The 54,426-nt window shown below is 57.4% G+C and carries 51 protein-coding genes, 1 tRNA gene and 1 pseudogene (1 of these 53 cut by a window edge); 20 read left to right on the forward strand and 33 right to left on the reverse strand.

Translation table 11 applies throughout. The features are described from left to right. Nucleotides 1-257 carry the beginning of a sugar nucleotide-binding protein gene (locus tag K325_RS0111740; protein ID WP_029654461.1) on the reverse strand. The gene continues 610 nt to the left of window position 1, outside the view, so the window shows 257 of its 867 coding nt (coding positions 1-257); the start codon lies at nucleotides 255-257; its stop codon lies beyond the left edge, outside the window. Between the two features lie 76 nt (nucleotides 258-333). Between K325_RS0111740 and K325_RS0111745 the strand changes: the two genes are divergently transcribed. The 3 genes from K325_RS0111745 to K325_RS0111755 all read left to right on the forward strand — a co-directional run bounded on the left by K325_RS0111745 (nucleotide 334) and on the right by K325_RS0111755 (nucleotide 4,863). Further along, on the forward strand, nucleotides 334-1,293 hold the full coding sequence (locus K325_RS0111745) for a hydrogen peroxide-inducible genes activator (protein WP_029654462.1): 960 nt from the start codon (nucleotides 334-336) through the stop codon (nucleotides 1,291-1,293). A 7-nt stretch (nucleotides 1,294-1,300) separates the two neighbouring features. Beyond that, a complete protein-coding gene (recG, locus tag K325_RS0111750) occupies nucleotides 1,301-3,376 on the forward strand; it encodes an ATP-dependent DNA helicase RecG (protein WP_029654463.1) in 2,076 nt (691 codons plus the stop codon). A gap of 116 nt (nucleotides 3,377-3,492) precedes the next feature. Further along, the gene (locus tag K325_RS0111755; protein ID WP_029654464.1) at nucleotides 3,493-4,863 is read left to right on the forward strand and encodes an aminoacyl-tRNA deacylase and HDOD domain-containing protein; all 1,371 of its coding nucleotides are present in this window, start codon (nucleotides 3,493-3,495) and stop codon (nucleotides 4,861-4,863) included. A gap of 273 nt (nucleotides 4,864-5,136) precedes the next feature. On the opposite strand, the gene K325_RS0111760 is transcribed toward K325_RS0111755, so the two are convergent. The 5 genes and pseudogenes from K325_RS0111760 to K325_RS0111780 all read right to left on the reverse strand — a co-directional run bounded on the left by K325_RS0111760 (nucleotide 5,137) and on the right by K325_RS0111780 (nucleotide 11,637). After that, nucleotides 5,137-5,595 (reverse strand): DUF2489 domain-containing protein, encoded by a 459-nt coding sequence (locus tag K325_RS0111760; RefSeq protein WP_029654465.1) that lies wholly within the window; start codon nucleotides 5,593-5,595, stop codon nucleotides 5,137-5,139. Between the two features lie 144 nt (nucleotides 5,596-5,739). After that, nucleotides 5,740-5,995 (reverse strand): annotated as a pseudogene (locus tag K325_RS18795) (hypothetical protein); the annotation flags it as partial. Nucleotides 5,996-6,197: 202 nt separating this feature from the next. Further along, entirely contained in the window at nucleotides 6,198-9,455 is a 3,258-nt protein-coding gene (locus K325_RS0111770) for an Ig-like domain-containing domain (RefSeq protein ID WP_029654467.1), read from the reverse strand. A 13-nt stretch (nucleotides 9,456-9,468) separates the two neighbouring features. Continuing rightward, on the reverse strand, nucleotides 9,469-10,806 hold the full coding sequence (aupA, locus tag K325_RS0111775; protein WP_029654468.1) for an alkane uptake protein AupA: 1,338 nt from the start codon (nucleotides 10,804-10,806) through the stop codon (nucleotides 9,469-9,471). A gap of 297 nt (nucleotides 10,807-11,103) precedes the next feature. After that, nucleotides 11,104-11,637 carry a PEP-CTERM sorting domain-containing protein gene (locus K325_RS0111780; protein ID WP_228128441.1) on the reverse strand — a complete coding sequence of 178 codons (534 nt, stop codon included), beginning with the start codon at nucleotides 11,635-11,637 and terminating at the stop codon, nucleotides 11,104-11,106. Between the two features lie 370 nt (nucleotides 11,638-12,007). On the opposite strand from K325_RS0111780, the gene K325_RS0111785 reads away from it, so the two are divergent. Together K325_RS0111785 and K325_RS18870 are read left to right on the forward strand one after the other, a co-directional pair. After that, entirely contained in the window at nucleotides 12,008-12,208 is a 201-nt protein-coding gene (locus tag K325_RS0111785; protein ID WP_051146630.1) for a hypothetical protein, read from the forward strand. Nucleotides 12,209-12,247: 39 nt separating this feature from the next. Next, the gene (locus K325_RS18870) at nucleotides 12,248-12,373 is read left to right on the forward strand and encodes a hypothetical protein (protein WP_265596844.1); all 126 of its coding nucleotides are present in this window, start codon (nucleotides 12,248-12,250) and stop codon (nucleotides 12,371-12,373) included. Between the two features lie 176 nt (nucleotides 12,374-12,549). Here the strand turns inward: K325_RS18870 and K325_RS0111795 are convergent. From K325_RS0111795 to rpsU, 4 genes are all read right to left on the reverse strand, one after another. Beyond that, a tRNA-Ile gene (locus tag K325_RS0111795) sits at nucleotides 12,550-12,626 on the reverse strand. A 60-nt stretch (nucleotides 12,627-12,686) separates the two neighbouring features. Continuing rightward, the gene (gene rpoD, locus K325_RS0111800; RefSeq protein WP_029654471.1) at nucleotides 12,687-14,549 is read right to left on the reverse strand and encodes an RNA polymerase sigma factor RpoD; all 1,863 of its coding nucleotides are present in this window, start codon (nucleotides 14,547-14,549) and stop codon (nucleotides 12,687-12,689) included. A gap of 118 nt (nucleotides 14,550-14,667) precedes the next feature. Beyond that, nucleotides 14,668-16,419 (reverse strand): DNA primase, encoded by a 1,752-nt coding sequence (dnaG, locus tag K325_RS0111805; protein ID WP_029654472.1) that lies wholly within the window; start codon nucleotides 16,417-16,419, stop codon nucleotides 14,668-14,670. Nucleotides 16,420-16,573: 154 nt separating this feature from the next. Continuing rightward, nucleotides 16,574-16,789 (reverse strand): 30S ribosomal protein S21, encoded by a 216-nt coding sequence (gene rpsU / locus K325_RS0111810; RefSeq protein ID WP_007153483.1) that lies wholly within the window; start codon nucleotides 16,787-16,789, stop codon nucleotides 16,574-16,576. A gap of 232 nt (nucleotides 16,790-17,021) precedes the next feature. Between rpsU and tsaD the strand changes: the two genes are divergently transcribed. Beyond that, a complete protein-coding gene (gene tsaD / locus K325_RS0111815; protein WP_029654473.1) occupies nucleotides 17,022-18,077 on the forward strand; it encodes a tRNA (adenosine(37)-N6)-threonylcarbamoyltransferase complex transferase subunit TsaD in 1,056 nt (351 codons plus the stop codon). 11 nt (nucleotides 18,078-18,088) lie between these two features. Here the strand turns inward: tsaD and plsY are convergent, their stop codons facing one another. Beyond that, nucleotides 18,089-18,682 carry a glycerol-3-phosphate 1-O-acyltransferase PlsY gene (gene plsY, locus K325_RS0111820; RefSeq protein WP_029654474.1) on the reverse strand — a complete coding sequence of 198 codons (594 nt, stop codon included), beginning with the start codon at nucleotides 18,680-18,682 and terminating at the stop codon, nucleotides 18,089-18,091. Nucleotides 18,683-18,824: 142 nt separating this feature from the next. On the opposite strand from plsY, the gene folB reads away from it, so the two are divergent. Next, on the forward strand, nucleotides 18,825-19,196 hold the full coding sequence (folB, locus tag K325_RS0111825) for a dihydroneopterin aldolase (protein WP_029654475.1): 372 nt from the start codon (nucleotides 18,825-18,827) through the stop codon (nucleotides 19,194-19,196). Then, the gene (gene folK / locus K325_RS0111830; protein ID WP_029654476.1) at nucleotides 19,193-19,711 is read left to right on the forward strand and encodes a 2-amino-4-hydroxy-6-hydroxymethyldihydropteridine diphosphokinase; all 519 of its coding nucleotides are present in this window, start codon (nucleotides 19,193-19,195) and stop codon (nucleotides 19,709-19,711) included. Before folB ends, folK (K325_RS0111830) begins: the two co-directional genes overlap by 4 nt. Here folK (K325_RS0111830) and pgi read toward each other — a convergent pair. The 10 genes from pgi to dksA form a co-directional block, all read right to left on the reverse strand. After that, the gene (pgi, locus tag K325_RS0111835) at nucleotides 19,697-21,352 is read right to left on the reverse strand and encodes a glucose-6-phosphate isomerase (RefSeq protein WP_029654477.1); all 1,656 of its coding nucleotides are present in this window, start codon (nucleotides 21,350-21,352) and stop codon (nucleotides 19,697-19,699) included. The two genes, folK (K325_RS0111830) and pgi, sit on opposite strands and share 15 nt — an antisense overlap. A 43-nt stretch (nucleotides 21,353-21,395) precedes the next feature. Continuing rightward, the gene (gene panC / locus K325_RS0111840; RefSeq protein WP_029654478.1) at nucleotides 21,396-22,244 is read right to left on the reverse strand and encodes a pantoate--beta-alanine ligase; all 849 of its coding nucleotides are present in this window, start codon (nucleotides 22,242-22,244) and stop codon (nucleotides 21,396-21,398) included. Next, a complete protein-coding gene (panB, locus tag K325_RS0111845) occupies nucleotides 22,241-23,035 on the reverse strand; it encodes a 3-methyl-2-oxobutanoate hydroxymethyltransferase (protein WP_029654479.1) in 795 nt (264 codons plus the stop codon). Before panB ends, panC begins: the two co-directional genes overlap by 4 nt. A gap of 125 nt (nucleotides 23,036-23,160) precedes the next feature. Then, complete coding sequence (gene folK / locus K325_RS0111850) at nucleotides 23,161-23,658, reverse strand: 2-amino-4-hydroxy-6-hydroxymethyldihydropteridine diphosphokinase (protein WP_029654480.1); 498 nt, start codon at nucleotides 23,656-23,658, stop codon at nucleotides 23,161-23,163. Continuing rightward, a complete protein-coding gene (gene pcnB, locus K325_RS0111855) occupies nucleotides 23,655-25,022 on the reverse strand; it encodes a polynucleotide adenylyltransferase PcnB (protein WP_029654481.1) in 1,368 nt (455 codons plus the stop codon). The genes folK (K325_RS0111850) and pcnB overlap by 4 nt, the downstream gene beginning before the upstream one ends. Nucleotides 25,023-25,727: 705 nt before the next feature. Next, nucleotides 25,728-27,122 carry a sigma-54-dependent transcriptional regulator gene (locus K325_RS0111865; protein WP_029654483.1) on the reverse strand — a complete coding sequence of 465 codons (1,395 nt, stop codon included), beginning with the start codon at nucleotides 27,120-27,122 and terminating at the stop codon, nucleotides 25,728-25,730. A gap of 7 nt (nucleotides 27,123-27,129) precedes the next feature. Beyond that, nucleotides 27,130-30,093 carry a sensor histidine kinase gene (locus K325_RS0111870; protein WP_029654484.1) on the reverse strand — a complete coding sequence of 988 codons (2,964 nt, stop codon included), beginning with the start codon at nucleotides 30,091-30,093 and terminating at the stop codon, nucleotides 27,130-27,132. Next, nucleotides 30,083-30,259: a hypothetical protein gene (locus tag K325_RS18695; protein WP_029654485.1), complete on the reverse strand. Its 177-nt coding sequence runs from the start codon at nucleotides 30,257-30,259 to the stop codon at nucleotides 30,083-30,085. The genes K325_RS0111870 and K325_RS18695 overlap by 11 nt, the downstream gene beginning before the upstream one ends. Before the next feature lie 4 nt (nucleotides 30,260-30,263). After that, nucleotides 30,264-31,181, reverse strand: coding sequence for a tRNA glutamyl-Q(34) synthetase GluQRS (gluQRS, locus tag K325_RS0111880; RefSeq protein WP_029654486.1), 918 nt, complete (start codon nucleotides 31,179-31,181; stop codon nucleotides 30,264-30,266). Nucleotides 31,182-31,228: 47 nt separating this feature from the next. Further along, nucleotides 31,229-31,669 carry an RNA polymerase-binding protein DksA gene (dksA, locus tag K325_RS0111885; RefSeq protein WP_029654487.1) on the reverse strand — a complete coding sequence of 147 codons (441 nt, stop codon included), beginning with the start codon at nucleotides 31,667-31,669 and terminating at the stop codon, nucleotides 31,229-31,231. Between the two features lie 172 nt (nucleotides 31,670-31,841). Here dksA and sfsA point away from each other — a divergent pair, with 172 nt between their 5' ends. After that, nucleotides 31,842-32,573: a DNA/RNA nuclease SfsA gene (sfsA, locus tag K325_RS0111890; protein WP_029654488.1), complete on the forward strand. Its 732-nt coding sequence runs from the start codon at nucleotides 31,842-31,844 to the stop codon at nucleotides 32,571-32,573. Here sfsA and K325_RS0111895 read toward each other — a convergent pair. The 3 genes from K325_RS0111895 to K325_RS0111905 all read right to left on the reverse strand — a co-directional run bounded on the left by K325_RS0111895 (nucleotide 32,557) and on the right by K325_RS0111905 (nucleotide 34,952). Continuing rightward, nucleotides 32,557-32,928 carry a Rieske (2Fe-2S) protein gene (locus K325_RS0111895; RefSeq protein ID WP_029654489.1) on the reverse strand — a complete coding sequence of 124 codons (372 nt, stop codon included), beginning with the start codon at nucleotides 32,926-32,928 and terminating at the stop codon, nucleotides 32,557-32,559. The genes sfsA and K325_RS0111895 overlap by 17 nt on opposite strands. Next, on the reverse strand, nucleotides 32,925-33,293 hold the full coding sequence (locus tag K325_RS0111900) for a pentapeptide repeat-containing protein (RefSeq protein ID WP_029654490.1): 369 nt from the start codon (nucleotides 33,291-33,293) through the stop codon (nucleotides 32,925-32,927). The genes K325_RS0111895 and K325_RS0111900 overlap by 4 nt, the downstream gene beginning before the upstream one ends. A 72-nt stretch (nucleotides 33,294-33,365) precedes the next feature. Further along, nucleotides 33,366-34,952, reverse strand: a complete 1,587-nt coding sequence (locus K325_RS0111905; RefSeq protein WP_029654491.1) for a bifunctional aminoglycoside phosphotransferase/ATP-binding protein — start codon at nucleotides 34,950-34,952, stop codon at nucleotides 33,366-33,368. Between the two features lie 130 nt (nucleotides 34,953-35,082). On the opposite strand from K325_RS0111905, the gene mrcB reads away from it, so the two are divergent. Further along, a complete protein-coding gene (gene mrcB, locus K325_RS0111910) occupies nucleotides 35,083-37,401 on the forward strand; it encodes a penicillin-binding protein 1B (RefSeq protein WP_029654492.1) in 2,319 nt (772 codons plus the stop codon). Beyond that, nucleotides 37,398-37,976 carry a tetratricopeptide repeat protein gene (locus K325_RS0111915; protein WP_029654493.1) on the forward strand — a complete coding sequence of 193 codons (579 nt, stop codon included), beginning with the start codon at nucleotides 37,398-37,400 and terminating at the stop codon, nucleotides 37,974-37,976. The genes mrcB and K325_RS0111915 overlap by 4 nt, the downstream gene beginning before the upstream one ends. A 62-nt stretch (nucleotides 37,977-38,038) precedes the next feature. On the opposite strand, the gene K325_RS0111920 is transcribed toward K325_RS0111915, so the two are convergent. Next, nucleotides 38,039-38,968 carry a DUF4382 domain-containing protein gene (locus K325_RS0111920; protein ID WP_029654494.1) on the reverse strand — a complete coding sequence of 310 codons (930 nt, stop codon included), beginning with the start codon at nucleotides 38,966-38,968 and terminating at the stop codon, nucleotides 38,039-38,041. A gap of 192 nt (nucleotides 38,969-39,160) precedes the next feature. Between K325_RS0111920 and K325_RS0111925 the strand changes: the two genes are divergently transcribed. The 4 genes from K325_RS0111925 to K325_RS0111940 all read left to right on the forward strand — a co-directional run bounded on the left by K325_RS0111925 (nucleotide 39,161) and on the right by K325_RS0111940 (nucleotide 42,223). Next, on the forward strand, nucleotides 39,161-39,748 hold the full coding sequence (locus K325_RS0111925; RefSeq protein ID WP_029654495.1) for an RNA polymerase sigma factor: 588 nt from the start codon (nucleotides 39,161-39,163) through the stop codon (nucleotides 39,746-39,748). Nucleotides 39,749-39,752: 4 nt separating this feature from the next. Beyond that, on the forward strand, nucleotides 39,753-40,436 hold the full coding sequence (locus tag K325_RS0111930; RefSeq protein ID WP_029654496.1) for a zf-HC2 domain-containing protein: 684 nt from the start codon (nucleotides 39,753-39,755) through the stop codon (nucleotides 40,434-40,436). After that, nucleotides 40,433-40,822, forward strand: a complete 390-nt coding sequence (locus tag K325_RS0111935) for a hypothetical protein (RefSeq protein ID WP_029654497.1) — start codon at nucleotides 40,433-40,435, stop codon at nucleotides 40,820-40,822. The genes K325_RS0111930 and K325_RS0111935 overlap by 4 nt, the downstream gene beginning before the upstream one ends. Before the next feature lie 69 nt (nucleotides 40,823-40,891). After that, a complete protein-coding gene (locus K325_RS0111940; protein ID WP_029654498.1) occupies nucleotides 40,892-42,223 on the forward strand; it encodes a tetratricopeptide repeat protein in 1,332 nt (443 codons plus the stop codon). 54 nt (nucleotides 42,224-42,277) lie between these two features. Here K325_RS0111940 and hemL read toward each other — a convergent pair whose 3' ends face one another. The 5 genes from hemL to K325_RS0111965 are packed head-to-tail and all read right to left on the reverse strand — an operon-like array spanning nucleotide 42,278 to nucleotide 47,231. Beyond that, nucleotides 42,278-43,558: a glutamate-1-semialdehyde 2,1-aminomutase gene (gene hemL / locus K325_RS0111945; protein ID WP_029654499.1), complete on the reverse strand. Its 1,281-nt coding sequence runs from the start codon at nucleotides 43,556-43,558 to the stop codon at nucleotides 42,278-42,280. A 12-nt stretch (nucleotides 43,559-43,570) separates the two neighbouring features. Continuing rightward, on the reverse strand, nucleotides 43,571-44,239 hold the full coding sequence (gene thiE, locus K325_RS0111950; RefSeq protein WP_029654500.1) for a thiamine phosphate synthase: 669 nt from the start codon (nucleotides 44,237-44,239) through the stop codon (nucleotides 43,571-43,573). After that, complete coding sequence (gene thiD, locus K325_RS0111955; RefSeq protein WP_029654501.1) at nucleotides 44,227-44,988, reverse strand: bifunctional hydroxymethylpyrimidine kinase/phosphomethylpyrimidine kinase; 762 nt, start codon at nucleotides 44,986-44,988, stop codon at nucleotides 44,227-44,229. Before thiD ends, thiE begins: the two co-directional genes overlap by 13 nt. Before the next feature lie 41 nt (nucleotides 44,989-45,029). Continuing rightward, nucleotides 45,030-45,452 carry a protoporphyrinogen oxidase HemJ gene (gene hemJ, locus K325_RS0111960; RefSeq protein WP_029654502.1) on the reverse strand — a complete coding sequence of 141 codons (423 nt, stop codon included), beginning with the start codon at nucleotides 45,450-45,452 and terminating at the stop codon, nucleotides 45,030-45,032. Nucleotides 45,453-45,455: 3 nt separating this feature from the next. After that, the gene (locus K325_RS0111965; protein WP_029654503.1) at nucleotides 45,456-47,231 is read right to left on the reverse strand and encodes a chloride channel protein; all 1,776 of its coding nucleotides are present in this window, start codon (nucleotides 47,229-47,231) and stop codon (nucleotides 45,456-45,458) included. 154 nt (nucleotides 47,232-47,385) lie between these two features. Between K325_RS0111965 and argC the strand changes: the two genes are divergently transcribed. The 4 genes from argC (at nucleotide 47,386) to erpA (ending at nucleotide 50,037) form a co-directional block, all read left to right on the forward strand. Further along, nucleotides 47,386-48,423 (forward strand): N-acetyl-gamma-glutamyl-phosphate reductase, encoded by a 1,038-nt coding sequence (gene argC, locus K325_RS0111970; RefSeq protein WP_029654504.1) that lies wholly within the window; start codon nucleotides 47,386-47,388, stop codon nucleotides 48,421-48,423. A gap of 9 nt (nucleotides 48,424-48,432) precedes the next feature. Beyond that, entirely contained in the window at nucleotides 48,433-49,173 is a 741-nt protein-coding gene (locus K325_RS0111975) for a DUF6776 family protein (protein WP_029654505.1), read from the forward strand. Between the two features lies 1 nt (nucleotide 49,174). Next, a complete protein-coding gene (locus K325_RS0111980) occupies nucleotides 49,175-49,621 on the forward strand; it encodes a bactofilin family protein (protein WP_029654506.1) in 447 nt (148 codons plus the stop codon). A gap of 83 nt (nucleotides 49,622-49,704) precedes the next feature. Continuing rightward, on the forward strand, nucleotides 49,705-50,037 hold the full coding sequence (gene erpA, locus K325_RS0111985; RefSeq protein WP_199453137.1) for an iron-sulfur cluster insertion protein ErpA: 333 nt from the start codon (nucleotides 49,705-49,707) through the stop codon (nucleotides 50,035-50,037). A 1-nt stretch (nucleotide 50,038) separates the two neighbouring features. Here erpA and K325_RS0111990 read toward each other — a convergent pair whose 3' ends face one another. Together K325_RS0111990 and K325_RS0111995 are read right to left on the reverse strand one after the other, a co-directional pair. Next, nucleotides 50,039-51,139 carry an anhydro-N-acetylmuramic acid kinase gene (locus K325_RS0111990; RefSeq protein ID WP_029654508.1) on the reverse strand — a complete coding sequence of 367 codons (1,101 nt, stop codon included), beginning with the start codon at nucleotides 51,137-51,139 and terminating at the stop codon, nucleotides 50,039-50,041. A 2-nt stretch (nucleotides 51,140-51,141) separates the two neighbouring features. Then, entirely contained in the window at nucleotides 51,142-52,518 is a 1,377-nt protein-coding gene (locus K325_RS0111995; protein ID WP_029654509.1) for an OapA family protein, read from the reverse strand. A gap of 304 nt (nucleotides 52,519-52,822) precedes the next feature. Between K325_RS0111995 and tyrS the strand changes: the two genes are divergently transcribed. Next, the gene (tyrS, locus tag K325_RS0112000) at nucleotides 52,823-54,025 is read left to right on the forward strand and encodes a tyrosine--tRNA ligase (protein WP_029654510.1); all 1,203 of its coding nucleotides are present in this window, start codon (nucleotides 52,823-52,825) and stop codon (nucleotides 54,023-54,025) included. Between the two features lie 214 nt (nucleotides 54,026-54,239). Here tyrS and K325_RS18730 read toward each other — a convergent pair. Then, the coding region (locus tag K325_RS18730) for a hypothetical protein (protein ID WP_211218152.1) at nucleotides 54,240-54,426 on the reverse strand (187 nt) is incomplete at its 5' end.

A 54,426-nucleotide genomic window follows, 5' to 3' on the forward strand; every position in this document is an offset into this window, starting at 1 on the left:
TACCCCTGTTCGTCATAGCTGGACGGCGTCAGGCAGTAGATCACCACATCAAGGTGGTCCGGAAGCTTGCCGGACAGAGTATCTGGTTGAGTAAGATCTGCGCCGATGCCTTTAACGCGACTGGGGACACGGTCAGGGTTGCGGCGCAGCCCGTAAACATCTCCGGTCGCCAGCAGCGAGGTGGCGATCTCTCCGCCGAGCTTACCGCAACCTGCGACCAGGATTTGTGGTGCGCGCTCATGATCAGACATTGCCATAGACAATTTCAATCCTTATGCTTTGGCTGATAAAGTAAGTGAAACTTCGACCTGAGTACGTTGACCGGAGCTCACCATGACCCTCACCGAGTTACGATACGTTGTTACGCTTGCCCGGGAAAGGCATTTTGGCCGTGCAGCGGAGCGTTGTCACGTCAGCCAGCCGACCCTCAGCGTGGCCGTCAAAAAGCTGGAGGATGAACTCGGTATTCCGTTGTTTGAGCGCAGCAAGAGCAGCATTCGGGTAACGGAAGTCGGCCAGCGCATCATTGAACAGGCCCAACGGGTTCTGGATCAGGTTGGCGTGATCAGAGACATGGCTCAGGACGGCAAGAATCAGCTGAATTCGCCGTTGAAAGTAGGAGCGATCTACACCATCGGGCCTTACCTGTTTCCCCACCTGTTGCCGGAACTGCGCCGTGCGGCCCCGGAAATGCCTCTGTATATAGAAGAAAACTATACCGCTAACCTGCGACAAAGACTGCGGCACTCAGAGCTGGATGCGATTATCATCGCTCTGCCGTTTGAGGAGCCGGAAGTGGTTACCCTGCCGCTTTACGATGAACCCTTTGTGGTGCTGCTGCCGGCCAATCACCCCCTGACCAGGAAAGAACAGGTCACTGCCGAAGAAATGGCGAAGGAGCAGTTGCTGTTGCTTGGCCCGGGCCATTGTTTCCGGGACCAGGTGCTTGAATCTTGTCCGCCCCTGGTGGATGCCATTACAAAGCGCGCGGATCATGGCAAGCCGGAGCTGGTCACAGAAGGCAGTTCGCTGGAAACCATACGGCACATGGTGGCCTCGGGTCTCGGTATAACAGTGTTGCCACTTTCCGCCGCCACCGCCATCAAATACCAGGAAGACATTCTGGCGGTTCGGCCGTTTGCGCCACCCGTTCCGTTCCGGACGGTGGCACTAGCCTGGCGGGTAACCTTCCCACGGCCCAAGGCTATTGATGTTCTGTCGCTGGCAGCCAGCCAGTGCCGGGTAATAGAGAAAGCCAAAACCGAAACCCCTGCAGTTGCCGAAAACGCCTGAGGGCCGTATGACGTCACTGGATGACATCCCGGTAACCCAGCTGAAGGGCGTAGGAAGCGCCCTGGCCGACAAGCTCGCCAAGCTGGGCATCCACTCCATTCAGGATCTCCTGTTTCATCTCCCCTATCGGTACGAAGACCGGACTCGCATAGTGCCCATGGGCAGTTTGCGGATTGGTGACGTGGCGGTGGTGGAAGGTGAGGTGATGAAAACGGATCTGGTGATGGGGCGGAGACGGAGCCTGCAGGTCACCCTTCGGGACGACACGGGGTTTCTGGTGTTACGCTTTTTCCACTTCAACGCGGCTCAGAAAAATCAGTTGTCTGACGGCGCCCGCGTCCGGTGTTTCGGTGAGGTACGACCTGGCCGGGCCGGGTTCGAATTTTACCATCCGGAGTACCAGGTCAATCCGCCTCGGATGCCACCCGCAAATGAGGCTACCCTGACGCCGGTCTATCCGCTGACTGAAGGCATTCAGCAGCCCCGGGTACGGGGGCTTTGCCAGCAGGCGCTGGGTTATCTTGACCGATATCCGATTAAAGACTGGTTGCCTCAGGCGTTGTTGGCTGATTACCAGCTACCGGGGATCACCGAGGCGGTCCGGATGGTGCATTCCCCGCCTGCAGGTGCTCCTGTGCATCTGCTCCTGGAGGGACGGCACCCTGCTCAGCAACGTTTGGTGATGGAGGAACTGCTGGCCCATCAACTCAGCCTGCTTCAGGTAAGAGAGCAGATACAGGCCCGTGAAGCCTTGCCGCTTTTGCCGGCGGGAGATCGGGTGGCACGTTTTCTGGAGCAGCTTCCATTCCGCCTTACCGGGGCTCAGCGCCATGTGATGACCGACATTCGTCAGGATCTGAGCCAGCCTGTGCCGATGCTTCGGCTGGTGCAGGGGGATGTTGGCTCTGGAAAGACGGTGGTGGCCGCCTTGTCGGCGTTGCAGGCAATTGAGGCGGGCGCTCAGGTTGCTTTGATGGCGCCCACCGAGATCTTGGCTGAACAGCATTACCAGAACTTCCGCAGCTGGCTGGAACCTCTGGGCATCAGTCTCACCTGGCTGTCCGGGAAGGTCAAAGGCAAGGCGCGTCAGGAGGCGCTGGCGGCCGTTGCTGAGGGCCGGGCTCAGATTGCGATAGGCACCCATGCGCTGTTCCAGGATGAGGTGGTGTTTCATCGGCTGGCGCTGGTTATTGTGGATGAGCAACACCGGTTCGGTGTGCATCAGCGTCTGGCATTGCGTGACAAAGGTGTGGGGGGGCGGCTGGCGCCGCATCAGCTGATCATGACGGCGACTCCGATACCGCGAACTCTGGCAATGAGCGCGTATGCCGATCTTGATACCTCGGTCATCGACGAACTGCCTCCGGGACGAAAACCGATTGAAACCATCGTACTGCCGGAGACCCGCCGGAATGACATCGTTGAACGCGTGAGGAATGCCTGCCAGCAGGGACGGCAAGCGTACTGGGTGTGTACCCTGATTGAAGAATCCGAAGCATTGCAGTGCCAGGCCGCGGAAGTAACCGCCCAGGAACTGGCCGAAAGATTGCCAGACCTTTCTGTAGGACTGGTTCATGGCCGCCTGAAAGCGCGGGACAAAGCCAGGATGATGGAGCAGTTCAAAGACGGTGAGCTGGATTTGCTGGTGGCGACAACGGTGATTGAGGTAGGAGTGGACGTACCCAATGCGTCGCTGATCATTATAGAGAACCCGGAGAGGCTGGGCCTGGCTCAGTTGCATCAGCTCCGTGGTCGGGTAGGCCGGGGTGAACAGGCCAGTTTTTGCGTGTTGATGTACCACCCGCCCTTGTCCAGTAACGGCAAAGCCAGATTGCAGGCGCTCCGGGACAGTCAGGATGGTTTCTTCATCGCAGAAAAAGACCTGGAGATCCGAGGCCCGGGTGAAGTACTTGGTACCCGTCAGACCGGCCTTATGCAATTTCGCCTGGCGGACTTCGAGCGTGATAAAGGCTGGATCGAGCCGGTACGGGAAATGGCTCCGGCCCTGATGAAGGAACCCGGGCTCGTCACGGCACTGATTCGGCGTTGGCTGGGCGAAAAAATACGCTATGGCGACGTATGACCCTGGGTCTTCTGTTTCGGCCTGGCGGGCGTCTGGCTGACATTGGGCTGTTCATGTGTTGTTAATGGCTGCAAAATGAATAGAAGTGGATTGATAACATGTATCCGGAGAATGCTATGGAACTTCCTGTTGTGGTCCAGCAGGCACTGGGGGAAAACGCACCAGGGGTCTCCTTCCGGAGCGTCAGCCAGACAGACCCTGGCCAGCTGCTCAGAATGGTCCTGCTCAACGACAGTGTCGGAAATTTGCAGGCGATCTGCCGCCGCAACGATCTGATTGATCTGGATGCCCTGAACAAACAACTCGGGCGGGACCTGCGGATGATGCAGCGCCGTGAGCAAGTTCGGGTTCGTCAAAAATCGGGGCTTCAGGAACTACCCGCGTTGCCATCCCTGACCGGCTGGCCAACGGTGGTTGACCGTCGGGTAGATACTCTGGAGGCGGTCGCCCTGGAACTTGGAGAGCAGAACCTTGGGCTGGTGATGCCAGGGGAAGATTTCCGCCGACTGACAGGAAAGGCTGACCGGCGGGATTTTACCGTCGATCCCGGTGAGATTATTGTCAATCTCGACAATCATTCGGCAGACCGTGATGAACTGCATTCTGCGATCAAGAAGTTCACCGGGTTGAGGATCCAGCAGCGCCTGGAAGACACTCTGGAGTTGCCGCCCCTGCCTGAAACGGCGCAACGGATCATTCAGTTGCGGGTGAACCCGAACGCCGTGATGGGGGATCTGGTGGATGTGGTTGAGAGTGACCCGAGCCTGGCCGCACAGGTGGTGAGTTGGGCGTCGTCGTCCTTTTATGCGGCTGCCGGGCAGGTGAGCTCGGTTCACGATGCAGTATCCAGAGTGTTGGGTTTTGATCTGGTGATGAACCTGGCCATGGGGCTGGCGCTTGGGCGGGCCCTCAAACACCCTAAAGATCACCCGGACGGCTACGTGGATTACTGGCAGCAGGCCATCTGGCAGGCCCAGGCGGCCGGTATCCTGGCGAGTATGATGCCACGGGGGAGGCGCCCGGTGTTCGGGCTGGCATACCTGGCTGGTTTGCTGCATAACTTCGGGTACCTGGTATTGGCGCAGGTCTTTCCGCCCCATTTTCGGTTGGTCTGCCGCTCTCTCGAAGTGAATCCGGACACCGATTCCAGTGTGATTGAGCATTATCTGCTGGGCATTACCCGGGAACAGATCGCTGCACAGTTGATGGAAAACTGGGGCATGCCCGACGAAGTGAGTCTGGCGATTCGTTTTCAGAAGAACCCTATTTACGAGGGGCCTCATAACGACTACGCACGCCTGCTTTGGCTGGGGCGTCAGTTGCTGACAGAAAGAGGCGTTGCCCTGGGAGCCGGAGGAGCATCCACGGCTGCGGTGTACGATGAGTTGGGTCTGGACCGGGAGGCGGTTCAGAAGCAGTTCGATGAACTGGTTCGCCGTAAAGACAGCATTATGGCCATGGCTGGAATGATGAATCAGGGGGCATAAAAAGTGCCGGCCTTCTGGGCCGGCAAGTTCACCCGCTTGTTGCAGAGTCGTCCAAACTTTTCAGGAGAAAACAACGCGGAGGCTGTTCCGTGTGGATGACGACCTCCTGTTTTTAAATTTAGACAAGCTTTGTAAAAAGGAAAGCGGGTACGCGGGCCCATTTCGTTAATGAGCTGCGTGTCAGCGTTCTTTTAGGTCTAAAACTATTGATTTGCTTTGATATGTGACTGCCAGGCGTTTCGGGTCTGTAACAAAAAGTTACAAAACAATAAGTCATTCAAAGCGGTGATGGCGAATGGCGGTGGCAGCGCGTCGAATTTCGTCCGCGTGCTCCCTTTCAACCGCGAAGCGTTCCTTATCCAGCTTCCGGACAACGCTGGCATCCGTGTTTTTTCGGGCGCGGTGGGTTGGCATGTGCTGGATTTTGTCATGAACGGTCTGGAAGACCTGAAACGGTGGCTTCAGGAGTAACTCCGGGTCCAGATAATCCAGAAGCCCTTTGAATCGCAGGCAGGCTTCGGAATATTCCACCTGGTTTTCCTCGACGGCGATCGCGATGATGCGAACACTTTCAATCATTTCATCCCGGCGCTGTGCCTGGAATTCCTCCGTTTTTCGCTTTTGCAGCTGCTGTTGGGCGAGCAGCCGGGATTGTCGCCAGATATAGACCAGCAGAGCCGCAATGACCACCAGGCCGATGACAATAAAGGCGAGTTGAAGTCCTCTGGGCATGGTGGTGTGGCTCCCTTGGGCAATGCCGGGCCGGCTCAGGCCGGTTGTGAATGAGTCTCAGGTTGGCAGACTCTGACACTAACCGCTTGGCCGTTCAAGACCGAGGTTCCCGAAACAGGGTCCACCTGCTGGTCATCAAGCCGCCTGGTGCAGGGCCTTAAAGCGGTTACGCACGTCTGGCACGGACATCAGGCTGCCATTGGACGCGAGCGGGTTAGCGATAATACAGATGAACAGGTCGGTGTGATCGATGTCCGGAACCGGAACCAGGATCTGGTGGCCGAAAACCGGTTTTACGCAAGGGCTGTCTCAGTCGCATGGGATCTTCGTGAAGGTCTTGAAGTGCAACCGCTTTGGGGCAGATATGGCCATTTTTCATCTCAATGGCAACACCACACATGGCTTCACTGAGGTGGCAGGTTCGGTAATGGACGCAGTTGTCTGTGAGGGCGCTCCTGGGATTGTTTTTATTGGGTTTCGTCTTGCAAGGAGATTGTCAGGAAAGTTGCCTGAATTGAAAAACGATGATGAAAATGGCCTTGAAAAGAACATAAAAAAGGCCAGTCCGGGGACTGGCCTGAGTTAGAAAGGAACCTCGTTTATTACCGGGCGATTTGCTGCTCGTATTGAGCTGGCAGGTCTTTCACCGGGTTGGAGATAAAGTTCAGGTAGGTACCTCCTGCCAGGATCTCAAGAGGAAGATCAATGGTCAGTCCCAGTGGTTTGGCAATAACATTGATATTGACCACGTTTGTATTGCGCTGTTCAACCTGCATGCGGCCGTCATCGAAAAAGGTCACATCACCCTCAAGATCGAAGTAGAACTCGGTCGCGTAAAGGTCGTGTGGTCCGTTTGCCGTAATTTTCATTTCGGGTGCATCAAGCATCAATTCGGCGCGTGTTTTGAACACAGGTTGACCATTCTCTCCGGTGACGATGGCGCCGGGGATGAGCTGGTTACGTGGGCAGCTGGATTCACCTTTGCAGCTTGGGTCTTCTGCGTATCGCATCCGAATGATCTGTGTGTTGGTTGGTACCTCTGCTTCAAGAAGAGCGAGGTCCACGTAAGTGTTCACGGAAGTTGTTGCCAGCAGCGTGGGATAAAGGTTTACCAGTATGCCGTCCTGCTCTGCTCCCGTTGCCGGGTCGGTCCAGATGCCAGGGCCAATAACCTCGGTGTTCAGGGCATAGGACTGGTAGATGAACTTATCTTTTGGACATGATTTCCCATTTTTGCATCCTACCTGAGCATCCAGATTGCTTTGGAAGAGCCCGGGGTTGAGTACTGCGGTGTTATTGACCACGCTTAGCTTTGTGGAATTCGCTGAAGGTAACCAGCCGCTTACCATGGTGTCATCAGATACCGAGCCGGGGTCTCTGTACTCATGCTCGAACGGTTCGAGGCAGTTTTCGTTGTCATTGGAGTCGCAGTCGATGCTGAAGTCTGCATTGGCGTCACGAACAGGAAGGTTTCTCAGTGGAGTAAACACCGAGGCCTGGGATCCCGTGCCCTCAAAGTAGATTTTCATCGATTGATCGGGGCTTCCTCCTGAGTTTAATCCATCAAGAAGGTCTGATTTGAGCGGATAGCCGTTGGCGCCGCAAATCGACTGAGGTTCAGTCATGCGGCAATAGCTGGTATAGGCGGAATCCGACAGTTTGTCCGAACCCCGTTTGACGACCATGGTGTATTGGTAGAAAGCGCCATCACGCCAGGGTTGATCGGGATAGAATCGTACGCGTTGGTTGTTTTTCTCCAGGCTACCGGTGACCTCTTTGATATCGTTTCCGTTTTCATCAACCTCCTGAACAATGAAGGTGTCGTTCAGACGAATAGATTCGAGATTCATCGGCTGTGAGAAAATAATGGTGATGGGCCTGTCTTCAGGCATCTTGCTGACGGGGAGTAGATCGCCGAGATTGTCTTTCGCGGTGTAGCATTTACCCAGAATGCCCGCCTGCAGATCAAGTTGTGCATGATCAGTTTCGCAAGGGTAGCCGGGGTAGGTTGTGAGTGCCAATGGGGGCACCTTCGTCTGGTTATCTCCGGAGCCATCAAGGCTGAACGACAGGCTGTTATCCGCATGGTAGAACTGATTGCCTGACAAGTCCGTTAGACCTGCAGCTGATACTTCGTACTCAACTCCTGCTTTCAGGCCTCCAACCGGGTTCAGTGTGAGGGCGGTGCCGTCGAGCAGTGTTCTGAGCTTGCCATTGCCGACAGTCAGTTCTTGTCCATCAGCGACGAGTTTCACGCTGTCATCAATGGAGTCCGGATCCAGTGGCTCATCAAAGAACAAAATAACGGGGTCGCCCGGGCGCTGCATGGACTGGCGCGTTGCCGGAATCGCATTCTCTGGCCCTGGCATCCAGCTGACCAGTTTTGGCGGTGTTGAATCGATTTCGCGCAGGTTTTCTGCATCCAGTACGGAGTCGGCATCCGTGGCTGCCTGCAGGTGAAACGCGATGGTGGAATCGGTGTATTCCTGGCCCAGCAGGCTCGGCTCGACCATGCCAATGGCATCAATGGTCAATACGCCATCCTGCACCAGCGCAATGCCCCTCAGCTCAACGCCCATGAGGTCCTGAGACAAGGCCGCATTGGGCTGAGCCTCTTCGGTGTTCATGGAAACGTCCATAAACAGCGTAATGTGGCGCGGTGCGTTGATGTCGCTGGTGTATTGGTTCGGGCTCATATAGCCCGAAGCATCTGACAGCATGGTCACTTTAATGGTGCCGGTATGCTGGGCGTCGCCGGTTGCCGCATCAAGAACCTGGACCCGCCCACCTACGAGCACGTTCAGGCTGGTGCTTTCCAGCACACTGCCTTTGGGAATACGAAGCGGAAGTGCTTCGTCGGCTTCAAATGACGGGGCGTACGCCAGCTCGGCAAACAAATCGCCGGTTTGCTGGGAGGGGCCAGCCTTGCCCTGTAGAACCGAATTCAGTGTCACCGCGTTCAATGCCTGACCGTTCAGGACGGATGTCATAGCGCCATTGCCTGAATCAATGGCGGTCTGCTGAAGAACGACGGTAGGTCCTGTGTCTCTGGGTGTGAACACGAACTGACCGGTAAACCGGTTTGCCTCACGGCTGTCGGAAAGACTGGCCAGGTTGTTCAGCTCCAGGGTGTAGGTTTCACCTGCGTTGAGCACGTCCTGTTTGCTGCCACACTGATCAGGCTCCGGGGTCAGACAAGGGTCAACGGTTATGCGAGTGCCTTTGACCAATACCGTCGCGGGAACGGGCGCACCGTCAGCATCCAGTAACCGGATGCTCCCGCCCAGGGCTTTCCAGTCGGGGTGAACTGGTTGGGTCATGGCAAAGCGGAACGTTGAAAAATTCATGGCCTGAAACGCACTGCCGTTGGCCGGCACCTGCCAGGCGATGTCAAACCGACTCGCAGTATCGGTCAGGTGTGAGATGCCGTTGAAAGCGCCGCGGGTGGCAAACTGAATACCATTCTCGCCAAGGGCGTTCGGGGTGCTGATTTCCCGGTTCCCCTCAGAAGCGAGAGGTTCCGTGAACATAACCCGATAGTCGGCCCCCGTCTCCATTGCACTGGTCGGCTTGAGCTTCAGGCTTTTGCCTCCGTCCAGCGTGGTTACGTCAAAGGGCAGGGGCTGATCGCCTTTCTGCACCACGATTTTTTCTTTCAGGGTGCTGACGTCGTCAGTAACGGCGTGGGAAAAACGCAGCACTATATCGGTTTTCGGGCTAACGGCCGCTTGTCCATCCATTGGGAAGGAGTAAACCATTGAACCGGCGCGTGGTTTCTCGTTGACATCCTGATCACCCCCGCCGCCGCAGGCGGCAAGGAACATGGCAGGAATCAGGGCCAGGGTCTTGTTGTACTTCATGGCAGGCCTCTCCTCAGAACTTCAGTGTGATGGAGCCACTGAACACGTGGATATCACCGTCGGCAGTTACTCGGGTTTCATCGCCGTTGTAGTCAACCAGCGTAAAGTCCCGTTCCTGCAGTTGCTGGTACTGGTACCCGAGATCCAGGCGAACCGGGTAGGCCAGCAGGCGTGTGCGGTCGTACGTGGCGCTGATACCAAGCCCCACTACGAGCTTGTCGGTGTCGAGATAGTTCAGTTCGGGGTTGCGGGAGGTTTTCAGGGGCGATTCCTCATAGGCAATACCGCCGCGCACCGCAAAGTTCTTATTCAGCTCATACTCCGCACCCAGGCGGGGAATCAGGATGTCGTCGAAACCGATTCGGCTGCCGGATGCGACTGAACCCTGATCCTTGATGGTATCCCGACCGAACTCATTCTCCAGTTCAGACCAGTTTTGCTGTTCCAGGCTACCGCCAATGCGCCAGCCGTCCCCTTTGTACTGGGTGCCGATGGCAATCGTTTCCGGCTGAAAAGAATCAATGGTGGACACGGCAAGGCTAAGGCCGGGGTCTGGAATGGTCTGGGTTACGATGATGTTGGAATCCACCGTCGTGGAGGCGGCAGACTTTGTTCGATAGGTAATCGCGGTTTCCCAGCCATCCAGAAAACATTCGTTTTCAGGGCAGAAGGTGCTCCCCAGGTCGATGTTGGTGCCTAAGATGGTTTTCAGGGACGGCTCGGCGTTTACAGAGAGCCGTTCACGGCTGGTCTCACCACCCAGGGTCGACACGGCATCCAGGTTTGCAGTGGCTTCCAGGGTTACCCTCACAGAGAGCCCCGCAGAAATGCCGCGCCAGATTGGTGTGGCGCCCCCAATGTTCAGGAACAGGGGTTCTTTGCCGTATTGAAGGTACTGTCCGGTTTCGCTGGTTTCTGAGCCAAAAGCCAGCATTTCCTTCCCGTACTTTTCAACACCGGCGATGAAGCCCAGATAGATGGGGTGGCCAAACCGGGTGAGTGATCCCAGATTGGTTTTCATGCCAATGAGCACATGCTGGCTGGGCGAGTCCGACACAATGTCACCCTGTGCATTTGGGTTGTCGGAGCGCAGCTCCTGCTCAGAATGAAGGATGCCGGTGGTCAGCTCACCCCTGGGGTCTTTGGTTAGCGCTGCGGGGTTGTAGTAGGTTGCCGAGACCTGATCATTGAACATCGACAGGGACTGGGCCGTCGCCACATCGATCGGCATGACGCCATAACTGGTGCCGAGGTTGCCCATGCTGGCATGGGAGGAAACCGAGAGGGAAGCGGATACTGCTGCAACGGCAAGGGATACCGCCCGTACTGAGAATCGGGGGGAAAGAACCATGAATACACTCCGTTCGATCATTGTTTTTGTGCTCAGCCCCGAGGGAGTCCATTCAGGGCTGGTACGCTTGTTCAGGCTCAAGTGTATGGGGCTTGTCTTATCGGGACGTTGGCATTTTTGACACAACGGAGTGTCGGTATAACCACGTAGATAGAGGATTAATTAAAATCGCCTATAACTCATGAGGTTAATGTGGTTTTTGTGTGAAGGATTATTGCAGAATGTTTCTGATTTTGTGAGGGGGGACAAAAAAAGCCCCCTGACGGGGGCTTTTTTTTGTGTCAATAAAGCTGACGCTTACGCGTTCTTCTGTACCTTACGTCTGACCGTCATCAATCCAAGGATACCCAGACCCATGAGCCCGAGTGTGCCTGGTTCGGTAACCGAAACCGGCTTGCCGAAGATGGCAACGTGGGAAATGGCTCCCTGGTTCGGATAGAAGTCTCTGAGGTCCAGAACTTCCTGGCCATCCCAGCTACCCAGGTCAAACAGGTATTGGGGCTGATTGCCGTCTTTAACGACCAGATAGCACTCGGGGCAGAGGATATAATCAGGTCCGTCCCAGGTTATGAGCGCGTTGTTCGGGTCACCCGTAAATTGGGTTGTGTAGGAGGACAGGAATGAGCCTTCTTCTGATCCGCCGTAATTGGATTTATACAACAGGGTCAGGTCGGAAGTGCCAAAGATCGAGGCGACATCACTGGCATCCAGAGTCGGATTGGGCGTGCCCGTGACAGTATGCTGAGCATCCGAGGGTCCAAGAACCAGGGCCAGCGCGCCTACGGACCAGCTTAGTGCTAATCCTGCCACAGCGTACTTCATCGTTTTCATTGTAGCGTTCATCATTGTTCACCTTCTTCAGGGCAAGCCCTGATCTCTAATACAGCTAAAAAGCAATCCCTGCTGTTGCCAATGATCTCAAGCATCATCTGTGCCTGATAACTAATTTGCTTTAAAAACATGGTGTTAAGTTTGTTATGGCAGGGAGGGTGTTGTGATGTGTAAACAAGCTCGACATGGTGTAGTGTGGTTTTCCGAAGGTTGGTCTCGAGCCTGGGTGGCACTGGTGTGAATGAAACCAGAGCGTCCAGCAGAGGGATAGTCTTTGTTTATGGATATCCATTTTTCGATTCAGTATTTCGATATCTTTTAGATATACAATGTATATACTTATTGGAGCCTTTGGTGATGTGGACTTTATATGGCCGATGATCGTATTTCCGACAAACAAGCAGGATTGAGCAAGAAGAAAGCGGGTAAGAAAGACTCGCAGCTGCTGATACGGATTAACAGTGCGGAGCGCGATGAGTTCGTATCGTTGTGCGAAGAGCTGGATACAAGCGCGGCAAGAGAAATTCGAAAGTTCATTCGTAGTTTCATCCGAATCAACAAGGATGAGTGAAGGCGTTAACCCAAGCGAGCATCCGTAAGGAGTCTAAGTATGTCTAAGAAAGCGTCTAAAGAAGTAGCTAACCTCAAGCAGGAAATCAAAGCCCGTAAGGCCAAGATTGCCAAGCAGGAGAGCAAGGTCAAGCGTCTTAAGAAAAAGCTTAAGAAAGCGGCCTAAGCGACCAGCTGGTCATTAGCGTTCGCGCCCGGCGAGAACGTTATCGGCCGCTGTATTCAAAAGCCTCGCCCAGTGCGGGGCTTTTTTGTGGGCTGACTATAACGTGGTTGGCTGCAGGGCAAATGGTTGACGCTGGGTGGTAAAAGCTTGAGGTGTGGTGTTAGCTGCTTGAAATATGGTGGGCCCAGCTGGACTCGAACCAGCGACCAAGGGATTATGAGTCCCCTGCTCTAACCAACTGAGCTATAGGCCCGGAAAGGAAAACGGGCGCCATTATACCCGTGAGAGGTGGCGCCCGCTACTGTCTTGGGGGTTAACTGTTGCCCTGATCGTCAATGAAGCCGCGCAGGTGATCCGAGCGGGAAGGGTGGCGCAGCTTGCGCAGGGCCTTCGCTTCGATCTGCCGGATACGCTCCCGGGTTACGTCGAACTGTTTTCCGACCTCTTCAAGGGTGTGGTCGGTGTTCATTTCGATACCGAAGCGCATCCGCAGCACCTTGGATTCCCGGGCAGTGAGACCGGCCAGTACGGAGCGGGTGGCTTCGCGCAGGCCTTCGGCTGTGGCTGAGTCCACCGGCGAGAGGGCCTGGATGTCTTCAATAAAGTCGCCCAGATGGCTGTCTTCATCATCGCCGATCGGGGTTTCCATGGAGATCGGTTCTTTGGCGATCTTCAGCACCTTGCGGATTTTGTCTTCCGGCATCTCCATACGTTCACCCAGCTCTTCCGGAGTGGGCTCCCGGCCCATTTCCTGAAGCATCTGGCGGGAGATGCGGTTCAGTTTGTTGATCGTTTCGATCATGTGTACCGGAATCCGGATGGTGCGGGCCTGGTCTGCAATAGAGCGGGTAATAGCCTGACGGATCCACCAGGTGGCGTAAGTTGAGAACTTGTAGCCGCGGCGGTATTCGAACTTGTCGACCGCTTTCATCAGGCCGATGTTGCCCTCCTGAATCAGATCCAGGAACTGAAGGCCGCGGTTGGTGTACTTCTTGGCAATTGAGATCACCAGTCGCAGGTTGGCCTCAACCATTTCTTTCTTGGCGCGCCGGGCCTTGGCTTCACCGATGGAAACACGGCGGTTGATTTCCTTGATGTCGGCAACGTCCAGATCCACTTCGGTCTGAACATTCTGGATGCGCTTCTGCAGCCTCACGATTTCGTCCAGGCGCTCACCAATAGCCGCAGCGTAGGGCTTCTTGGTAGCGGCTATTTCACCGGCCCATTCCAGATCGGTTTCGTTGCCAGGGAACCACTTGATGAAGTCTTTGCGCGGCATTTTGCAATCGCGTACGCAGATCTGCATGATCGCGCGCTCGTTCTCGCGTACCAGATCGTTGGTGGAGCGAACGACATTGACCAACTCATCAAACGCTTTATTGCCCAGTTTGAAGGGGGCAAAAACCTGACCCAGTTCATTCAGGGCTTCCTGGGTCTGCTTGTGGCTGCGACCGTGTTTGGCCAGCGCTTGGTCGGCTGCATCAAGTTTTTCTTTCAGCAGCTCAAAGCGAAGCCGGGTTTCTTCCGGGTCCGGGCCATTGTCATTGTCGCTATCGTCTTCGTTATCGTCTTCGTTCTCGGTGTCGTCATCATTACCGCTGTCGTTATCGTCGGCAGAGGTGTCTTCCGATGTATCTTCACCCATGAACGGTTCGGCGTCATCGGGGTCGAGAAAACCGGTGACTATGTCGCTGATACGACCTTCGTTCTCGATAATGCGGTCATACGCCTGGATAACGGTGCCGGCGGTGCCTGGGAAGTGAGCGACCGCAGCCATAACGTCGCGAATGCCTTCTTCGATGCGCTTGGCGATCACAATCTCGCCTTCGCGAGTCAGCAGCTCAACGGTTCCCATCTCGCGCATGTACATGCGGACCGGGTCTGTTGTGCGGCCAGCGTCGGTTTCTACTGCGGCCAGGGCAGCGGCGGCTTCAGCGGCAGCGGCTTCGTCTGCGGTGGAGTCACCTTCGGTCATCAGCAGGGTATCGGCGTCGGGTGTTTCTTCGCACACCTGAATACCCATGTCGTTGATCATCCGAATGATGTCTTCAACCTGATCCGGATCTGCGATATCTTCCGGAAGATGATCGTTTACCTCGGCGTAAGTCAGGTAACCTTGTTCCTTGCCTCGTGCGATGAGGTCTTTCAAACGTGATTTCTGCGAATTGCCTGACATAGACACCCTGTGAACTCGCTTTTAAAAAGGAAAAAAGTTAAACAGCCATTATAGCTGTCGCTCGGTTGCGCTGCCACCGATTGGTTAGATGGTGATCAGGGCAACAGGTTTCAAGTGCTCAGCTCTCAGCCTTCGGATTTAACGTACCTGCGCTGAGCGTTCGGAGCTCCTCCCGTTCTTCCGGGGAGAGCTTTGCCAGATTCCGGAGCAAAGTTGCCAGTCTTTGCTGACGCGCGGCCTCTTCGTTCGGGCTCAGCAGTTCTCTGGCGGCTGCCAGTGTGCTGTCCCGGGCCGGTATGTGCTCCAGTTCGTCAAACAGGTTGTAGAACCTGTCTCTGGCCTGCTTGTTCGTAGCCAGCCCCGTTACCAGTGCTTTTCGGGTCTGTATGTTCTCTGTCAGCATCCAGCGGGAAAGCCGCCCGGCGTGTTCGAGTTGCCGGGTATTGTCCGCCAGGGCCTTTACTTCGGTGGCCAGCTCCGGAGCTTCGAGTAAGGCAAGGCACAGCGTACTGTCTTTGCTGAGCTTGACGTCGATGCGCTCTTCCGGGGCGCGGTTCTGATTTTCCCGGCGCCAGCCCCGGGGCTTGTAGTCTTGCCCCTGTTTTCGGTCCTGCCATTGTTTGCGGCCACCGCAAAGGCGGAGCATTTCGTGCCACATGGCATCTCGCAAGGTGCTGCGAGGCATCTTGTTCAGGAGCGGTTCGACCCTGGAGCGAAGCTCTCCCCGGTTCTCCGGTAGTTGCAGGTCCAGGCCGTCGCTCTGGCGGTCGAACAGATAGCGAGAGAAGGGTGTTGCGCCTTCAATGCGCTGTTGGAAGGCCTGAGGGCCTTCCTTTCGAACCAGTGTGTCTGGATCTTCTCCTTCAGGAAGCATCAGAAATTGCAGATGCAGTCCGTCTGCCATCAGTTCCAGGGCGTTTTCCATGGCCCGGTCGGCGGCCCGAAAGCCTGCCTGATCGCCGTCAAAACAGAACACAATGTGGCGCACCTGCCTGAGTAAAGCTGTCAGGCTGTCCTGATTGGTTGCCGTTCCGAGCATGGCGACGGCATAGTGAATGCCGTGCTGGGCCAGGGCAATGACGTCCATGTAGCCTTCAACCACCAGCAGTTTGTCCAGTTGCCGGATGGTCTGCCGGGCCTCAAACAAGCCGTAGATTTCCCGGCTCTTGTGGAAAACGTCTGATTCCGGCGAGTTGATGTATTTTGCTTTGTCGTCGCCCAGAGTGCGTCCGCCAAACGCCACTGTTTTGCCACGGGTGTTCCGGATCGGGAACATGACCCTGTTGCGGAACAGGTCTCTTGGGCGTCCGTACTGATCGGAAACCGTCCGGGTTTCAATCAGTGGGTCTTTCAGGTCTTTTGGCGCTGCGTCATACAGGGCGGCGCCGGTGCCCGGAGCGTAGCCAATCTGGTATTGCTGGATAATCGTGTCATCCAGCCCCCGTTGTTTCAGATAATCTCGAGCATGGTTGCCCTGAGGGCTCGTCAGTGCTGAGTGATAGAATCGGTTGGCGAAGTCCAGCGCGTCGGTCAGCGTCCGGGCTTGTTGCATTTCCTGCTTGGCCGCCCGATCGTAGGGCACTTCCAGTCCTGCGCGTTTGGCGAGTTCCTCGACCGCATCAGTAAAGCCCAGGCCGTCAAATTCACGAACGAAGCTGATGGCATCCCCGTGCGCGCCGCACCCGAAACAGTGATAAAAACCTTTATCTGGACGGACATTGAACGACGGTGTTTTCTCGTCGTGGAACGGGCAGCAGGCTTTGTAGTTGGCGCCGGCCTTTTTCAGGGTGATCCGTGAGCCGATCAGTTCTGCCAGGTCAATTCGATCCAGCAGGTCTTCAACAAAACGTTGAGGAATCAGTCCGCTCATGATGGCTCCACTTCAGCCCGGGTGCCGGTTGCGAGTCTGCTTTCGCCATAGCCAAAAATGCCGCCGAAGCCAGGCCTCGGCGGCATTTTCAGCTTGCCGGGTAAGGCAAAACGCCATTCCGGCAATCAGTTGTGCAGTCGATGCTCGCCTGAACTCAGTACAGACGCTCGAACTTGCGCTGTTCCCGCTGAAGCTTCTTGAGATGACGCTTAACGGCAGCAGCTGCTTTACGCTTACGAACAGCGGTCGGCTTCTCGTAGTGTTCACGACGACGTACTTCTGACAGTACACCGGCTTTTTCGCAAGAACGCTTGAAGCGACGCAGTGCTACGTCAAATGGCTCATTCTCTTTCACTTTAACAGCTGGCATTCGAAAATCACCTACCTGATAGATTCGGTTTCAATGTGTTCCGCAGGACTGGCCGTGCGGCTCGATCCCTGGTCAGATTGGCTAAAACTCGACCAGTGCATATTTTAGGGCGGCAATAATAGCCGTTGGGCTGGCTCAGGTCAATCACTGTTCAATGAAACTGCCGGAAGCTTTCGGGTTTCTGCTAAAATGCCCGGAACACTTCAGACACTTTTCAGATTTAGTACCCATTATGCTGATTCTCGGTATTGAAACGTCTTGTGATGAGACCGGTGTGGCCCTGTATGACGACCAGCAGGGGCTGCTTGCTCACGCGCTTTACAGTCAGATCGATATGCACGCTGATTATGGTGGTGTTGTGCCCGAACTGGCTTCCCGCGACCATGTGCGCAAACTGTTGCCTCTCTGTGATCAGGTGTTGGTGCAGGCGGGGAAAACGCGTTCAGATATCGAGGGTATTGCCTACACGGCAGGGCCTGGCCTGATCGGAGCCTTGATGGTGGGAGGTTCTGTCGCTCACGCGCTTGGATTTGCGCTGGGGGTGCCGGTCCTGGGGGTGCATCACATGGAAGGGCATTTGCTGGCCCCGATGTTGGAGGATAACCCGCCGGCTTTCCCGTTTGTGGCATTGCTTGTGTCTGGAGGTCATACCCAACTGGTCCGGGTTGACGGGATCGGCGAGTACGAGATGTTGGGGGAGTCGGTGGACGACGCGGCAGGTGAAGCCTTTGATAAGGCTGCCAAGATGCTGGGGCTGGATTACCCCGGAGGACCGAGAGTGGCGGCGCTGGCAGAAAAGGGCACGGAAGGACGGTACCGGTTCCCTCGGCCTATGACCGACCGGCCCGGCCTGGACTTCTCATTCAGCGGTCTTAAGACCTTCACCTTGAATACGGTGAATGCGGCCTCGGACGCCGGCAAACTGGGTGAGCAGGAAAAAGCCGACATTGCTCTGGCTTTCGAAGCGGCGGTGGTGGATACACTGACGATCAAGTGTCGCCGGGCGCTGCAACAGACCGGCTGCCTGCGTCTGGTGATTGCTGGTGGAGTGAGTGCCAATAAACGTTTGCGTTCAGCTCTGGAAGTTATGGCCCAAAAGCTCGGTGGGTCAGTCTTTTATGCCCGCCCCGAATTCTGCACGGATAACGGTGCGATGATTGCCTATGCCGGTGCCCGGCGTTTAAGCGTGGGGCAGCGGGACGGAGAACGGATTGTGGCGGTGCCCCGGTGGCCGATGAATACCCTGCCACCGGTGGCCGAGCCCCGTCAGAACGGGCTGGTGGATTAGGTGCTCGACATCTAAAGCCCGGTTTCGCGCCCCTGGGCAAGGCGTATCAGATTGTTGCGATGCCGCACAACGATCAGAAGGGCCAGAAGGCCGAACAGTGGCAGGGTTTCCGGTTCCAGCAGCGCGCTGATGGCCGGGCCGCTGGCAATGGCTACCAGTGATGCCAGGGCCGAAATGCGCCAGCGCCAGATCACCGCCAGCCACAAGCAAGCCATGATGATCGTGGTGAGTGGTGCCAGAGCCAGACCCGCTCCCAGTGCGGTAGCGACGCCTTTGCCCCCTTTGAAACGGTAAAAGGCCGGGATCATATGGCCGGTTACGGCGAACAGTGCAACCATGGCCTGAACCAGAATGGACATTCCAAAGGTGTGTGCCAGCCAGACGGGCAGCCAGCCTTTGAAGGCGTCGAGCGCCAGGGTGGCTACGGCGGGTTGCCAGCCTCCGGCGCGATAGACGTTGGTTGCACCCGGGTTGCCGGACCCCAGGGCTCGTGGGTCCGGGAGTTTCCAGTGTCGGCAAACGGGGATCGCGAACAGCACTGAGCCGCCCAGATACGCACCTGCGCAGAGTAAGACAATCAGAAATGCTTGGCTGTTAGCATCCATCGCAAGACCAATGTGCAGAGACTGAGCCCTGTATTCTGTGAGAAAATGCCCGCCCGGACACGGGCAGACCGGCAAAAAGTCACAGTATCGTCTGCTTGTGTAATGTTCAATCAGCCAAGAGTGGAAGACTCGGGAGACCAGTTTGGCTAAAGGTGTAAGAGACACCGTCCTGATTGAGGGGCTCGCGGTGGACGCGGTGATTGGTGTGTATGACTGGGAGAGGGAGATCACCCAGCAGCTGGTCGTGGATCTTGAGCTGGCTTGGGATAATTCGGTTCCGGGTGCGAGTGATGATGTGGCGGATGCTCTCGACTACGCGGAGGTCAGTGCGAAAGTCAGTGAGTGTCTGCAGTCACTCCAGCCCAGCCTGCTGGAAAAGGCAGCGGAAGACGTTGCAGCGTTGCTACAGTCTGAGTTCGGGGTTCGCTGGCTTCGCCTGACGCTGAGTAAGCCCGGGGCGGTACCGGCTGCGCGTTCGGTGGGTGTGCGTATTGAGCGGGGAGATAGGAAGTGAAGCGGGTGTACGTCAGCATTGGCAGCAATATTGATCGTTACCGGCATGTCACCGCTGCGCTGGATGCGTTGGCCGATTGGTTTGGGGATCTTGTGATCTCGCCGGTCTACGAAAGTGAGTCGGTGGGGTTTGATGGCTCGAACTTTCTGAATCTGGTGGTGGGCGTGGACACCGACGAGCCCGTTGGGAGGCTTTCCCGGCGTTTTAAAGCGCTGGAGGCCGATAATGGCCGAAAAGCGAGCGCCCCGAAATTCAGCCCCCGGACTCTGGATCTGGATATCCTGACCTGGGGGGATGCCGTCGGTACCGTGGATGGCGTTGAGTTGCCCCGGGCCGAAATTCTCAAAAACGCCTTTGTCCTGAGGCCGCTGGCCGACATCGCGCCGGGCGATCAACACCCGGTGTGTGGTGAGTGCTACGGAGAGCTCTGGCGTGCCTACCAGCGGGACCAGAAACTCTGGCCCGTGGATTTTAGCTGGCGGGAGCGACAGGTCTCCGCTTCAGCCCCTGCTTAGAAATAACCGGATCAGGTTGTCGGTCGCGCTGTCACCGGCCGAGCCACCCTGAGCCCCTCCCAAAAGTCTGGGCAGAATTTCGTTGCCGATCTGTTTGCCCAGCTCGACCCCCCACTGGTCAAAACAGTCGATGTCCCAGATCACGCTTTGGACAAAGGTGCGGTGCTCATAGAGTGCGATCAGTGCTCCGAGTGACTCTGGCGTTAGCTGTTCCATAAGCAGGATGTTGCACGGGCGGTTGCCAGGGATCGCTTTATGGGGGGCCAGGCGGCGGGCAGCATCCGGGGCTAGGCCGGTGTCCAGCAGTTCCTGCTCGGCTTCTGCCTCGGTTTTCCCCGCCATCATGGCCCGGGCCTGGCTCAGGCAGTTGGCAAACAGCGCCGCGTGGTGATGGGCCACGGGGTGGCGAGCTTTCAGCGGGATGATGAAATCCGCGGGGATCAGTCGGGTGCCCTGATGGATGAGCTGATGGTAGGCGTGCTGGCCATTGGCACCAACGCCTCCCCAAAGAATGGGGCCTGTCTGGTAGTTCACGTCAGCCCCGCGCTGGGTAACGCGCTTGCCATTGCTTTCCATGTCCAGTTGCTGCAAGTGCTCTGGCAGGAATTTCAGGTATTCATCGTACGGTAGAACGGCGTGGCTCTGGGCATCCCAGAAGTTGGTGTACCAGATGCTGAGCATAGCCATGATCACGGGCAGGTTGGCTTCCGGTGGCGCCTGCCTGAAATGCTCATCCATTGTTCTGGCGCCCGCCAGGAGTGCCCTGAAGTGTTTCATCCCCAGGGTGAGCGCAATCGGCAGGCCGATGGCGGACCACAGCGAATAACGGCCTCCGACCCAGTCCCACATCGGAAAGGTGTTGTCGGGCTTGATGCCGAAGCGTCTGGCTTCCTCCACGTTGGCCGTGACGGCCATGAAATGTTTGGCAACGGCGGCATCGGTCCCGCCGTTATCCAGGAACCACTGTCGGGCAACCAGGCTGTTTTCCAGAGTCTCCTGCGTCCGGAAGGACTTGGATTGCACCAGGAACAGCGTTGTCTCGGGCTTCAGCGTGGACAGGGTTTCGGTAACGTCGGTGCCATCAATGTTGGCAACAAAGTGGCAGGTGATCGAGCCTTGTCGGTATGGGTGAAGTGCCTCGGCCACCAGTTTGGGGCCCAGGAATGAGCCGCCAATGCCGATACTGACCACGTCGGTGAAACGGTCTCCGGTGAACCCGGTTCGCTCTCCGCTATGGACTGCGTTGGTCAGAGCTTCCATTCGCGCCAGCGTGCGGTGAATCTCCGGCACTATGTTTTCGCCCTGAACGCACACCACGCTGCTTTCGTCTGCTCTCAGGGCGGTATGCAGGGCGGGCCGGTGTTCGGTCACATTAACGATGTCACCATCAAACAGCGCAGCTCTCCGTTTCTCCAGGCCGCAGGCCTGAGCCAGTTGAAGCAGGTGCTGAAGGCTTTCATCCGTTAAACGGTTGCGGGAGAAATCCAGCGTAAGGCCAGCTCCCTCAACCTGGTAGCGGGTTGCCCTGTCCGGGTCATCCCGGAACAGGTCACGCATGTGGGTGGCGGCAAGTTGTTCCCGGGCCGCATTAAGGGCCAGCCATTCCTTTCGGCTGGTCAATGTGGCGTTAGTGTCAGGCATCAGGCGATCCTTTCCATTGGTAATGTGACTCCATGTCTCTGGCTTACCGTTTGACCGAAAGATTATCGATCAGTCGAGTGGTGCCCAGGAACGCTGCAACCAGCAGCGTGATCTCTTGATCTTGGCCGCTGGCAGGCTTCAGCGTGAGGCTGTTCACGATGTTGAAGTAGTCAGGGCGCAGGCCCGCGTTCGTCAACGACTGTCGGGCAGCCTGCTCCAGAGTGCCGTAGTCATTTCGCCCCTGTGCCAGTTGGTCTGCCGTTTCTTTCAGCGTCTGGAATACCGTTGGGGCCACTGCCCGCTCGTCTTCAGTCAGATAGCCGTTGCGGGAACTCTTGGCCAGACCGTCCTCTTCCCTGACCGTCGGGGCGCCTATGATTTCCACGGGGATCATCAGGTCTCTGGTCAGCTTCCGGATCACTGCCAGCTGCTGGAAATCTTTTTCTCCGAAGACCGCAATGTCTGGCTGGACCATGTTGAACAGCATGGTGACGACCGTTGCGACGCCTTCGAAGTGGCCAGGCCTGCTGGCGCCACAATGTCCTTCACTGACTTCAGGAACCACCACTTTGGTCTGGTTCGCCAGGCCTTCCGGATAGACTTCTTCGGCATTGGGTGCAAACACCAGCGTATTGCCTGCCTCGGCCAGCTTCCGCTGGTCTTCCATGAGGGTTCTCGGGTAAGTGTCCAGGTCTTCTCCTGCACCGAACTGCATTGGGTTGACGAAGATGCTGGTTACAACGATGTCGGAGGCCTCAGCAGCTTTCCGGACCAGCGAGGTATGCCCCTCATGCAGGTTGCCCATGGTGGGCACCAGGCCGATGGTTTTGCCCTGTTGGCGATACCCTCGGAGGATTGTTCGTAGTTCTTTTAGTGAGTGTACGGTTCTCATGCCTTGAACGTATGCTCCTCAGCTGGGAAAGACCGCTCTTTAACGGCCTTGGCGTAGGCTGTGATGGCTTCAGGAATCGAGCCGGTATCGGCCAGGAAGTTTTTGACGAAGCGGGGTTTCCGGCCGGTGGTGACGCCGAGCATATCGTGCAGTACCAGCACTTGGCCGTCGGTGTCCGAGCCTGCACCAATGCCGATCACCGGTGCTTTGACGGCCTGAGTAATGCGGGCTGCCAGCGGCGCTGGCACGCACTCCAGAAGGATGATGTCTGCACCGGCTGCTTCCAGCTCACAGGCATGCTCGATCATGGCTTCGGCGGCCTTTTCATCCCGGCCCTGCACTTTGTAACCGCCAAGTTTATTAACAAACTGAGGGGTTAATCCCAGATGAGCACACACTGGTACGCCGCGCTCGCTCAAGGCTTCAATGGTGTCTTTCATCCAGTCGGTGCCTTCGAGTTTGACCATGTGCGCGCCAGCGCGCATCAGCTCTGCGGCGTTGTCCAGGGCATCGGTGACTGTGCCATAAGACATGAACGGCATGTCCGCCATGATCAGAGAGCCTTTGTTGCCTCGCGCCACGCAACTGGTGTGGTAGATCATCTGCTCCATGGTCACCGGGAGGGTGCTGTCGTGGCCCTGAAGTACCATGCCGAGGGAGTCACCGATCAGGATGACATCAACGCCGGCTTCGCTGACCACCTGCGCAAACGTCGCATCGTAGGAGGTCAGTGCCGAGAAGGCTTCGCCTTTCTGTTTGTATTCCCGCAGAGTGTTGATGGTAACTGCCATAAAATCCTTGCCTTTTGGGTGGATGGGCCAGTATCGGGCCGGGTCAGTCAGTGTTCAGAGCGTTAATGTAAATCCCGGGGTGTATAAGACACAAGAGTAGCATGGTCTGTCAGGCCTGAGTGCGCTCAGGTTCCGGCCTTGGGTGGGAGTTTGCGCAGCTGGTTGTCTGCACAGAGGGTGCGCAGCCTTGCCACTGACTGGCCATCCGGGAGTGTCAGACCGGGATTAAGGTCAAGCAGCGGTTGCAAAACGAAGTCGCGATCGGGCAACTCGGCATGAGGAACCGTCAGGCGGGGGTCCCGGATGGATTCCTGCCCATAGAGCAAAAGGTCAAGATCCAGCGTTCGGGGGCCCCAATGCCTCAGCCGCTCGCGGCCATGGGCATGCTCAATGGCTTGCAGGTGGTCAAGTAGCTCATGGGCAGGAAGACGGGTCCGTAGCCAAACGGCACCATTGACGAAATCAGGCTGGTCCTGGGGGCCCACTGGCCGGCTCGCGTAAAACGGCGACTGCGCGACCAGAGTGGTCCCGGGCAAGCCAGCCAGTTCCGAAACCGCCCGGGCCAGTTGGATCGCCGGATCGTCCAGATTGCTTCCGAGTCCGACGTAGGCGTCTGTGGTCATGACTGCTCGGGCTTTCTGACGGGCTTGCGTTTTCGGCGTCTTTTCTTTGGGCCGGCAGCACCAAGCTCAGAAAGCATTTTTTCTTGCTTGCGTTCATCGGCCTGCTGGAAACTCGTCCACCATTGCCCAAGGCCGGGTTCCAGCTCGCCGGCTGCTTCGCGCACAAGCAGGAAATCATAGGCCGCACGGAAGCGGGGGTGGGCCATGGTGCCGAACGCCCGTTTTCCCTGCCTTCGGGGCAGGCGCATCTGCAGTTCCCAGATTTCCTTCATGGGGCCGGAGAAACGTTTCGGGATGGACGTTGCCTGAATCTGGCGTCCGATCACCTTGCCGATGGCGCCATGAAGGGCGGGCTGAACCGGGTCGCCATTATCCTGGCGGCGGCGCCATTCTACTTGCAGTGCGGGCCAGAGCATGGCGGCGAACAGGAAGTAAGGCGTGACGGATTTACCCTGGGCTATCCGGGCATCGGTGTTTCTCAGGGCCTGCAGAATCAGTGTATCGGGCTCCCCTGTGGCCAGTGCGCGCGCGGTTTCCGGGAACAGCGGTGCCAGCAGGTTGTATTGCTGGAGCAAATGATAGGTGGCTTCACCATGGCCGGCAGAGAACAATTTCAGAACTTCGTCGAACAGTCTGGCTGGTGGAATATGGGTCAGCAGAGGGGCCAGCTCACGAATGGGCGCCTCGGTTTCCGGTTCGATCTCGAAATCCAGTTTCGCCGCGAAGCGGATGGCTCTCAGCATCCGGACGGGATCTTCGCGATACCGGGTGTCGGGGTCTCCGATCAGGCGGATTTGCCGGGTGTTCAGGTCCTGAACGCCATTGGCGAAGTCGATGATGGAGAAATCCCGAATGCAGTAATAAAGCGCGTTGATGGTGAAATCCCGACGCAGGGCATCTTCTTCCTGATTGCCATAGACGTTGTCCCGGAGCAGCAGGCCGTGTTCGCTGGTCTTGTGCTCATCGTCAGCCAGATCGTCGCTGGTATCCCGGGCATTGCCTCTGAATGTGGTGACCTCAATGATCTCCCGCCCAAACACGACATGGACGATGCGGAATCGCCTGCCGATCAGGCGCGAGTTCCGGAACAGGTCATGAACCTCTTCCGGCGTCGCGTTAGTGGCAATGTCAAAGTCTTTGGGCTGGCCTCCGAGGAGAATGTCCCGAACGCCGCCGCCCACCAGATAGGCCTCGTAGCCCGACTTGTTCAGCCGGTGCAGTACCTTCTTGGCAGCTTCACTGATCATCGAGCGGGAGATGTTGTGCTGATCTCTCGGGATCTCCTGCCGCTGATAGTGGCGGGCTTTCTTTTTCCCGTTCCCGGGAATGAAGGAGCGGAGTTTTTCAACAAGTCGTTTAGGCATGGAATTCCGTGCGTGCGATGCGCAAAAACGGGGATTTTAACGGTTTGAGCAGCAATTGCACATGTTTACGGGAGACTTTCGGGGAATGCTTTGGTTTGGGCGAGGCTGAAAGGGCTATAAGGGGCTGGGCCAGATAATCAAAAGGCGGACCCGTTTTCACGAATCCGCCCTGAAAGCGTTGACGATCTGCATTGTTTTTGTTGTTGTCGGGATTCTTCTCTGTTTTTTTACCCCACTGAGTTGCCCTCAAGATAAGGACGCTAAGCAGCGCAAACGGAAAGCTTTGAATACACAGAGTGGCCAGAAACACAGGGCGGGTTTTAAAGTATCTGTAGTGTCGCCTGAAAGACGATTCTTCTCTACATCTACAACTCGCATGTGCCGTGGGACCCCTAAAAAGCATAGTACCCAAAACGCTCAGTTCGCTTGCACCCAGTTCTTGTTTTTGTTGCCGGGTGCTTGTGCAGCTATTTGTTTTTGTTTTGGCGCTGCATTGTCACTGTTGTTTTTGTTGTCGTGCGCTTAATAGGTTGCAGAGCGCGTGCCAGTTTTTGAAAACCCTTTAATAACAGTCGGTTATAAAAACGTGGGGTGTAAGTGTTACCCCGTACCCGGTGAAAGTGTTACCCGGGGCTCGCTCCTGGTGGAGGATGTGTTACCGAGAGGAACAGAGGGTAACAACTGAGGCGGGGTTCATTTTTTGGTTCAGTTTTTCTTGCGTGGAATGCCCAGCCTCTGGCGGCGCTCCCATAACGATTTTCGGCTGATGCCCAGTTTCTGTGCGAGTTCGGTCTCGCTCATACGGTCCTGATTTTCAAGTACAAAATGCTGGAAGTAATCTTCCAGAGACAGATCGTTGGAGGCGTCGGCATCCCGGGCAGAAGTTTGTTCGTTGTTGCCCTCCACCAGGGTCTCCGGGATATATTCGTCGGACGAGTCACTGTCCAGGTCCAGCACCGAAGGCGCGATGATATTGCCGTCGGTCAGAATAGAAGCACGCTCTATGGCGTTCTCAAGCTCCCGGACGTTACCAGGCCAGCGGTAACGTTCCAGGGCCAGCATGGCCTCTGGGCTCAGAGTCAGGTCTGGCCGCCCGAGTTTGCCGGCCTGGCGTTTCAGAAATTTTCCGGCCAGGCCAAGGATGTCCGCCCGGCGTTCCCGCAAGGGGGGGAGGCGAATCTGCATGACGTTCAGCCGGTAGTAAAGGTCTTCCCGGAACTCGCCGGTTCGGGTCATGGCCTTCAGATTTCGGTGGGTGGCGGCAATCATCCGAACATCCACGGTTCGGCTCTGGGTGGAGCCCACTCTTCGGATTTCGCTCTCCTGAAGGACCCGAAGCAGTCGAGCCTGGGCCTCGGCGGGCAGCTCTCCTATTTCATCCAGAAACAAGCTGCCTCCGTCAGCTGCTTCAATCAGCCCCGTTCGGGCAGAGACGGCGCCGGTGAAGGCGCCTTTTTCGTGGCCGAACAACTCGGATTCAATCAGGCTCTCCGGGATTGCTGCGCAGTTGACTGATATCAAGGGTTTGCTGGCGCGCGGGCTAAGCAGGTGCAAGGCGCGGGCTGCGAGCTCTTTCCCGGTGCCGGATTCGCCTTGGATGAGCACGGTGGTCTCGGTTGGGGCTACTTTCCGGATCAGGGTGAACACCTTCTGCATCGGCTCGCACTGCCCAAACATGATTTCGGATGGGTCCGAATCGGTTTGGTTCCGCGACGCTGGGGTGTCATTATCCGGGCCGTCGTTGTTGCTTGCGGCCCTTCGGGTGAGGATGTTGTCGACCGCAGCGAGCATTTCATCGTGGTCGAAGGGTTTGGCGATATAGTCCACGGCTCCCATCTTCATCGAATCCACGGCGGATCGCAGGCTGGCATAACTCGTCATGATCAGGACTGGTGTGTTGGGGGCGCGATTGATCATTTCAGTGCCAGCGGCGCCAGGCAGTCTCAGGTCGGTTATAACAAGGTCAAAACTGTCCGGGTCCAGGCCTTCAGCCTCTTCTACCGACACAGCATCGGAGACCTCGTAACCAGCATGCTGGAGCAGCTTTCGAACCGCCGAGCGGATGATGTCTTCGTCTTCAACAATCAGGATGCGGGGCATAGGGTGTTCACGACCTTTCGTTCGGGCGGCTGTTGCCGGTTTCGGCTTCAGGCTCGTAGGCAGGCAGGCGGAGTCTTACGCAGGTGCCACGACTGCTCTCCGGGCCGGATGGGCTCTCCACCTGAATGTTGCCATAATGTTCTTCAATAATGCTGTACACCAGTGAGAGGCCAAGCCCGGTACCCTGGTTGGGGGCCTTGGTGGTGTAAAACGGCTCGAAAATATGATCCAGCTGATCGGCTGGAATGCCGGAGCCTTCGTCAACGACCTCGATGATAGCGGAGTAGCCATCGGCCTTTCCACTGACCAGAATGGTACCGCCATCGGGCGAGGCATCCCGGGCGTTGGCCAGCAGGTTGATAAACACCTGAACCAGCCGCTGTTCGTCGCCGAGCACCTGTAAATCTGGCGGGCATTCGTTCACAAACCGGATGCCCAGACCCTTGTCACTGAGTGACAGAAGGTTGATGGATTCGTTGACACAGCGGTGCAGGACTACGGGTTCATAGCGGTTTGCATGTGCATGGTTGCCTGTCCGGGCAAAATTCATCAGAGACTGCAGGATGGTTGAAATCCGCCGTGTTTGTTGCTGAATCTGGTCTGCTGTTTCCAGAATGGACGGGTCGTCGGTTTCCAGTTTCAGGTTCTGGGCCAGTGACGAGATGCCGGTAACGGGATTGCCGATTTCGTGGGCGACGCCGGCTGCCAGGCGGCCGACGGATGCCAGGCGCTCGCTGTGCATCAGTTCGTCCTCAAGCAGGCGGGTTTCGGTCTGGTCTTCCACCAGAATGATGGAGCCGCCCTCGGGGTGGTCCGGGCCGCTCAGAGCCGCTTTGTGCAGATTCAGCCAGTGCGGCTTACCACGCAGATCAAGCCGGTGCTTGTAACGGTGCAGCTCGTCCCCCCGGTTGAAATCGTCCAGCAATGCATGCCAATGCTCTGGCAGAGCCAGTAGTTTGGCGCCCACCACTTCTTCTGCGGAAATGTTGGTCAGGCTCTCCATGGCGTGGTTCCACATCAGAATTTCCCCATCCTCGCCAACGGAGCAGGCGGGAATGGGCAGGTTCTGAAGGGTCTGTCGGTAATGGCGGCGAAGGTTGTCGAGCTCGCCGGCGAGCCCGGTCAGTTGATTCTGATAGTCGCCCAGGGCCCGTTCCACATAGCGGATATCCTGCCCGGTCCCGCCGTGAGTGAGCGGTTTGAAGCCCAGATGACGCTTCACGATATCTCTGGCGACAGCGGGGCCGAGTAGCCCGGACAGATTGATCTCAACCTGGTCCCGGAGTCGCCTCAGTTGGTAGGGGCGAAACTCGACGTTCGGGAGTTTGAGCTGGCTCAGTGCCCGCTCCACTTCCCGGCGGGCCACTCGAATACCAAGTGGTTCCGCCAGCTGCTGTACAAATTCGTTGGACGAGGCTGCCAGTAACTCTCGCCTCTGAGGGCGGGACAGGGCACCCATTGAGCATGCCTGTGCCGCACTGGTCTCTTCCGGTGAGGCCGGGCTGATGATGGAAAACAGGGCAAAGACACTGATGTTCGCTGTCAGGCTGATGAAGGTGAACAGGTGCCAGTTATCGTAGCCCGGGGTGATGGGGAGTTTCATCCAGGACAGGATGTCGGCAGCCACCGAGAAGGGCAGGACCATGGTCACCAGCCAGATGAGCAGGCCGGTGACTAGCCCGGCAATCAGGCCGCGTCGGTTCCCCTCCGGCCAGTAAATCACGCCAAGCGCCCCGGGGAGAAGTTGCAGGGTGCCGGATAGTGAAATGGCGCCAAGAATGGCAAGGTCCAGATGCCGCCCTATCGTCTCGTGGAACAGCAGGGCAAGGAAAAGAATGACGGCGATCAGCAGGCGCTTGACCCACTGCAGCCAGCGATAGATATCGCCCTGATCCCGGGGAGTTTTCAGGGGCAGGACAACGTGGTTGAGCACCATGCCGGACAACGCCAGGGTGCTGACGATCATCAGGCCGCTGGCTGCGGAGAGTCCGGCGATGTACATCAGCAGCGTCAGGGCCGGGCTGTCGAGGGCCTGGGCCACGCCGATGCTGAAAAAGGCGGGCGGAGCGTCAACCAGAAGAGCCTGGCCGCCCCAGACGATCAGGGGGACTGGTAACCCGATCAGGAGCAGGTACAGCGGCAGGCCCCAGCTTGCTTTCGCCAGAGCCCGCGGAGAGGGGTTCTCGCTGAATGTCATGTGGTACATATGAGGCAGTACCAAAGCGGCGGCGAAAGACATCAGCAGCAGGGCGCGCCAGCTGCCGTCATTGATGGCCATGGCCATGGTGGCTTCAGGGTGGGAGGTCTCTGTCAGCCACTCTTCAAGCCCGTTGGTGCCGCCAAAGACGTTGAACAGAATGACGCCCCCCAGAACCAGAAGCGCAGCCACCTTGACCAGTGAGTCGAAGGCGATGGCCAAGACCAGCCCCTGATGGTTCCCGGAAGATTGGTGCCGACGGGCACCAAAAAGCATGGTGAACAGCACCACGGTCAGACTGAACATGACGCTGATGACTTTCGGGGACGCGTCCGGTGCCAGCAGGCTGGCTGAAACCGAGACGGCCTGTATTTGCATGCTGAGCAAGGCGAGAATAGCGGCTGCGGAACACAGCGTGACCAGCGTGCCTGCCCACTGGCTGCGATAACGATAGGCAAACAGGTCGGCCAGTGACGTGAGCTGATAGGCCCGCCCGATACGCAGGATCGGGTTCAGCAGCACCGGTGCCAGCAGAAAGGCTCCGCTGATGCCCAGGTAATAAGCAAGAAATCCGTAGCCGGAGTCGGCCGCCATACCGATGGCGCCATACACTGCCCAGATTCCGGCGTACACCCCGAGGCTCAGGGTGTAGATAACCGGGTGTCGGACCCAGCGGCGCAGTATGGTGCCGCGTTCGGTTCCCCAGGCGATACCAAACAGAACGATCAGGTACAGAAGGCTGGCCGTTAACAGGCCGGTTGCGCTAAAACTCATTGGGGTCCCGTCGCCATTCCAGCCAGAAACCGATGGCAATCAGTCCGCCCCAGATCACGTAGGGGCTGTACCAGGCATTTTCGGGAGACGTCCACCAATCCAGAATGTTGGGGGAGAAAATGTAGATGGCCAGTACCAGGAGAAACACCAGGCGGTAGATATACATCGCGTCATCGTTCCGAAGGCGAAAGTGTCACGCCGGTTATACCATGGGCTTGCGCGGATGTCAGGGGAATGGCGCGTCGTTGCCAGTTGGCCAGCCCCCAGGCCAGTACGTCTTGGGGTGAAGCATGCGCCAGTGAGTGATCAGGATTTTGCCCAAGGGCTTTCAGAGCCGCCGTCAGGTTCTGGGCGGGCTGGGTATCATCCAGGGCTGGCGCGTGAGTTTGTTTGCTGAGTTTCTGGCCTTGTTCGTTGAGAATGACGGGAATGTGCAGCCATTGTGGAGGTTCCGCGCCCAGCGCCCGGAAAATCTGTTGCTGTTGGGCGGTCATTTCCAACAAATCTGACCCGCGCACTACGTGGGTAATGCCCTGATCAATGTCGTCCACCACGACGGCGAGTTGATAGGCGAAAAAACCTTCCTTGCGCAGTATCACGGGATCGTCCAGCTCGGCGTGGACCGTTTGCCTCTGTGGGCCAAGCAGAAGATCGGGCCAGAGGCTGGACTCGCTGTCCAGCGCGAAGCGAATTGCATGTAAGTCATTACTGACCTGGGGCAAGCCCCGGCGGCAGCGGTTGGGATGCCGGCCATGATGTTCTTTAAGTTGTTTGCGGGAGCACTGGCAGCGGTAGGCCTTGCGCTTTTCTAGCAGTGTCGAAATGGCTTGACGGTAGGCGCTGTGGCGTCGGGACTGAAACCGTATTGGTTCATCCGGAATCAGTTCGTGGCATTCCAGAGAGTTCAGAATCTGCCCGGTGGCTTCCGGAGGTTCTCTCAGGGGGTCCAGGTCTTCAATGCGGACCAGCCAATCGCCCTTTGCTGACCTGGCTTCGAGCCAACTGGCCAGCGCGGTGACAAGGGAGCCAAAATGCAGGGGGCCAGTCGGGGAGGGGGCAAACCGCCCACGGTAATGTGACGTCGCCATTGGCGTGCGCGAGCTGGCAGCGGAACCGCTGCCAGCCCTGACCGGCGTCAGATGCCAGTCTGGCGTTCGCGGATTTCTGCCAGGGTCTTACAGTCGATGCACAGAGTTGCTGTCGGGCGTGCCTCAAGCCGACGAATGCCAATCTCGACACCGCACTGATCACAGAAGCCATAGTCATCTTTGTCAATGCGGTCGACAGTCTGGTCGATCTTCTTGATCAGCTTGCGCTCGCGGTCCCGGGTGCGCAGTTCCAGGCTGAATTCTTCTTCCTGGGTTGCACGGTCGCTGGGATCCGCGTAGTTTGCTGCGTCTTCCTGCATATGGTGCATGGTGCGGTCGACTTCTTCCATCAGCTCCTGTTTCCATTGCAGCAGCAGATCTTTGAAGTGCTGGAGCATTTCCGCACTCATGTATTCTTCACCCTTGTTCATTTCATAAGGGGTGAAGTTGGTAAAACGTTCGCGTGGTTGTTCTGCAGTGTTTGCCATTGAACCCGGCCTCTTGTTTGTACTTCACAAGAACGCTTTGTTCCCTTCCGCGCCTGAATGGCCGCGCGGTTGTACCCTGGATAGCGTTCGTCCTGAAACGGGAATTTGCGGAAAATAGCAGATAAGTCACAGGGGTGCCAGCCTTGTGACAGGTACTTTTTGCGGAGAGCACATGAAGTTTCCAGAACCATTAGTCGAAGGGCGGCTGATTCGCCGCTATAAACGCTTCCTGGCAGACGTGAGGCTGCCGGATGGCTCAGAGGTAACCGCACATTGCCCGAATACGGGGTCTATGCTGGGATGTCAGCCGGATAATGCCCGGGTTTGGCTGAGCCGAAGCGATAATCCCAAGCGCAAACTGCCGTATACCTGGGAGCTGGTGGAGACCTTGCCCGGGGTGCTGGCCTGCGTGAATACAGCTCGTCCCAACGCGCAGGCGCGCGCGGCAATTGAGGCTGGCGTGGTGAAAAGCCTGTCGGGGTACGCTGAATGCCGGGCAGAGGTGCGTTATGGCTCGGAAAAGAGCCGGATAGATTTGTTGTTGTCCGGGCATGGGCAAGAGCCCGATGCATGGGTGGAAGTAAAGAATGTGACCCTGGCCGACGGTGGTGAAGGGTTTTTTCCCGACGCGGTGACCGAGCGGGGGCAGAAACATTTGAGGGAACTGATGGCACAGGTGGCGCAGGGAGACCGGGCCGTGTTGTTCTTTGTGGTGAACCATACTGGCATTGAACAGGTTCGGCCCGCCGATCACATTGATGCTCGATACGGTCAATTGCTTCGACAAGCCTGCGAAGCCGGAGTCGAAGTCATTGCTTATCGCGCCGCCCTGGCCACTGAAGACGGCAATCCTTCGGGCCGGCTGGACTTGCTTGAAGAAGTGCCGGTCAGTCTTGAGCCCTGACCTGAACTTCTCCGTTCTGCAGGCGGATCTCCAGAGGCGTCAGGGCGTCTCCCTGACACGGGCCGGCGATACACTCTCCACTCCCGGGTTTGAACAGGGCGCCGTGAGTGGAGCACTGGATAAACAGGTTATCGACGTCCATGAAACGGCCCGGTAACCAATTCAGCTCGATGCCAAGATGTGGGCATGCGTTGAGGTAGGCCCGTGGTGTGTCGCCATCCAGAAAGGCAAAGCCGGTCAGAGGCGCGCCGGCCGGCTCCCCGGTTGTTTGTGTCAGGCGGAATTCCAGGAACTGGCCCGGGGTGAGATCGCTGGCTGCGGCAATTGCTTGCCACTCCGTGACTGGCAGATTCATTTGGGCAGGATGGCGTAGCGCATGCGGGTACCGTGGTTGAGCGACATTACGATCTCGTCTGCCTCCAGACGGTGAGGGAAGTAGCATCCCGAAATCTTGGCGCTGGCAATGCTGACGCCTTCCATCCGGGACTTCGAGAAGTCAATGCCGCGCAGATCAGCTCCTCGAAAATAGCCGTGGCGGAAGTCCAGTCCTTTGGCATCCATGCCTCGCAGATCCAGCCCCCTGAAATCTCCGTGCGCAAAACTGGGTAGCTCGGCCTGTCTGGCTTTTTCTGCATTGAAGGCCTTGATGTCTTCATTGCGGAGAAGCTCGTAGAGCGGATGATCGATCGTCTGCAGATCGCTTTCTTGAATGTCGTCCATCTCATACCTCACAGGGATAGCTGAAAGTACCTGTCACAGTATAGCGGGCCCGGCCTGAGGCCGGGCCCGACGTCAGCCTTGGGCTGGCTCCGCCATACCCAGATGTTGCCGGATACGATCAGCGACCGCTTCGGCGACATGCTCATCGTCGGTGCGCAGGTGCACGGTGTGGGTTTTTTCTTCAGTGGTCAGTGGTTCAAACCAGGTTTGCTGAGCATCCAGCAGGGCTTCTGTCGCCTCCGACGCATCGCCTTTGCGCTTGCGTACCCAGGCACGGCGCAGGTCCTCGGGTGCCTCACAGTGCAACAGGGCAAACGGGACGCCCTGTTGCTCTGCCACGTCGGAGAACAGGGCTCGCTCGCGTTCTTTCAGGCAGGCCGCATCGACAATGACGGACAGGCCCGATGCCAGGAGTTCGCCAGCCAGTGTCGCCAGGTGCTGGTAGGTTTTTTCCGTGGCTTCTGCACTGTACAGATCCGTGCCAATACCTGACTTGCTGTCGGCCAGTGGTGCCAGGCCATGCAGGCGCTTGCGCTCCACGTCGGAGCGCAGCCGGACCAGACCGAGTTCTCCGGCCATGGCGGCACTGACACAGGTCTTACCACTGGCCGAGAGCCCGGTGGTGGCCAGCAGGTAGTGGTTTGGGATGGCACCATAGTCTTCGGCCAGCTGAGCGTAGTCCTGATAACGTTGTTTCAGAGTGGCTTTTTCGCCGTCATTCAGGCTCGGGTTGCCCAGGGTGAACAGGGCAATCTTGGCACGCACCATGGCCCGGTATGCCTTGTAGAGCGGTAACAGGGCCAGGCCTTCGAAATCCCCGCGGTATTCCAGATAGGTGTTCAGCACCAGGGCCGCCAGTGCCGGTTCGTTCCGGGACTCCAGGTCCATCAGCAGAAACGCGAGGTCATTGATCACGTCGATCCAGCGGAACGGTTCATTGAATTCAATGCAGTCGAACACCGTGACCCGGTCCTGGAACACGGTGATATTGGCCAGGTGCAGATCGCCATGGCATTCACGTACCAGGCCCTGAGCCCGGCGATGGGCAATCAGATCCCGGTGGCGCTCAAAGGTGGTGCGGGTCCAGTCTTCCAGATTGTCCAGTTGGCGGAGCAGGCTCGGGTCGTCCAGCAGCGGGCGAATCTGATCGAAATTCTCTTGCATGGCGGCATAAACGGCTTCCGGCGTGCCCAGGGGCTTCCCGTCGGCCACCGGCGGCAGTGTTTCATGAAAACCGGCGACCTGTCGGGCCAGGCTGGTGAGTAGCTCCGGCGGCAGGTCGCCACGCTCCTGGCGCACATCAAACAATTCGTTCTGATCAAACTGGCGCATCCGAATGGCGTACTCGAAGGGAGTGCCTTCCCCTCCCAGGGAAGGGTGTTCCGGGGTGCCGGTCACCGGTACGACTTCCAGATAGAGGTCTGGGGCCAATCTGCGATTCAGGCGTACTTCCTCTTCACAGAAATGCTTGCGTCGTTCCAGGGTGGAAAAATCGAGAAACCCGAAGTCCATGGGCTTCTTTATTTTGTAGGCGTATTCCCCGGTCAGCAGGACCTGCGAAATGTGGGTCTCGAGCACCCGGAAGTCCGCCACTGAGTGGTCGAAGAGTTCCGGGTTCTGCAGTGCCTTGATCAGTGTATCCGGGCCGTTGGCGCTCACATTGTGCTCCTGGGATCCTTGAAATCGTTGATTTTTCGTTTTTTGGAGAGTTCCACTATAACGGCCAGATTACAGAAATAACACACACCAGACCTGCCGATAGCGGTCTTTGCTTCGATATAATCCTGCCATGAGTAAAAAAACATCCCCCCGTAAAAAAACACCGAAATCCCATCCTCGCCGCAAGCGCTCCGGTCTCTGGTGGTTTCTGTTTCGTGCCTCAGCCTTGGGTCTGGTTCTGCTGGCTGGCTGGATGGTTTATCTGGACGCTGTGGTCACTTCCCGTTTTGAAGGGCGTAGATTTGAGGTGCCCTCCCGGGTTTATGCCCGGCCACTGGAACTCTACGATGGGGCTGGGGTCAGTGCGGCGGCCCTGATCCGTGAACTTGAACTGGCAGGGTATCGGGCCGGCGATGGCCGCCGGCCAGGAAGCTGGCAACGCAATGGTAGCCGGTTTGTGATCAGTACCCGTGGGTTTTCGTTTCCGGATGGCGACGAACCGCGGCGAAGGCTTTCACTTCTGATACAGGGTGATCGCGTGGCTTCGTTCAGAGTGATAGAGGGCCCCCAATCGCCAATCGTCCGTCTGGAACCCGCGCAGATTGGCGGGATCTACCCAGCCCATCGTGAAGACCGGATTCTGGTTGAGCTGGAGCAGGTGCCGCCGGCTTTGGTGGGTGGGCTGATGGCAGTGGAAGACCGGCAGTTTTATGAACACTTTGGCGTAGCTCCCTTGTCGATTGCCCGTGCAATGATTGCGAATATCAAGGCGGGCCGAATTGTCCAGGGGGGAAGCACCCTGACTCAGCAGCTGGTGAAGAATTTTTTCCTGTCCCGTGACCAGACGCTGGTGCGCAAAGGTAATGAAGCGCTGATGTCGGTGTTGCTGGAGCTTCATTACGACAAAGACGATATTCTTGAGACTTATCTGAACGAAGTCTATCTGGGGCAGGCGGGCACCCGGGGGATTCACGGCGTCGGTCTTGCCAGCCAGTTCTTTTTTGGCGATTCGCTGAGGGATCTTGAAGTGCATCAGATTGCGCTACTGATCGGGATGGTCAAGGGACCCAGCTACTACAACCCGCGCCGTCACCCGGAGCGGGCCAAGGCACGGCGGAACCTGGTATTGGGAGAAATGGCCGAAGCGGGCGTGATCTCCGGGCAGGAAGCGAAAGAGGCAAGTACCCGGCCGCTGGGGCTCAGTGCCAAGCCGTCGTACACCGACAACCGTTATCCGGCTTACATTGATCTGGTTCGCCGCCACCTCGCGCGGGACTACCGGGAAGAGGATCTCCAGAGCGAGGGGCTGAGAATCTTCACCACGCTGAACCCGGAAGTGCAGCAGGCTGCTGAGCAGGCGGCCAGTGATACCTTACCGCGTCTGGCTTCCGGAAAGGTCGCCGATGCGCTTGAAGCCGCTCTGGTGGTGACGGCGAAGGACACGGGGGAGGTGCTGGCTCTCGTGGGGGGCAAGGACCCGAGGTTTGCGGGCTTTAACCGGGCGGTGGATGCCCGCCGGCCCATCGGATCGCTGGTGAAGCCCTTTATCTATCTGGCGGCGCTGTCTGAGCCGGAGCGATACACGCTGATTTCTCCGGTTCAGGACAAAGCGTTTACCCTGGAGTTTGACGATGGTCGTCGGTGGCAGCCCAAAAACTATGGCGGTCGTGAGCGAGGCCCGGTGCCGTTGCACGAAGCCTTGTCGCGCTCCTACAACTTGCCAACGGTCCGGATTGGTCTCGATATTGGTATCCCCGCAGTACAGGACACGCTGAGAGCGTTTGGCGTGACGACGCCCATTTCGGATTACCCGTCGATGCTGTTGGGGGCACTCTCCCTGTCTCCGGTTGATGTGGCTCAGTTGTATCAGGGGCTGGCGACGTCCGGCTTCAACACTCCGCTCCGCACTATCCGGGAGGTGACGGATGCCGGAAACGAGCCATTGTCTCGCTACAGCCTGAAGGTGGATCAGGTGGCAGATCCGGCTGCAGTCCATCTGGTGCAGTACGCGATGCAGGAAACCATGCAGGAGGGAACGGGGCGGTCCGCCTATTCGCGCTTGCCGGATTCGCTGACGCTGGCGGGTAAGACGGGCACCACGGATGATGGCCGGGATTCATGGTTTGCTGGCTTCAGTGGAGATCTGGTTGCCGTTGCCTGGGTTGGCCGTGATGATAACGGCCCGACCGCGCTTACCGGGGCTTCCGGCGCTCTGCCGGTGTGGTCCGCTTTGATGGCACAGATTCCTCAGCATGGTTTCTCGCCGGTGATGCCCGATGGCGTTCAGTATCACTGGGTCAACCCTGAGGTGCAGGCGCTTACCGGGGAAAACTGCGACAATGCCCGGCTTGTTCCATTCATTGCCGGCAGTGAACCGGAACAGCATACCGGCTGTAATGGCAGTTTGGGCCGGCAAATTCGAGGTTGGTTTGAAGGATTGTTTCAATGAAGAAAGTTGGGATTGCACGATCGGCTTGTCTGGCGCTGTTTGTCGGCCTGGCAGGCTGTGCGACCGGGCCGGGTGGCGGCTCGATTTATGTGCCCGTGGGCGGTGAAGACCGGGGCCAGGCGCCGGAACCGCCCCGGGCGGATATACCGGACGACCAGCAAGAAAGAGTCTGGCGCAAGAGCGAACAGCCCGTGGTAAGCAAGCCGAAGCCGGACGATACCCGGTCACCCAGCTACAGCGAATCCGGGGATCAGTTGCCGGCAGCAGCGCAGGCGTTGGTCCGCGACGCCGAACAGCGCCTGCGTCAGGGAGACCCGGCCGGGGCCATTGCCAGACTGGAACGAGCTCAACGGATAGCTCCCCGTTCATCGGAAGTCTATTTCAAGCTCGCAGAGGCCTATGTGGCCGGAGACAATCTTGGGGCCGCAGAACAGTTTACTCTGAAAGGGCTGTCAGTCGCAGGTTCAGACGAGAGAATGCAGCGCTCTGGGTGGTTGCTGTTGGCGGATATTCGCCGGGCCCGGGGGAATGTGGCCGGTGCGGATCAGGCCGAAGCCAGGGCATCGGCACTGTAACGGCGCCAGCCGGGAGAATGTTCAGAGACCGTCCCTGGTCTCTGAACGCCACAGCTACAACTTCAGGACTGTGGTATGGGGTCTGCCACGGCAGTTTCGCCGGCAACAACGGTGACGTTCTGAGTGCCGTCAAACTGCAGGGCCTCGTCGGTCTCGTTGTCATCCAGCTGGCAGCTGTAGCTGACGGTGTACTGGCCTTCTGTCAGGAACGCGGCAGTCCATTCATACAGGCTGCCAGACTCCTGCTCAGTGACCGGTACCACCATCAGGGGGTTGGTACCCTCACGGGCGACGTTCAGGTCTACGGGGGTGACATCGGAGCCCTCATAAACGTAAATCGCTCCGGTGTATTCACAATCAGCCAGCGCTTCTGAGGCCAGCCGATCTGAGTTGATAAGAGCGTAATCCACGACGCCTTCCATTTCACCAACGTCCAGATTGTTCACCAGCCGGAGCACCGGCTTGAGCATATAGTCCGCCAGGGCCTGCCCCTGAGGATCGACGATGGACTTGCGAACGTCGAAATCAATGGTGAAGGCATTGCTGGAATCGGCGGCAACCACGAAGTCGCCTTTCAGTTTGAGCCCACTCTGCTCACCGGACGGTACCGCCAGTGTGAACTGACTGCTGCCCTCGCTTTCTTTGGTGACATAGGAAGCATCGGTATCGATGAGCAGCCGGATTTCATTGTAAACACCCGCAGGAACTTCCTCGTTGGTAATCAAGGGCTCTGTGGTGCCTCCCTGCAGTGTCAGCAGGTCAACGACGCCGGTTTCTTCAAGACTGAACTCCAGCCAGTTGCCGTCGGCCGGTTTCAGGCGGATGGCGTTGAAGGCGATGTTCACACTGCTCAGGTCCATTGCAGGCGCGTCGGTCAAGCCAACGGAGACAGAGCCGGTTTCTCCGGATGAAGAGGAACTGCCGCCACCGCCACAGGCTACCAGTGCGCTGGCCAGCGCAGAAACTGCGAATACTCTGCTGAGTTGCTTCATAAAACCCTCCGGTTTTGTGGATTCAGGTCTGGTCGTTGGGAGCCAGTGAGAATGTCACGCGGTGCGGAGGGAAATGGTTCCGGAAAATGCATTAACATTTGGCCATGAATGCGTCATCATCTCCGGGAGTGCACCCGGGGCGGGCCTGGTTTAGACTGCCCGCTTCCAGAATTTCAATCAGGCAGTTTGTCGTTGTCCATTTTTCCTTTTCGCCCCTCCGCACAGAAGCGTTTTCAGCGCCTTGTACAGCCTCACCTTGAAGGTTTGTACGCATTTGCCTATCGCCTGACCGGGAACCGTCAGGACGCTGAGGATCTGGTTCAGGATGTGGTTGTGAAACTGTATCCAAGGTTGTCTGAGCTTGAAGGGGTGGAGCAGCTTCGTCCCTGGCTGAATCGGGTGTTATACCGTCATTTCATTGATACGGTGCGGCGCCGGGGGCGGAGAGCAGATCGGCCGGCGAGTGAGTTGATGGACTCGGAAAGCCAGGCCGACTGGTTCGACAGTCTGGAGTCAGACGACGAGGCCCCGGAGCGTGTGCTGGACCGGGAAAAACTGGGGCCAATGCTGGATCAGGCCCTGGCGCAGCTCTCTCCCGATCAGCGTACGTTATTGCTCCTGCACGATGTCGACGGCTGGCGGCAGGAGGATGTCGCCGAAGTCCTTGGGGTTGCTGTGGGGACGGTAAAATCGAGACTGCACCGATGTCGGGCGGCCCTGAGAAAATACCTTCAACACAGCATGGAACCGGAAGCGGGCACCCGGCGTCTTGAAGAGTGAGGTGATGAACATGTCCTGTCAGAAAATCCGATCACAATTGCCTGACTATGTCAGATCAGCGCTACCCGAGATCCAGAGCCGGGAGGTTCAGGCGCATCTGAAAGCATGTCCTGAATGTCGCCGGAGTTGTCGCATCGAGGCAACCCTGATGACTGAGTTGGCGGAACGGTATGAGACAGAGCCTCCTGGAGCCGACTTTGAAACTCGTGTTTTCAGCCACCTGCCTGCCACCGGCGGGCGGGGTGTTCATGTTGCCTGGGGGACGGCGGTCGCCGCGGCTCTTGTTTTGGGGCTGTTTCTGGGCCAGGCAAACCGGTGGGAGCATCCGGAACAGGCAGCCAATGAGAGCGCCCTGGCGGTTTCAGAGCCGGTCCTTGCCCCGGTTGAGCGAACGGTCCGGTTAGCGTTTACGGCGGGCGAGGCTCTGGATGATGTGACCCTGACACTGAGTCTGCCTCCACACGTAGAGCTGACGGGATTGCCCGGTCAGCATCAGGTTCGCTGGCAGGTCAGCCTTGAGCAGGGAGATAATGTCTTGGCCCTGCCATTGAGAATTCTGTTTCCCGGAGCCGGGGAGCTTGTGGCCGAACTGGATGCCGAAGGGCGGCAGAAGGTTTTTCGGGCTCCGATTCCCGCTTACCCGGGGGCGGATAATGCGCTTGGTAAAGAAAAGGAGCCTGCGACATGACAAACCTCCGTAAGGGTTCAGTTTTTCTGGCAACAATAGCGGGTTTGGTGCTGGTCTCCGGTCCGGTTCTCGCCCGGAATGACTTGGATGTGACCATGAGGCTGGTGGACCAGAACGAGGAAATCACGGACTCGGTTACCCGAGAGATCCGCTTGCCGGAACTGCCTGCGCTGCAACAGCGTCCCCAACCCCGGGGAAACAGTGAGCGCCCGGGCCAGGTGGTTCGGGATCAGGTTCGTGAGAAAGGGCGGGACTTTGGCCAGTCGATGGCCGAGCGGGCGCGCGAGGCTCGTGAAAGTCGCCCCCAGCGCCCGACGCCCGATAACCGGCCGGTTATCGAACCCGGAAAAAAACCGGAGCTCCCCCCGCAATCTTCGAGGCCGTAGCTGATTGCTTGTGGTAACCTCGGTCGCCGTCAACGGTTTTATCTTCAGTGACTGGGCCCGGGGTTTTCTTTGCGTTCTCTCCTTCTTCTTCTGTTTGTGCTCTGGCAGTCATGGCCGGTTGCCGCCGCACCTGAAAACGCCCTCCAGCAGCTGGTTTCTGAAGGCACGGCGCAGTTCCGTGAAGGGCGTCTGGGCCAGGCACGAAAACTGTTCGAGCAGGCGTCAGAGCGTGGCCTCCAATCTCCCTCTCTTCATTACAATCTGGGTGTCGTCTGTTACCAGTTAGGTGATTACGATGCCGCAAGTCAGTGGTTCGCTCGTTTACTGAATGGCCGGGATCAGGCCCTGGCAAGTTATAACCTGGGGTTGGTGGCGTTGGCAGACGAGCGCCCCGATGATGCCGCCCGGTGGTTCCGAAGCATTCTGGAGGCCGCCGACGAGGCTCCTGAGAAAGTATTGGGTCTCGCTGAGCGGCAGCTTGCGGATCTGGGTGAAGGGCCGGAGCGGGCGAGTGTCCAAGGGGGCCTGTCTCCTCAGGGTTATCTTTCTCTCGGGGGCGGGTATGACAGCAATCTTTCTTCAACGCCTGAAGCATCGGCGAGTAACGACGGTGGTGTATACGCCGAGCTGATTGCTGCCGGGTCTTTAAATTATTCGTTGGGCAGGGAGCGCTGGCTGACTCTGGATCTCGTCGGGTTCGCCCGACGTTACGCCGAAGACGAGGATTACGACCAGCAGCTTTTGCAGTTGAAGCTGGGTGGTATGCAGTCGTGGCGGCGTTGGATTTTTGGCATTCGGCCGGTTTTTTCACAATCCTGGCTATCGGGGGAGCAGTTGGAAACCCGTTGGGGGGGCGAATGGCTGGCGCGGTCTCAGGAGTGCCTTCCGGGCAGTGACTGGGGGTGTGATCTTAGAGTGTCTGTGGAGCAGATCGATGGTGGCAAGGGCTACGAAGCCTACGACGGCCAGTGGTATCAGGCGCAGTTGGGGCTCCGCCGTAGGTTTGGGGTGCTTGAGTTGGGAGCGCGGTATCGGCTCGAACTGAATGACCGCCATGACCTGAGTGAGCCGGAAGGTTTTGTCAGCGTGTCTCCGACTCGGCATGAATGGATGCTGGATGCTCGATACCGGCTAAAGCCTGGTCTGGTTGTCGGGGCTGAGGCGATGCTGCGCCACAGTCGCTATGGCAAGCCGCATGTCTGGATTGATCCTGATTCTGGCGAGCAGGTGGAGCGCCGACGCGAGGATGATCTGAAAAGTGTTGGCGTGATGGCTGAGCTGTCTCTGGGCCAGCGTTGGCTGGTGCGTCAGCAATGGGTGTTCCAGCATCAGGACAGTCGCCTGAGGGTTTATGACTACCGGCGCCACGGCCTGGTGCTGTCTCTTGAAGGCGTGTTCTAGGTATTGATGAAACAGAGCGCCCCCCGGCACACAGGTGCCCGGGGGCGTCACGAATCAGAGACTGGCCATTACTTTACGGGCGGCGGCCAGCGTGAATTCGATGTCCTGATCGGTCAGGGCTGCGGTGGTGAAGCCGGCCTCGAAGGCGGACGGCGCCAGGTAGACACCTTCTTTCAGCATGCCCTGGAAGAAGGCCTTGAAGCGTTCGATATCACAGGCCATGACCTGATCAAATCGCGTTACCGACGGCTCGCTGGTGAAGAAGAACCCAAACATGGCGCCAGCGGACTGCACCGCCAGTGGGATTCCTGCCTCGTCTGCAGCAGCTTTAAAGCCGTCCCTCACCCGGTTGGTTTTCTCGGTCAGTCGGTCATGAAATCCCGGTTCAGAAATCGCATTCAGCGTTGTCAGGCCGGCCGTCATGGCCAGCGGGTTCCCGCTAAGTGTTCCTGCCTGGTAGACCGGGCCGAGCGGAGAAATGTGTTCCATGATTTCACGTTTGCCACCAAAGGCGCCGACGGGTAAGCCGCCGCCGATGACTTTGCCCAGAGCGGTCAGGTCTGGCGTCACGCCATAGAAGCCCTGTGCGCCGCCGAGTGAAACCCGGAACCCGGTCATCACCTCGTCGAAAATCAGCACGGTGCCGTGCTCGTCGCACACCTCTCGCAGTCCTTCCAGGAACCCTGGAACGGGAGGGATGCAGTTCATGTTGCCTGCCACCGGTTCAACAATGATCGCGGCAATCTGATCGCCCATCTGGCGAAAGGTTTCGCGGACTTCGTCGATGTCATTGTAGGTCAGGGTCAGAGTGTGCTCGGCCAGGCTGGCGGGAATGCCCGGAGAGTTGGGGACTCCAAGGGTCAGAGCGCCAGAACCGGCTTTGACCAGCAGGGAATCAACGTGGCCATGGTAACAGCCCTCAAATTTCACGACTTTGTCACGGCCGGTATAGCCCCGGGCCAGGCGAAGGGCACTCATGGTGGCTTCGGTGCCTGAGTTGACCATTCGGACCAGTTCAATCGAGGGGACCAGTTCGCACACCTTTCGGGCCATGTCGGTCTCGATAGCGGTGGGGGCGCCGTACCCGACCCCCAGGTCAACCTGGGTGTGCAGTGCATTTTTGATGCGAGGGTCTGAGTGCCCAAGGATCATTGGGCCCCAGGAACCAATGAAGTCAATGTAGCGGCGATCATCCTCGTCGTACAGATACGCGCCTTCGGCGTGTTTGAAAAAGACCGGAGTACCGCCAACGCCGCGGAATGCCCGGACCGGGGAGTTCACTCCACCGGGAATGTATTTCTGGGCCTGCTCAAACAGGGTTTCGGAATGGGTCACGGTTGTCTCCTCTTACTCGGAAAGGGAAAAAAGTGGGTGGTGCCGGGCAAACAATTGCGAAAAGGCCAGGGCCCGGGCTTCGATGTCATCAGGTTGTCCGCCGAACAGCCCGCCGACAACCGCCAGCAGGTCGGCTCCGGCCCGGATCAGCGGCTCAGCATTTGTGCGTGTAATGCCCCCGATGGCGGTCACAGGCACCCCGAGGGTGCGTGCTTCTCCCAGAACCTCGGGAGAGGCGGGGGGAGCGCCGGGCTTAGTGTCAGAGTGGTAAAAACGACCAAAAGCCAGGTAATCCGCTCCGTTGACCGCAGCTGAGCGGGCAAGTTCCATGCTGTGGTGGCAGGTAATCCCGATAATCGCCTCATCCCCCAGGCGCCGCCGGGCATCGCTCAGGGCACAGTCGTTTTGGCCCAGGTGTACGCCGGCAGCCCCAACCCGAATAGCCAGCTCCGGGTCGTCGTTAATCAACAGTGGTACAGCAAACGACTGGCAGAGGCTGCTGAGGTCTTGTGCCTGTGACAGTCTCTCCGCGGCGGACGAGCCTTTGTCACGGTACTGGACCAGGCACGCGCCGCCCCTGAGGGCTGCCTCGACGGCAGGGATCAGGGTTTCCGGCGGGGTTAACCGGTTGTCCGTAATGGCATACAGACCGGGGCGAAGCGGTTTTCTTAACGCTCCCACAGGATGCCCCGGTCGGGTACCCGTTGGCCTTTGCCAACGGTGAGTGCATGCAGCAGGGCTCGGTGAACGTAATTCTGGGCCTGGGAAATCGCGGCTCGCGGTGACAGGCCCATGGCCCTGCCGGCCGCAATGGCGGCGGCCAGGGTGCAGCCCGTACCATGGAATTCGTTACTGCCCACCCGTTCAACCTCCCATTCCATGGGGGTCGGTGCGTGGTTGTATAGGGTGTTAATGATATGAATGCCTGTGCCATGCCCCCCGGTTGCCAGGATCGATTCACAACCTGTGTCCAGCAGAGTGCGAGCGGCGACTGCCGGATCATCACTGCCTCCAAGCTGCGCCAGCTCTATGCCGTTGGGGGTGATCATTTCGGCATGCGGGAAGAGTCTTTCTTTCATGGCGGTGACCAGCGCTTCATCGGCGAGGTCTCCTCCACCGGCCGCCTTGATAACCGGGTCTACGATCAGCGGGATGTCGGGCTGCCCCTGCAGGAAATCGACCAGGACCTCGACAACGGCTGCATCGCCCAGAGCGCCGGTTTTGATGGCGTGAATCGGTGTATCCTGAGCCAGACGCTGAAGTTGCTGACGGATGAGGTCCGGATTGACGGTCTCTGCGCCATAGACATTCCGGGTGTCCTGAATCGTCAGGCAGGCCAGCACCGGGAGGGGGTGGGCACCAATCGATGTGATGGCCTGGATGTCGGCCTGAAGGCCTGCGCCACCAGAAGGGTCTAACCCGGATAGCACCAGTACGTGGGGGCGAGTAAAGCTTTTGATGGCCGGTCTCCTCAGAAGGGTTTAACAACAGCAAGAATCACGATAGCCAGCAAGGCGAACACCGGTAATTCATTAAACCAGCGGTAAAATACATGGCTGCGCGTGTTTTTGTCGTCCCGGAACACCTTGACCAGATGCCCGCAGTAAAAGTGGTATCCCACCAGCAGCGCTACCAGAGTGAGCTTTGCGTGCAACCAGCCCTGGCTGAAGTAGCCGGACCAGTTGTAGCTCAGTAGCCAGACTCCGAACAAGACCGTAGCAATCATGGACGGGGTGGTGATACCCCGATAGAGCTTGCGTTCCATAATTTTGAAACGCTCCCGGCCTGCCTCGTCCTCGCAGGCGGCATGATACACGAACAGTCTGGGCAGATAGAAAATGCCGGCAAACCAGCACACCAGCGAGATAATATGAAACGCTTTCACCCAAAGCATTCGTCAGCTCCGTCGGTATTGGTAGTAACTTTCAATGTCGGATTGCAGGACCACACCATAAACCCGTTGGATCATAGGGGCCACATGGCGTTGTACGTATAGCGCTTCAGCCTGTGTGTTGTCGAATTGCTCCAGGGCCTCTTCCAGAGTGGCCTGATACTGCACGGGGGCCACGTCCCGGCGGTTCGCCGGAATCTCCATCAGGTCGATGGATTCGGGCATGTCCGAGCCCTCTTCGGCCGCTTGTTTCTCGGTATCTTCGAGGAAGCGCGCCAGGTCGACGGCTGGCAGCAGGGCTGCCGGGCCATTGGTTCCCTCAACCAGCAGCCACTTGGGTTCGGTCTTCAGGGCTTTTCGGGTTTCATCCGGGGTTAGCTCCCGTTCTGTCCGGAGAATGTTCCTTTCCATGATTGCGCCTACCGAGACCCTCCGCAATGCCTGTATGACCGGGGAGTTCTGATAGCTCAGGCCCTGGCTCTTGAGGATGGTAAGGAACAGGGACTTCTTGCCAAACGCTTCGCTGGTTACGAGGCTGGCTGTGGTAATGATCAGCATGCCAGGCAGAATGATGTTGGGGTTTCGGGTCAGCTCCATCAGCGCCATCAGAGCTGCCAATGGCGCCTGAAGTACGGCGCCCATCATCGCGCCCATACCGAGCATGGCGTAGAAACCGACCGATGAAGCAATATCCGGGAAAACATGAGCACCCACCAGACCCATAGCCCCGCCTAGGGTCGCACCCATAAAAACGGTGGGACCAATCACGCCGCTGGGCATGCCCAGCCCGATGGATAGCCCGGTGATGATCAGTTTGGCTCCGCCGACCCCCAGCAACAGCCAGAAACCCAGTTCACCGTGAATGGTTTCGCTCACGGTGTCGTAACCGATGCCCATGGTTTCAGGGACGACCAGAGCAAAAGGCACCATCAACAGGCCTGCAACGGCAATTCTCAGCAAAACCGGACGATGGTGGTAGCGGCCCATGCTGTCAACCAGGTGGATGAACCCGGCTGCAGCGATGCCGATGATGATGGCGATCACCAGAATCCAGGGAATTTCGAGCAGCGAGTTCATGGTCAGGGCCGGGACACTGAAAGCCGGCTCAGATCCGTAGACTGCCTGCGTCACGATGGCGGCGCTGACTGCTGCCAGGATAATGGGGGTAAAGCCGGCAATGGTGTATTCCATCATCACCACTTCCATCGCGAAGATGACACCAGAGATGGGGGTGTTGAATGACGCCGAAATTGCCGCCGCACATCCGCAGGCCACCAGAGTACGAATGCTGTTGTTGGGCAAACGCATCCACTGTCCCAGCAGGCTTGAGAACGCAGCCCCCAGATGAACTGCAGGACCTTCCCGGCCAGCGGACTGACCAGTGATGACGGTGGTCACTCCGGCAATAAACTGGACCAGAGCGCTCCGGAACGAAATGTAGCCCTGATGATAATTGAGTCGTTCCATGATGTGGACGATGCCGACTTTCCGGTCGTGGAGGGCCAGTTTATGCAGGAGCAGGCCAAGACCAAGGGCACCAGCCAGTGGCAATAGCCCACGGGTAAGCAGATCCAACTCTTCAAAGCTCTCAGAGCCATGCCCCGGGAGAAAGTGTTCCAGTGGCCACTCGATGGCCAGGCGAAACAGCAGAATAACGATACCCGTGACAATGCCTGAGAGCAGGCCTAGCACCGCCAGTTGAGGCAAGGCATCAACCCCGGAGAGTTTTCGCCGGAAAACGGGGATCAGATTCTCGGTAATCTGTTGCCAGATGCTACGCATTGACGAGGTGTTCCGGTTGAAGTGTCAGGATCATTTGAAGATTTGTTTGAACATTGTAACGGTGGGCCCGCAGGCTGCAATAAGTCCTTGGTTTATCATGTTAGACTACGAATCCTGAGTTCCCAATTCTGCACAGATCGCGTTGGAGAGAAGAGTGATTAAAGTAGGCATCGTCGGTGGTACCGGATATACGGGCGTAGAGCTGCTGAGAATCCTGGCGGTACACCCGGAAGCAGAGGTCGTCTGTATTACCTCACGGTCTGAGGCGGGTATGCCCGTGGCTGATATGTATCCGAACCTGCGAGGCCATGTTGATCTGGCCTTTTCCGAGCCGGATGCCAGTGTGCTGGCAGGCTGTGATCTGGTGTTTTTTGCAACACCTCATGGTGTGGCCATGCGCATGGTGCCGGAACTGATGGCCGCTGGTGTACGCGTTGTAGATCTGTCCGCCGATTTTCGCCTCAAGGATCTGGACACCTGGGCGGATTGGTATGGAATGGCTCACGAAAGTGCAGAGTGGGCTGGAAAAGCCGTCTACGGGTTACCCGAGGTGGCCCGGGCCGCCATTCGGGATGCTCAGCTGGTTGCGAACCCAGGTTGTTATCCTACGGCGGTACAGTTGGGTTTCCTGCCACTGCTGGAGCAGGGCCTTGTGAATCCTGCCCGATTGATTGCCGATGCCAAATCCGGCGCGAGTGGCGCAGGGCGTCAGGGGAAAATCGGCATGCTCCACGGCGAAATCGGGGAGAGCTTCAAAGCTTACGGGGCTTCCGGCCACAGGCACTTACCCGAAATCCGACAGGGCCTCAGTGCCGCGGCGGGTAAGGGGGTGGGAGTGACGTTTGTGCCCCACCTTGTTCCCATGATTCGCGGCATTGAGGCCACCTTGTATGCGGAACTGGTGGATGTTGCCGATTTCGACCGGCTGCAGTCACTTTATGAAGCCCGTTATGAGAACGAGCCGTTTGTGGATGTCATGCCGTTTGGCAGCCACCCTGAAACCCGAAGTGTTCGTGGTGCGAATCACTGCCGGATGGCGCTGCACCGGCAGGAAAACAGCAATATCGTCATTGTGTCTTCGGTCATTGATAACCTGGTAAAAGGTGCCGCCGGTCAGGCTGTTCAGAACATGAATATTATGTTTGGGCTGGATGAACGTTTGGGGCTGAGCGCTCCGGCCCTGTTGCCATAAGGACCGGTTGTGAGCGACTCCCGCAAGCCCGCAGATGAATACGTTGTGATCCGGCACCGGCCAGGCTATCGCTTGCGCCGGAGCCTGATTTTGCTGGGGTTTACGGTCGTTGCCGCCGTGGCTGGGTATGCGGCGGGCCTGGCTCAGGGTGGTTTTCGTTTCAGTTCGGCAGAGGCCTCGGCTGAGCACTTACTGGACCAGGTGGAAACACTTCAGGAGCAATATCGTGAGGCTCGTCAGAGCCTGATCAACCTGGAGCGTGGGCGAGCCATAGACGAGCAGGCTCTGCGTGAAGCCAGGAACACGATGGTTGGCCTGGAAACCCGGATTTCAGAGCTTGAAGCCGATCTGACCTTCTACCGGAATATCATGGCCCCCTCCGAGACCAGCAAAGGGCTTCAGGTTGACAGTTTTACCGTCACGCCGGCCCGTTCCGACGGCACCTACGACTTCAAAATGGTGCTGACTCAGGTCGGTAATAATAAAAGCTATATCTCGGGCCTGGTGGCCGTCAACGTCATCGGCACTCAGGAGGGCGAGAAAGAAGTGATTGCGCTCCGGGATCTGTCCGATGAAATCGATGACCTGGGAGTGAAATTCCGCTTCCGCTATTTTCAGGATATTGAAGGTACTCTGCGCCTTCCTGATGGCTTTGCCCCATATGAAATCCAGGTGGTGGCTCAGGCTGAAGGGCGCAAAGCGTCGCAGTCTGAGCGAACATTTGATTGGAAAGACCTAACGGAGAACTGACATGCTTGGCAAGAAAAAGCAGAAACCCCGCCGCGCCCCGGGCCACTTTGATACGTTGATTTCTGGTAAAACCACGATTGAGGGCGACGTTCACTTCTCCGGCGGTCTTCACGTGGATGGAACCATAAAGGGGCGGGTGGTTGCTGAAGACAGCTCCGAAGCCGTCGTGCGACTGTCGGAAGTAGGAGAGATTGTGGGGGATGTGATTGCGCCCCACATCATTGTTAACGGTAAAGTGAAGGGAGACGTTCATGCCTCCACACATCTTGAGTTGGCGGAAAAAGCCGTTGTAACCGGAAATGTCTATTATCGTTTGATCGAAATGGCCATAGGGGCTTCGGTAAACGGTAACCTGGTGCGTAAAGATGAAAACAGCGGGTTGCTGACTCACGAGGACAGACTGGCAGAGCCTGTTATTGCCGGCGATGATGAGGAGAAGTCCGAATAGTTGATTGTTTTAGTCAGGAATACCATAATTTCCCGACAGTAGCATCACGCCGGAGGCAGACTTTGAGTGTAGTTCAGCATCAGATGGCCGCGCCGTTGTTTTTCACTGACAACGCCGTCGCCAAGGTACGCGAATTGATTGAGGAAGAAGAGAATCCTGATCTGAAACTGCGTGTCTTCGTCACAGGGGGCGGCTGTTCCGGCTTTCAGTACGGCTTCTCTTTTGATGAAAGTCAGGAAGAGGACGACACCGTCATTGAGCGTGACGGCGTCAAGTTGTTGGTGGATTCCATGAGTTACCAGTACCTTGTGGGGGCGACCATCGACTATCAGGAAGGGCTGCAGGGTTCCCAGTTTGTCGTTCAGAATCCGAACGCGAGTTCCACCTGTGGCTGTGGCAGTTCGTTCTCAATCTGAGTCAGGGCAGGTAAACCGCGCCCAGAATCCTCTCGCCCGAAGCTCCTGTGACTTCGGGCACGTTACCTGGTAAGCGAAGGATCGCTTGCCGGGCCAGCCAGGCAAACGCGACAGGCTCTACCCATTGTGGGTGCAACCCAAGATCCGCAGTGGTGTGAAAGGCAACTGAGCCCAACCCCAATCTCAGTTCGTTCATCAAAAGATGGTTAAACGTGCCGCCGCCACAGGCATAAACCGCCATCTCGGCACTTTCCTGCGGCAATTGCTGAAGAATGGTGGTGACCGTCAGTTGCAGTAATGTCCGCTGAACGTCTTCGGTGGGCAATCCCTCGAAGCGTTTCAGGTGGGTGTGGATCCAGTCGATGTTAAAGCGTTCTTTGCCGGTGCTTTTGGGGGCTGGCTTACTGAAGTAGGCGTCCGACAGCATGCTGGCAAGAAGTTCCGGGCAGGTTGCGCCTTCGCGCGCGAGATGCCCGTCTTCATCGTAGTGGCGTCCCGTCTGATCCAGACACCAGGCATCCAGAAGGGCGTTGGCTGGGCCAGTATCGAAGCCAATGATGGGCTTTCTGGAGGCTGCCGGCAGCCAGGTGATATTGGCAATGCCACCCAGATTCAGAATGCATCGGTCTTGTTCTTGGGAGGCGAAGAGCCAGCGATGGAACGCTGGCACCAGGGGGGCACCCTGGCCTCCCGCGGCGATATCCCGGCTGCGAAAATCGGAAACAGCAGCAATGCCCAGACGTTCTGCCAGCCACGCGGCGTTGCCAATCTGGGTTGAAAACGGGGCGTTGCCCGAGGGTTGGTGGCGGATCGTCTGACCATGACTGCCAACGGCGCGAATCTGCCTTGGGTCAATCCCAGACTGATCTATCAGTGCGGCACCAGCTTCCGCAAAGTGCTGGCCAACCAGTGAGTCCAGCTCTCCGAGTTCATCCGGATTTGCTTGATTCCGCGTTGCCAGTATTAGTCGCTGGCGAAGCTGATCAGGGTATGGCAGCGATGCGGTATGGTGAACCTGCAGGCTTTTGTGGTCAAAGGACACCAGGGCCGCATCGACAGCGTCCATGCTGGTGCCCGACATCAGGCCTAACCATAAATCCATGATCAGTTGTCCGGTGCCAGCGCAAGCTGCTGGCCGCTTTCGCGGAACCCGTTGAATTGGGCAAGGCGTTGCTCGGTGTGTTTCTTGAACCGGGCCATTTCTGTGCCGGAAATGGGCTTGGCATCCGGCAGCTTCACAGTTCGGGAGTTCCTTGGTGAGCCGTTTATTCGGAATTCATAGTGCAGGTGGGGGCCGGTCACCATGCCTGAGGAACCCACGTACCCGATGGTTTCTCCTTGTTTCACCCGTGTGCCGTTCTTGATGCCTTTGCCGAGGCGGCTCATGTGCGCGTACAGGGTTGTAATGTTGTCGCCATGTTGAAGCACTACGGTTCTGCCATAGCCTCCTTTCCAGCCCGCGAATTTTACGCGCCCGCTACCGGCGGCTTTGATCGGAGTTCCCGGGGGCGCGGCGTAATCTGTGCCTTCGTGGGGGCGGACGACATCCAGGACCGGATGACGGCGTTGAAGGTTAAAAGCTGAAGACACCCGGGCGTTAATGGGCACTCTCAGGAAAGCTTTGCGCATGCTTTTGCCATCTGGAGCGTAATAGTCGCTTTCACCGTTGGAGTCGGTATAGAGGAGGGCAACATTATCTTCACCACGATTGATAAAGCGGGCAGAGAGAATGCGGCCGGTATCGAACTTTTCGCCGTCAATATACAGCTCCTCGTAGACCACTTCGAAGCTGTCGCCTTTTCTGACATCGTAGACGAAATCGATATCCCAGCCGAAGATTCCGGCCAGCTCCATGGTCAGGCGGTCATTCAGTCCGGCATCGCGGGCGGAAAGATAAAGCGATCCATCAATGACGCCGGCGGCAAAGGCAGGCCTTGCCTCTGGCTCGCGAATTGCCGTCTCTCCATGAAAGCCATCATCGGTTCTGGTGATTTTCAGGGATTCGAGAAGGCTGCGTTTCAGCTCAATCCCCATCAGTTCGCCTTCGTCGTTAACGCCAAAGCGAATGTCTTCGCCGGCATAGAGCCGTTGAAGTTTATCGGCCTCACCTTCTCCGTTAATCACAGAAAGCATAAGGCCATCGTTGAAGCCGGCTTTGCGGAACAGGGTAGACAGCGTGTCGCCAGAGCGGATGGTGATCTCTTGCCATTGGATGGCCGCTTCCTGTGATGCATCGGCCTGGGCTGGTGCTGTCGCTCCCGGTACTTCCGGGATGACTTCTGTCGGGGAGGTGGCCGTGGTTGACGGAAGGGCCGGCTCTTGCGAGGCGGAGCCGGACACCAGGCCTTGGTCCAGATCGACGGTGTAGCTCATTCTTTTGGCTTCAACGTCTGCGCTGGGGCTCATCAGCGCCGCCGCTGAAACAATCACGGTTGCGGCGGCTGCGAGGGTAATGTGGGTTTTGGGGAATGTTTTCAGCACGAAGCTCACCCGTTTTGATCGGTAATCCAGTATTTTGTGCCGGCTTATTAAAGCGCCAGGTCAAGTATAGACCTTCAGATTACCGTATATGACGGGATTGCGACAGTGCCGAACATTACAGTGCCAGGGGTTGGCTGATCGTACAAACAGTGTTGCCGCTGGTATAATCCCGGTTTTTTTGGGGCTCTGATTGGTCGAATTCTGAGCAGCTCCACTTTATCAGGGGCGTCGGTAACTCACAGCTTTCTTTATGTAGGGCTCTGTAACCGGCGCTTGCTTTATTGTCACAAACGGTGAGGGGTTCATGGCATCAATTGATGAAGCGTTGGCGATTATCAAGCGGGGGATTGATGAGCTAATCCCCGAGGAAGATCTGGTCGAAAAGCTGAAAGAGGGGCGGCCGCTGAGAGTGAAGGCGGGTTTTGATCCTACGGCGCCGGATCTGCATCTCGGGCATACGGTACTTATTAATAAGCTTCGGCAGTTCCAGGACCTCGGGCACGAAGTGATTTTTCTGATAGGGGATTTCACCGGTATGATCGGAGATCCCTCTGGTAAGAGTGCTACCCGGCCGCCGCTTACGAATGAGCAAGTTCTCGCGAACGCGCTTACCTATAAAGAGCAGGTGTTCAAGATTCTGGATCCTGATAAAACCCGTGTTGTCTTCAACTCGGAGTGGATGAACAGTATGACCGCCGCAGATATGATTCGTCTCGCAGGGCAATACACCGTTGCCCGAATGCTGGAAAGGGACGACTTCACCAAGCGTTATCGGTCGGAGCAGTCGATCGCCATCCATGAATTTCTTTATCCTTTGATTCAGGGCTACGATTCTGTGGCGTTGGAGGCGGACGTTGAGTTGGGTGGTACCGATCAGAAGTTCAATTTGCTGATGGGGCGGATTCTGCAGAAGCATTATGGACAGAAGCCGCAGGCGATTCTGACGGTGCCCATCCTGGAAGGCCTTGATGGTGTTCAGAAGATGTCCAAGTCTTTGGGGAACTATGTCGGGGTCAGCGATGCGCCTGGCGAAATGTATACCAAGTTGTTGTCTATGCCTGATGAATTGCTCTGGAGATACTTCGAGTTGCTGAGCTTCCGGCCGATGGCTGAGATCGAGCAGTTCAAGGCCTCTGTTGCTGCAGGTGAAAATCCCCAGGACTATAAGAAGCTGCTTGCTGAAGAGTTGATTACTCGTTTTCATGATGAGGAGGCTGCCAGCACGGCTCACCGCTCGGCTGGTAATCGCGTGGCGCTGGGAGAGATTCCTGATAATGTGCCAGTGGTGGAAGTTTCTCTGGAAGGCCAGTCGGAAATCCCTATGCCGGCAGTCCTTCGTCTGGCAGGGTTGGTGAAGAATGGGGCAGCTGCGCGGGATGTGCTGGGTCGTGGTGCGGTCTATGTAGATGGCCAGCAGTTTGATGGCGAGCGTCTGTTTGTAGAAGGTGATGAGTGCGTCATTCAGGCAGGTAAAAAGAAGATCGCCAAAGTGGTGGTCGTCGCCTGAGGCGAGGAAGTCACGGCCAATTTGAAAAAAGTTCAAATTGGCCGTTGACAGATTTCCTGAGGGCTGTAGAATGCGCACCACTTCTGAGGGACAAGCCGCTGACAAGCGGAACGAACTGGAAGTAACCACTTGAAAGTGTTGAAGAAAATGGTTTAACAAATTCTTCATAAAGTGGTTGACAAGGTGGCGGTTCAGTGTAGAATGCGCGCCTCGATTAAGCAGTAAGCCGGTTGGATTCGGTGGCTTTCGAAAGAAAGCAAATCACTGAAAATAAACGGTTGACAAGGCGGCGAAACGATGTAGAATACGCCACCTTGATTGAGCAGCAGCTCAAACGCTCTTTAAAAAGTTGACCAAGTAATTCGTGTGGGCGCTGGCCGAGGTATTTCGGACACGAAATA

The organism is Marinobacter daepoensis DSM 16072 (genome assembly GCF_000421165.1).
In the GTDB taxonomy this organism is placed as follows: domain Bacteria; phylum Pseudomonadota; class Gammaproteobacteria; order Pseudomonadales; family Oleiphilaceae; genus Marinobacter; species Marinobacter daepoensis.

Coding starts and splice junctions, on each gene's coding strand:
- K325_RS0111745 (WP_029654462.1), top strand. CDS start 334: ATGACCCTCACCGAGTTACGATACGTTGTTACGCTTGCCCGGGAAAGG.
- recG (WP_029654463.1), top strand. CDS start 1,301: ATGACGTCACTGGATGACATCCCGGTAACCCAGCTGAAGGGCGTAGGA.
- K325_RS0111755 (WP_029654464.1), top strand. CDS start 3,493: ATGGAACTTCCTGTTGTGGTCCAGCAGGCACTGGGGGAAAACGCACCA.
- K325_RS0111760 (WP_029654465.1), bottom strand. CDS start 5,595: ATGCCCAGAGGACTTCAACTCGCCTTTATTGTCATCGGCCTGGTGGTC.
- K325_RS0111770 (WP_029654467.1), bottom strand. CDS start 9,455: ATGAAGTACAACAAGACCCTGGCCCTGATTCCTGCCATGTTCCTTGCC.
- aupA (WP_029654468.1), bottom strand. CDS start 10,806: ATGGTTCTTTCCCCCCGATTCTCAGTACGGGCGGTATCCCTTGCCGTT.
- K325_RS0111780 (WP_228128441.1), bottom strand. CDS start 11,637: ATGAAAACGATGAAGTACGCTGTGGCAGGATTAGCACTAAGCTGGTCC.
- K325_RS0111785 (WP_051146630.1), top strand. CDS start 12,008: ATGGCCGATGATCGTATTTCCGACAAACAAGCAGGATTGAGCAAGAAG.
- K325_RS18870 (WP_265596844.1), top strand. CDS start 12,248: ATGTCTAAGAAAGCGTCTAAAGAAGTAGCTAACCTCAAGCAGGAAATC.
- rpoD (WP_029654471.1), bottom strand. CDS start 14,549: ATGTCAGGCAATTCGCAGAAATCACGTTTGAAAGACCTCATCGCACGA.
- dnaG (WP_029654472.1), bottom strand. CDS start 16,419: ATGAGCGGACTGATTCCTCAACGTTTTGTTGAAGACCTGCTGGATCGA.
- rpsU (WP_007153483.1), bottom strand. CDS start 16,789: ATGCCAGCTGTTAAAGTGAAAGAGAATGAGCCATTTGACGTAGCACTG.
- tsaD (WP_029654473.1), top strand. CDS start 17,022: ATGCTGATTCTCGGTATTGAAACGTCTTGTGATGAGACCGGTGTGGCC.
- plsY (WP_029654474.1), bottom strand. CDS start 18,682: ATGGATGCTAACAGCCAAGCATTTCTGATTGTCTTACTCTGCGCAGGT.
- pgi (WP_029654477.1), bottom strand. CDS start 21,352: ATGCCTGACACTAACGCCACATTGACCAGCCGAAAGGAATGGCTGGCC.
- panC (WP_029654478.1), bottom strand. CDS start 22,244: ATGAGAACCGTACACTCACTAAAAGAACTACGAACAATCCTCCGAGGG.
- panB (WP_029654479.1), bottom strand. CDS start 23,035: ATGGCAGTTACCATCAACACTCTGCGGGAATACAAACAGAAAGGCGAA.
- folK (WP_029654480.1), bottom strand. CDS start 23,658: ATGACCACAGACGCCTACGTCGGACTCGGAAGCAATCTGGACGATCCG.
- pcnB (WP_029654481.1), bottom strand. CDS start 25,022: ATGCCTAAACGACTTGTTGAAAAACTCCGCTCCTTCATTCCCGGGAAC.
- K325_RS0111865 (WP_029654483.1), bottom strand. CDS start 27,122: ATGCCCCGCATCCTGATTGTTGAAGACGAAGACATCATCCGCTCGGCG.
- K325_RS0111870 (WP_029654484.1), bottom strand. CDS start 30,093: ATGAGTTTTAGCGCAACCGGCCTGTTAACGGCCAGCCTTCTGTACCTG.
- K325_RS18695 (WP_029654485.1), bottom strand. CDS start 30,259: ATGTATATCTACCGCCTGGTGTTTCTCCTGGTACTGGCCATCTACATT.
- gluQRS (WP_029654486.1), bottom strand. CDS start 31,181: ATGGCGACGTCACATTACCGTGGGCGGTTTGCCCCCTCCCCGACTGGC.
- dksA (WP_029654487.1), bottom strand. CDS start 31,669: ATGGCAAACACTGCAGAACAACCACGCGAACGTTTTACCAACTTCACC.
- sfsA (WP_029654488.1), top strand. CDS start 31,842: ATGAAGTTTCCAGAACCATTAGTCGAAGGGCGGCTGATTCGCCGCTAT.
- K325_RS0111895 (WP_029654489.1), bottom strand. CDS start 32,928: ATGAATCTGCCAGTCACGGAGTGGCAAGCAATTGCCGCAGCCAGCGAT.
- K325_RS0111900 (WP_029654490.1), bottom strand. CDS start 33,293: ATGGACGACATTCAAGAAAGCGATCTGCAGACGATCGATCATCCGCTC.
- mrcB (WP_029654492.1), top strand. CDS start 35,083: ATGAGTAAAAAAACATCCCCCCGTAAAAAAACACCGAAATCCCATCCT.
- K325_RS0111915 (WP_029654493.1), top strand. CDS start 37,398: ATGAAGAAAGTTGGGATTGCACGATCGGCTTGTCTGGCGCTGTTTGTC.
- K325_RS0111920 (WP_029654494.1), bottom strand. CDS start 38,968: ATGAAGCAACTCAGCAGAGTATTCGCAGTTTCTGCGCTGGCCAGCGCA.
- K325_RS0111930 (WP_029654496.1), top strand. CDS start 39,753: ATGAACATGTCCTGTCAGAAAATCCGATCACAATTGCCTGACTATGTC.
- K325_RS0111935 (WP_029654497.1), top strand. CDS start 40,433: ATGACAAACCTCCGTAAGGGTTCAGTTTTTCTGGCAACAATAGCGGGT.
- hemJ (WP_029654502.1), bottom strand. CDS start 45,452: ATGCTTTGGGTGAAAGCGTTTCATATTATCTCGCTGGTGTGCTGGTTT.
- K325_RS0111965 (WP_029654503.1), bottom strand. CDS start 47,231: ATGCGTAGCATCTGGCAACAGATTACCGAGAATCTGATCCCCGTTTTC.
- K325_RS0111980 (WP_029654506.1), top strand. CDS start 49,175: ATGCTTGGCAAGAAAAAGCAGAAACCCCGCCGCGCCCCGGGCCACTTT.
- erpA (WP_199453137.1), top strand. CDS start 49,705: ATGGCCGCGCCGTTGTTTTTCACTGACAACGCCGTCGCCAAGGTACGC.
- K325_RS0111990 (WP_029654508.1), bottom strand. CDS start 51,139: ATGGATTTATGGTTAGGCCTGATGTCGGGCACCAGCATGGACGCTGTC.
- tyrS (WP_029654510.1), top strand. CDS start 52,823: ATGGCATCAATTGATGAAGCGTTGGCGATTATCAAGCGGGGGATTGAT.